This window comes from Cupriavidus sp. OTU4054 (genome assembly GCF_038440175.1).
GTDB classification, from domain to species: Bacteria; Pseudomonadota; Gammaproteobacteria; order Burkholderiales; family Burkholderiaceae; genus Cupriavidus; species Cupriavidus pauculus_D.
On sequence record NZ_JASATF010000004.1, the window covers coordinates 114,099 to 171,769 of the forward strand.

Consider the following 57,671-nt stretch of genomic DNA (forward strand, 5'->3'; position numbering starts at 1 on the left):
TCAAGCAGCTGGAGGCGCAGCTCGGCACGCCGCTGTTCGAGCGCACCAAGCGCAGCGTGCGGCTGACGCCCGCCGGCGCGGTGCTGCGCGCGCAGGCCGAGAAGCTGTTCGATATCGAGCACCGCACGCGGCAACTGGTCGTGCAGGCCGGACGTGGCGACGACGTCGGCCATCTGGCGATCGGCCTGACCGCGATCTCCGCCATCGCGCTCGTGCCGAATATGCTGCGGCGCTTTACCGCGCGCATGCCGGGCGCGCTCTATTCGCTGCGGGAGGTCAGTTCGGAGGCGATGCTTGAGGCATTGCTGCGCAACGAGCTCGACGTGGCGATCCTGCGTCCGCCCATCACCGATGCGCGGCTACAGGCACGCCGGCTGATGCGCGAGACCCATGTGCTGGCCGTGCCCGAGGGGCATCGGCTCGCCACGCAGCGCAGCGTGGGCGTGCGCGACCTGCATGGCGAGAGCCTGGCCACGCTCGAACGGCGGCACGGCCAGTATGCGCACGACCTGATGCTCGGCTGGCTGGCGGAGCACAACGTGGTACCGCTGCGCATCCACGACGGCGCGCGCTATCACGCGATGATGGCGCTCGTCACGGCGGGCATCGCCATTGCCGTGATTCCCGCCTCGGCCGCCGCGCAGCCTGTGCCGGGCGTGGTGTTCCGCAGGATATCGGGCAAGGACGTGCCGGCGCTCGAACTCTGGATCGCATTCCACAAGGAGATCGGCAATCCCATGACGCTGCCGTTCGTCGAGGATGCGCTGGCGGCCGCGGCACAGTACAAGGTGCGCGCGCCCGCATAGCGCAGATCAATAACGCTCGACAGCCTCGACCACCGCGGTATTCCCCTCGATCTCGGCCGGATGCGAGGGCTCGAATCGGCCGCCGAGATGCGTGGCGAGGAAGGTCTCGATGATCGTATTGAAGCGGATCGAATTGGCGGGACGCAGGAAGCCGTGCCCCTCGTCGGGGAACACCACGTAGGTGAACGGAATGCCCTTGGCGCGCATGGCATCGATCATCTGCGTGGATTCGGCCTCCTTGACGCGCGGGTCGTTGGCGCCCTGCCCGATCAGCAGCGGCTTGGCAATGCGCGCGGCATGGGTCAGCGGCGAGCGCTCCTTCAGCAGCGCCTTGCCCGCCTCCGTGTCGGGGTTGCCCACGGCGCGGTACAGCGTCGAACGGAAGCTCTCCCAATACGGCGGAATGCTGGCCAGCAGCGTCTCCAGATTCGATGGACCGACCACGTCCACGCCGCACGCGTAGCGCTCGGCATGATGCGTCATCGCCCATAGCGTGGCGTAGCCGCCGTAGCTCCAGCCCATGACGGCCACCCGCGCCGGATCGGCAATACCCTGCGCGACCGCCCAGTCGACGGCATCGCAGAGGTCATCGTCCATCTTCGCGCCCCACTCGAGGTCGGACGCGCTGAGGAAGCGCTTGCCGAAGCCCGTGGAACCGCGGAAGTTGACCGAGAGCACCGCATAGCCGCGATTGGCGAGCCACTGGTGCAGCGGGTTGAAGCCGAACGAATCGCGCGCCCAGGGGCCGCCGTGCACGAGCAGTACGGTTGGCACGGGGACACGGCTCGTCAGCGGCTTGCCGCCCTCGGCGAGACTCGCATCGGCATGAACAGGGATGGTCACGTAGGTCACGAGGTCGAGGCCATCGCGCGAACGGATCGTCGTGGACTGCATGCGCGCGAGAGAATGATCGAGCAGCGTGGGGCGCGTGACGTAAAGCCGCTCCAGCGCGCGCGTCTGCCTGTCGAACAGCCATGCGGCGCCCGGCACGCGATCCGATGCCGCGCCGACGATCCAGTAGCGGTCGTCCTCGCTGCGGCTGACCAGGCCCCACTCCCCATCCACGCCACCGAGCCTGCCATCGAGCAACGCCACGTCGGCGCGCAGGCTTTCCGCGAGCACGACCAGTTCGCGGCGCTCGTGCTCGAGGCTGTAGGCGAGCGGCTCGTAAGTGAATGCATCGAGCAGCGCGCCGCCGATATCGGCGCGCGCGTCTTCGGCGATCACGGTCGGCACGGCCGTGTCCCCGGACTCGGCCGCGAGCGGAATCGAGACGAGCGCCGCGGTGTCGCGGCCGCGGCTGTCGTAGACATAGAGCGTGCGGCCGGTGACATCGACATGCGAGGCATGCGTGGTGCGCGCATCGTCGGGCGAGACCGACAGCCACGGCTGCCAGCCCTGGCCGCCGGGGGTCGCGTCGGCGGTTGCGTCGGCGGTCGCGCGGGGTTTCAGATAGCGCGCGCCGCCGTCGTCCAGCGTTTCCACCGCGAGCAGCACGCGGAAATCGTCATCGGTCAGAAAGCCCGCGTAACCGGGATTCTCCTGCACGAGGGTGAGTTCGCCCGTGGCGATGTCCGCCAGATACAGGTCGTGATAGCGCGGGTCGCGCTGGTTCACGCTCAGCAGCGCCTTGCCGCGCAGCGCGGGCTTGTGGCTCAGCGCCGCCACCGAGGCGCGCACGCCGTCAAACGGCGTGAGGTCGCGCGGCTTGCCGCCTTCGGGCGAGATGGCGTAGACGTGATAGTTCTCGTCGCCGCCGACGTCCTGTACGTAGAGCAGATGCGCGCCGTCGTACGACCACCAGCTCGTATAGACGCCGCGCAGGCGGTCCTGCGTCAGGACCCTGGCCTGCGCGGGATTGTCGCGCGGCGCGACCCACAGGTTCATGACGCCCGCATCGGGCGCGCTCCATGACAGGTAACGGCCATCGGGACTGATGCGCGCGCCGGCGCGCACCGGATTGCCGAACAGTTCGACGCGCGGGATCAGCGGGGTATCGGATAGCGAATCGGAGAGCGAGGTAGGTGCGTTGGGCATGCGGAACCGGTGTAGGCGATGTTGGCAAGGAGCAAGCTGCAAGGGTACTCCAGCCCCGCTCCCTGCGTTCGAAGCTCGCCATGTTGTCATAAAAACGTCACAATACCCGCAACCCTCGCCGCAGAGCGAGACGACACTCAGAGGAGCACAAACCATGACGCCTTCCCGCGCCAGCCAGCCTTCCCATCGCCGCCATCGCACGATCCGCCGCCAGCTTTTCGCTACCCTGCCCGCGCTCGCCCTCGGCACGCTCGCGGTGCTGGGTACGTTCCTGCCCGCCACGGCGCAGGCCGCCTACCCCGACAAGCCCATCCGCATGGTCGTGGGCTTTCCGCCCGGCGGCCCCGTCGATACCCATGCGCGCATCCTCGCGGAGAAGCTTCAGCCGATTCTCGGCCAGACCGTCGTGCTCGACTACAAGGCCGGCGCGGCCGGCAATATCGGTTCGGACAACGTTGCCAAGTCGCCCGCGGATGGCTACACGCTGCTGATCGCGAACACCGGGCAGATGTCGATCAACAACTCGCTGTACCCCAAGCTGCCGTACGGCATGCCGAAGGACTTCGCGCCGGTGGCCCGTACCGCGCTGATTCCGCTGGTCATGGTGGTCAACAACAACGTTCCGGCGAAGAACCTCAAGGAGTTCATCGCGTACGCGAAGGCCAATCCGGGCAAGCTGAACTTTGCGTCGGGCGGCAATGGCGGCATTTCGCATCTGATGCCCGAGATGTTCAAACAGGCGTCGGGCACGTTCATCGTGCATATCCCGTACAAGGGCAGCGCGCCCGCGCTGACGGACGTCATGGGCGGGCAGGCGCAGATGATGGCCGACTCCATTCCGCTGTTCACGCAGTTCATCAAGTCCGGCAAGGTCCGCGCGCTGGCCGTGACCTCGCACGCGCGCTCGCCCGCGCTGCCGGACGTCCCGACCATGGAAGAGGCGGGGCTCAAGGGCTTCGAGGTTGTCGGCTTCTACGGCGTGCTCGCGCCGGCCGGCACGCCGAAGGACATCGTGGACAAGCTGTCGGGGGCGCTGCGCACGGTGCTGGCCGACCCCGACACCAAGGCCAAGTTCGAGCAGCAAGGCGCAGAGCCGGCCTGGCAGGGACCGGAGGCGTTTACCGCGACGATCCTCAGCGAGCAGAAGCGCTGGGGCCAGACCATCAAGCAGTCCGGCGCGAAGATCGACTGATCGCGGCGCCCGCCGTTTCGCGACGATTATGTCTGGGCCGATCAGTAATCGACGGTCATCGATACCTTGAACGTCCGCGGATTGCCGATGGTAAGCACGTTGTTCGACGTGGAGACGGCCGCCCAGTAGTCCTTGTTCGTGACGTTCTCGACAAACGCGCGCACCGTGTAGCGGACCTGCGATGCCTTGAAGGTGTAGCGCGCGCCCAGGTCGATACGGTGCCACGACGGCAGCGAGATCGTGTTCTGCGGATTCGCGTTCTGGCGGCCCGTCTGGATAAAGCGGCCCGTCACGGTCGAACCCTGCAGGAACGGCAGATCGTATTCCGCGCTCGCCGTGGCCGTGTAGTTCGGCACGCCCACGCCCTTCTTCCCTTCGGTCGCCGGATTGCCGGTGTTCTGGTATTCCGAATCGATGACCGACACCCCGCCCAGCAGCCGCAGGCCGCGCAACGGTTCGCCGAAGATGCTCCATTCCACGCCGCGGTTACGCAGGTCCTGCAGGCCGAACACGTTGGTCGCCGTGGACGTGGTGCCGATCGGCTGCTCGATCTGGAAGAAGGCCAGCGTCGTGCCGAAGCTGCCCGCATCGTACTTCACGCCCGCCTCGTGCTGCTTCGACTTGGCCGGCGGGAACACTTCGCCACGGTTGACCGCGGTGTTGCCGGCGGTCGGACCCTGCGCAAGGCCCTGGATGTAGTTGTAGTACACGGACAGGTTCTGCAGCGGCTTGACCACGAGGCCGAACATCGGCGACGTGGCCGACTCGCTGTACGCCGTGGTCTGCGAACCGGTCGCCGTCGCGTAGCCGCGCACGTTGATCACCTGCTGGCGCACGCCGGCCGTCAGCAGCACGCGGTCGTTCAGGAAGCCCAGCGTATCGGACACCGAGACGCCGTTGAGGTTGACCCGTTGCGTGGTGAACGGATCGTTCATGTTGCCCGTGGTGGGCGCGGCCGGATAGGCGACCGTCGGCGCGTTGTAGAGGTTGGTCGCGAAGCTGGGGGAGCTCTGGAACGCCGTGCCCCGGCGTTGCTCCAGGCCCGACCAGCTCGCGTTGACCGTATGGCTGACCGGACCCGTCACGAACCTGCCGCGCACGCCGAACTCGCCGCTGTAGGTGGTCTGTTCGAACGGCACGGTCAGGCGGGTCGCGGTACCGAAGCCCGTGTTGCCCACCGTGGCGCCGCTGTACGAGCCGAACTCGTTGGTCTGGTGCGCGCCGAACGCGGCGTACGCGGTCCAGTTCTTCGCGATGTCGTACTCGGCGCGAATCGTGCCGTAGATATCCTCGAGCGAGGAATTGGTCCACGGCTGCGCGAAGTTGGTGGAAGCGTTGGGCACCGGCGGCAGCGCCGTGCCGTTCAGCGTGATGGTGCTGCGGCCCTGATAGATGCGCTGCTTCTGGTAGCCGAAGTCCGCGTTCACGCGGAACTTGTCGCCCTGGTAATCCATGCCCAGCGTGAACAGGCGCTGCTGACGGCTTTCGTTGTCGATCGCCGTATCGCCGCCGCGCGCCATCGCGTTGACGCGCACGCCGAATTCCTTCTTCTCGCCGAAACGGCGGCCCACGTCGATATGGGCACCGGCCTGGCCGTCGCTCGTGTAGTCGATCGTGCCTTGCGTGATCGGCGCGGCCGTCGCGTACTTCGGCACGAGGTTGATCGAGCCGCCCACGCTGCTGCCGCCCGGCGACACGCCGTTCAGGAATGCATTGGCGCCACGGAACACCTCCACGCGCTCCAGGCCTTCGGTCGAGGCCAGCTGGCGCGGCGCAATGCCGTAGAGGCCGTTGTAGCTGATGTCATCGGAAGTCAGCGTGAAACCGCGCACGATGAACGTTTCCGAGAAGTTGCCGAAGCCCGAGCTCACGCGAATGGCGGGATCGTCGGCCAGCACCTGGCCCACGGTGCGGGCCTGCTGGTTCTGCATCTGCTCCGCCGTGTACGACGTGATGCTGAACGGCACGTCCATGAAGTCCTGGTTGCCCAGCACCCCGATGCGGGCACCGCGCGCGACCTGGCCGCCGGCATAGGCGGGCGGCAGCGCATCGGTGCCGGCGTCGGCGCGTACCGTCACCGCGGGTAGCGTGGCTTCCTGCGCGAATGCGAGGGTGGGCAGCGTGCCAGCCGCCGCAAGCGCGGCAACGAGGCAGCACAGACGCGGACGCGCCGGCAGACGCGTCGCGGAAGACGATGGGTTGGTGTAAGACAAGGTGTTGCTCCCGGTATCTGATGTCTTTGTTTCTGGATAAAGCAGGCCGAGCGCGTCCCCCTTCGCAAGGCGGCGAAGGACGTCGTCGACGGTGTGAACTGGCTCCGCGTCTTGGGCGGAGCATCATGGGATTACGTACGCATGAGGACTTCGGCGCTCAGGGCACCGATTGCCGCGAGCACGGCGAGGCCGACCGCGGCAAGCGCGATGCGGCGGACAACGCGGGGGGCGCAGGCGAACGTGGCCACCGCTACCCACGCGCAGATCGAGAGGACGCCGATCCAGTACACGAAGCCGAACGCCCAGCCCTGTGCCATCACGCAGGCGGCAAGAGCCAGCGCGAGCGCGAGGAAGCCCAGCAGCCGCAACCGCACGACCTGATCGCGCGCGGGTTCGGTGCCCCGGCCGTGGATATCGGCATGATGGCGGCCGATGGTCAGGCCGAGCCACGAGAAACCGCCGAGGGCGAAGCCAAGGCTGGCGAGTGTGGCGGCGGTGGCAGCGAGGACGCCGGCGTTCATCGCAGGTCTCCGGCCATCTCGCGCGCCGGCGCGGTACTGGCCACCGCGGACGCAGCGGGCTTCTTCCCCGCTTGCTTCTCCGCTATCTGCTTGTCCGTAATCTGCTTGCCTGCGGCCTTCTTCCGTCCCACGAGCCAGGCCGCAAGCCCAAAGCCCGCGCCGAGCAGGAACACGACGGCGTCGAAGGCAAGAACCGGCAGCGGCAGCTCGCCGAGCGAGGCGGGCGTGGTCAGCATGTCGAGCACCGGCAGCAACGCGAACATCGCGGCGGCGGCCGACAGCAGCACGCGCCACGTGCCGCGCGTCGGCCGGATCTGGCCGATCAGTGCCACCGCGGCCCAGGCGATAAAGAACGCGCGGGCTTCCATGTCGGGCCGCTGCGCAAGCTCGGCCGGCAGCAGCCGGTTGGCCCAGAAGTACGCCGCCATCGCGATGGGCACACCGGCAATCGCGCCGATGTTCAGCGCTTCCACGAGGCGCAGGCCGAACGGCGTCCGCCCCGTCTGCGCAATGCGCCTGGCATGATGCTGGCGCGTCTTCACGGCCCACAGCAGCGCGCCCGTCGCCACCATCAGGCAACCGGCCAGGCCCGAGACGAAGAACAGCCAGCGCATGGCGTACGGCGCAAAGTTCGCGATATGCAGGCCCACCATCACGCCGCGCGTCTGGTTGGCGGCCCTGGGGTCGTCATTGAGCACGCCCACCTGCTTGCCGGTGGTCCCGTCGAAGACCACGGTCGGGGCCTGCGAATTCATATTGCGGCCCGCGTCGCGCACCACCGCCACCTTCGCGCTTGCGTCGTTGGGACGCTCGATCGAAATCCGCGCGGGCGTCGTGCCGTCCCAGTGCGCCATTGCCTGCCGGATCATCGGTCCCACCGGGGCCAGCGGCGCCTCGATGCCCGAGGCCTTGACCTGCCGGTCGCGGAAGCCGAGGTCGGTGAAGAAGGTCTTCTCGTCGCCCGGGTAAGCGGCCTGGATGCCGAACGGCATATACATGAACAGCAACGTGACGATGCCCGTGTAGGTAATCATCAGGTGGAACGGCAGCGCGAGCACCGCGGCCACGTTATGGCCATCCAGCCACGAGCGCTGGCCCTTGCGTGCCCGGAACGTGAAGAAGTCCGCGAAGATGCGGCGATGCGTGATGATGCCGCTGATGATCGCGACGAGCATGAACATCGTGCAGACGCCGACGATCCAGCGCGCCCATTGCACGGGCATGTAGTGCAGATCGAAGTGCAGGCGGTACAGGAACTCGCCGCCGCGCGTCTCCCGCGCGCTGGCGAGGGGCTCGCCCGTGGCCGCATCGAGGTTGCGGCGCTCCAGGCGGTCACGCGCGGGCGTGGCCTTCTCGCCTTCCTTCGGCTTGCGCGTCCAGAACATCGAGAGAATGGGACGGCGGTCCGTCGGCAGCTGGATAAACCAGCGCTCGGCGTCGGGGGCGTTCTTCTTCAGATAGGCCACCGCGTTTTCGGCGGCCTGCTCGACGGGCACCGGCGCGGCCAGCTTCGCGTGCCAGTCCGGTCGCATCCAGACCGTGATCTCTTCCTTGAAGTAGGCGGCGGTACCGCAGCAGTAGACGAGGAACAGCACCCAGCAGACGAGGAGGCCCGACCACGTGTGCAGCCAGGACATCGACTGGCGGAGGCCCAGCGGTTTTCCGAGTTCGGTCATGCCTGCCCTCCCATCGCCCACCAGCCCAGCGCGAAGATCGCGCACGGTATCGCGAGGCCCACCCACGCGCGCCATGCATTGCGCGTGGCGAACACCCAGATCACGGCGAGCACGTACCAGACGAACGCGAGCAGCGTGGCGGTGACCACGGCCTCCGACCGCGGCATGCCGGTCCAGCGGATCAGCACCAGGGAGAGACAGCCGGCGGACAGGGCCGCCAGTCCATAACCGCCGAAAATGGCGGCTAGCGCGCGCGACGCCACCGCGAGGCGGTAGCGGACCGTGAGGGCCTGGGTCATGCTGAAGCGTCACCTGACGTCTAATTGCAAACGCATATGATAATGGTTCGCATCAGCATTGTCGTCAGTTGTCTTATGTCAATAAGGGATACGAATAGAGACATTTGCAGACATGTAGCGAAAACGCTAAATGCTCTTGCGGGTTTTGCGCAGGTGACGTCCCTTGGCACGCGCGTAGAATGGTGTGGCCTCAATCCCTATTACAACGATCCCGAGATCGATGGAGACGCAGTAATGAAAGTCATGACTCGACGCGGTGCGACCGCGCTACTCGCGATGGGCGCCATCGCCGCGACCGCCGCACTGGTGGCCTCCCCCGCCGCGCAGGCACAGGAAGCATGGCCCAGCAAGCCGATCGTGCTGGTTTCGCCGTATGCGCCGGGCGGCACGACCGACGTGCTGGCGCGCCTGCTGTCCACGCGCCTCGGCGAAAAGCTCGGCCAGCCCGTGGTCGTCGAGAACCGCGCCGGCGCGGGCGGCAATATCGGTACCGCCTACGTCGGCAAGTCCAAGCCTGACGGCTATACCTTCCTGCTCGCGGCCAGCGGCCCGATCGTGATCGCCGGCGCGCTCTATCCCAAGCTCAACTACCGTCCCGACGCGGACTTCACGGCCGTATCCCCGCTCGCGCGCACGAGCTTCGTCGTGGCCGTCAACGCCAAGTCGGGCCTGACCTCGCTGAACGACATCATCGCCAAGGGCAAGGAAGGCAAGCTCGCCTTCGGCTCGGCGGGCTCCGGCACGCCGCAGCACATCATCGGCGAGATGTTCAACGTGGCGGCCAAGACCAAGATCCAGCACATCCCGTACAAGGGGTCGGGCCCGCTGCTGAACGACCTCGTCGGTGGCCAGGTGCCGCTCGCGTTCGAAAACCCGCTGCCGATCATGCAGCAGGTGAAGGCCGGCAACCTCAAGGTGCTGGCCGTCACCGGCGCGCAACGCTCGCAGGCGCTGCCCGACGTGCCGACGCTCGCGGAAAGCGGCATCAAGGGCTTCGACGCCCAGCCGTGGTACGGCCTGCTCGGCCCGGCCGGCCTGCCCCAGGCGATTACCGACCGCATGAATACCGAGGTACAGGCCATCCTCGCCTCGCCCGACGTCAAGGCCCAGCTGGCCGGCCTCGGCGTGGAACCGATGGTCATGAAGCCGCAGCAGTTCCAGCAGTTCATCGCCACGGACATCACCAAGTGGGGCGCCGCGGTAAAGGCATCGGGCGCGACGGTGGATTGAGGGGTATCCTCTCGGTCTTTCCCGTTTGCGTTTGACTAACCGCCGGGAGCATCGCTCCCGGCCGTCTCTATGCCTGCCCTGCTCGATTACCCTGCCCTGCTCGCGCTTGCCCGCGCATCCGATGCCGTGACCGCCGACTGCGCGTGCGCGAAGTCGCTCACCGCGGCGTGGGAGAGCCAGCCCGTCTCGTTTCCCGACGAACAGCTGAAGGAAGCCGGCACGTTGCGCGAGTCCGACGACGAGCCGACGTTCGACGAATATCACCCCGAGCGCACGCAGTTCTGGTCGCCCGAGGCACCCATCGCGCCGCGCTACTACCCGTATAACCGTTGCGATGTGTGGGGCTGCACGATTTGCGGCCGGCATTTCCTGCGCTATGTCGAGGGTGGCGGCTATTTTGTCGATCGCCGGATTCGCCGGCTGTCCGCCGCGCTGCTCGTGGACGCACCGCGCTGACGTTTGGCTGCTCGGCAGGGCTTCATCCTTACCCGGCACTGGCGCGATACCGCGGCAGGCACCGAGGTCGAGTTCTGGCTGGCCACCGATGACGGGCCGCGCCTCGTGCGCCTGCCCGTCCAGACCTCCACCGCCTTTATTCCCGAGGCCCAGCGCGCGCTCGCCGAGCCCGTGTTGCGCGACGAGCGCGGCGTGGAACTGCGGCCGCTGCAATTGCGCGACTTCGAGCGGCAGCCCGTGCTTGGGCTGTATGTCCAGCAGCACCGGCAACTGATCAAGCTGGAGAAGCGCCTGCTGCAGGCCGGCGTCGATGTCTACGAGGCCGATATCCGGCCGCCCGAACGCTACCTGATGGAGCGCTTTATCACCGCGCCGGTGTGGTTCGATGGCCGGCCCGGTGCCGATGGCGTGGTGCGCGACGCGCATCTGAAGCCCGCGCCCGACTATCGCCCGCCGTTGCGGCTGGTATCGCTCGATATCGAAACCACGTCGTTCGGGGAGCTGTACTCGATCGCGCTCGAAGGCTGCGGGCAGCGGCAGGTCTACGTGCTGGGCCCGCCAAATGGCACCCCCGACCCCGATGCGGACTTCGCGCTCGAGTATTGTGACTCGCGCGCGGCGCTGCTCGAAGCGCTGAACCAGTGGATCGCGCGGCATGATCCCGACGCGATCATCGGCTGGAACCTCGTGCAGTTCGACCTGCGCGTACTCCAGGAACATGCGCGCAAGCTCGATGTGCCGCTGCGGATCGGCCGCGGCGGTGCCGAGATGGAATGGCGCGAGCATGGCAACCGCGAGCAGCATTACTTCGCCGCGGCCGCGGGCCGGCTCATCATCGATGGCATCGAGGCGCTGCGCTCCGCCACATGGAGCTTTCCGTCGTTCGCGCTCGAGGCCGTCGCGCAGACGCTGCTCGGCGAAGGCAAGGCCATCGGCACGCCGTACGACCGCATGGACGAGATCGACCGCATGTTCGCGGAAGACAAGCCCGCCCTCGCCCGCTATAACCTGCAGGACTGCGTGCTCGTCACGCGCATCTTCGAGAAGACCGAACTGCTGCGCTTTCTGCTCGAACGCGCGAGCGTGACGGGCCTGCCCGCCGACCGCAGCGGCGGTTCGGTGGCCGCGTTCACGCATCTGTACATGCCGCTGATGCACCGGCAGGGCTATGTGGCGCCGAATCTCGGCGCGCGCGAGCCCGAAGCCAGTCCGGGCGGCTTCGTGATGGACTCGCGCCCGGGGCTCTACGAGTCCGTGCTCGTGCTCGACTACAAGAGCCTGTATCCGTCGATCATCCGCACGTTTCTGATCGATCCGATCGGGCTCGTCGAAGGCATGGCCGACCCCGACCCCAGGACCGCGATTCCCGGCTATCGCGGCGCGTTCTTCTCGCGCGGCACGCATTGCCTGCCCGCGATCGTCGAGCGCGTGTGGCAGGGCCGCGAGGCCGCCAAGCGCGAGGGCAACAAGCCGCTGTCGCAGGCGCTCAAGATCATCATGAACGCGTTCTACGGCGTGCTGGGATCGAGCGGCTGCCGCTTCTTCGATCCGCGGCTCGCGTCGTCCATCACGCTGCGCGGGCACGAGATCATGCGGCAGACGCGCGCGCTGATCGAGGCGCAGGGTTACGACGTGATCTACGGCGACACCGACTCGACGTTCGTATGGCTGCGGCGCGCGCATGACGAGGCCGAGGCCAGTACCATCGGCAAGGCGCTGGTCGCGCATGTCAACCAGTGGTGGCGCGACCATCTGCAACGCACGTTCGGCATCGCCAGCGCGCTCGAGCTCCAGTTCGAAACGCACTTTCAGCGCTTTCTCATGCCGACGATCCGCGGGACCGACCTCGGCAGCAAGAAGCGTTATGCCGGTCAGGTGCGCCGCGCCGACGGGACGACCGATATCGTCTTCAAGGGGCTGGAGACCGTCCGCACCGACTGGTCGCCGCTGGCCCAGCAGTTCCAGCAGACGCTGTACCAGCGGATCTTCGATCGCGAGCCCTATCAGGAGTATGTGCGCGACATCGTGCGGCGCACGCTCGCGGGGGAGCTCGATGACCAGCTCGTGTACCGCAAGCGGTTACGGCGGCAGCTGGACGACTACCAGCGCAATGTGCCGCCGCACGTGCGCGCGGCGCGCATGGCCGACGAATACAACGAGAGCCAGGGACGCCCGCGCCAGTACCAGCATGGCGGGTGGATCAGCTATGTGATGACCGTGGCCGGGCCGGAGCCGATGGAAGCGCGCCGCTCCCCGATCGACTACGCGCATTACGTCGAGAAGCAGCTGCAGCCCGTGGCCGATGCCATCCTGCCGTTTCTCGGCGACGACTTCGATACGCTGCTGACCGGGCAGCGCGATCTGTTCGGGGGCTGAAGCCATGCTGCACTGCTAGGTTCGGGCGGCGCGGCAAACCGGTACACTGCCAGCTATCTCCGCCAGCCGCGCCCTCCCCATGCCTCCCTCGCCGTCCCCCGCAGCGTCTGCCTCCCCTGCCTCCCCTGCCTCACCCAAGGCCATGCGCAAGGCAGCCAGCGTGCTCGTGCTGCGCGACGGCCCCCGCGGCATGGAAGTGCTGCTGATGCAGCGCCCCGAACGCAGCGACGATCGCAGCAGCGGCGCGTGGGTGTTTCCGGGCGGCACGCTCGACCCGCAGGACGCCGCGCTCCACCCGCTCTGCGTGGGCCTCGACGCGGACGGCGCCAATGCGCGGCTCGAGGTGGAGGACGGCGGTCTCGACTATTACCTGTGCGCGATCCGCGAGGCATTCGAGGAAGCGGGCCTGCTGTTCGCGCACGATGCGTCGGCACCGGCCGGCACGGCGCCCCTGATCAAGCTCGATGCGCTGGAGACCGCCACGCTCGACGCGCTGCGCGACGCGGCACGCTACGGTGGCAAGGGCCTGACCCATGTCTGCGAGACGCTGAACCTGCGCATCGCCGTGGACCGGCTGGTCTACGTCAGCCACTGGCTGACGCCGCCGGGGCTGCCCAAGCGCTTCGATACGCGATTCTTTCTCGCGCACGTGCCGCCGGGGCAGACCGCGACGCACGATGGCGTGGAGGCCGTCGATCATCGCTGGATCCGTCCCGCCGAGGCGCTCGACGCATCCAGCGGCATGTCGTTCGTCAACGTCACGCGCAAGATGCTCCAGTCGATCTCGCATTTCCGCGGGGCGGAGGCGTGCATTGCCTATGCGCGCGAGCAGCGCAGCATCGTGCGGATCATGCCGCGGCTTGCCAACGGGCCCAAGGGTGTGCGGCCCGTGATGCCCGAGGAAGCCCCGTATGCCGAGATCGGACGCATCGATCCCGATGGCGCGGTGAGCGGGCGTTATGCGCTGGAGCCCGACGTGCCCGTCAGGCTGTCCGATCGCGTGATGCGCGTGACGGCCAACAATGGCAACGTGATGACCGGCCCGGGCACCAATACGTATCTGCTCGCGGGCGCGGATGGCCAATGGGCCGTGCTCGATCCGGGCCCCGACGATGCCGCGCACGTCGACGCCATTCTTGCCGCCGCGCCGGGTCCCATTCGCTGGATCCTCGTCACGCACACGCACCTCGACCATTCGCCGGCCACCGTGCGGCTGCGCGCGGCGACGGGCGCCACGGTGCTGGGGCGCACCACGCCCGTGCAGGACCGCCAGGACCCGACGTTCGCGCCCGATCGCACGCCGGACCATGGCGAACGCATCGAACTCGGGCCGGACGTGACGCTGCGCGTGGTCCATACGCCCGGGCATGCGTCGAACCATCTTTGCTATCTGCTCGAACAGGAGAAGCTGCTGTTCACGGGCGACCACGTGATGCAGGGCTCGACCGTGGTCATCAATCCGCCCGATGGCGATATGCATGCCTACCTCGGCAGCCTGCATGCGCTGCTGGACGAAGACCTCGAATGGATCGCGCCCGGCCATGGCTTCCTGATGCCAAAGCCGCACGATGCGATTCGTCTGCTGATCCGGCATCGGCAACAGCGGGAGGCCAAGGTCGTGAATGCGCTGCGCGCGCTGGGGCCAGCGGATATTTCCACGGTGCTGGCCAGCGTCTATGACGACGTGCCGGAGCGTATGCATCCGGTGGCGCAGCGGTCGTTGCTTGCGCATTTGCGGAAGCTTGTTGTGGATGGGGTGGCCGTGGAGAACGGAGTGCTTTGGGGGCTGGCGCCCCCGGCGTGAGGGCGGGTTATTCCAGCCACCCCTCCAACGCCCCCACCACCCCCTTCGCAAACATCGCAAACACCGGCTCGCTCACAAAGCCCATATGCGGCGTCACCAGCAGGTCAGGCCGACCCCGTAGCGGGTCCGCCGCCGGCACCGGTTCCACATCGAACACGTCGAGCGCGGCCAGCCCCGGGCGGCCGCGGTCCAGCGCCTGCGGCAGCGCGGCCATGTCGATCAGCGCCGAACGCGACGTGTTGACGAGGATCGCATCGGGTCGCATCAGCGCCAGCCGCTCGGCATTCATGAGCCCGGCCGTGGCCGCCGTCGGCACCAGATGCAGGCTGACCACGCGCGACGTCGTCAGCAACGCCTCCAGGCTCACGGCGGTCACCCCCTCTTCCGCCGCGCGCTCCGGCGTCATGCGCGGGCTCCACGTCACCACCTCCATGCCGAACGCCTTGCCGACCCGCGCGACACGCTTGCCGATCTCGCCGAGGCCGATCAGCCCCAGCCGCTCGCCATGGAGCACACCGGGCAGCGGCAGGCTCTGCGCGGGCCGCCAGCCGCCGTTACGCATCGTCGCCACCTGCGCCTCCAGCTGACGCGCGGCGGCAAGGATCAGCGTCCACGTCATCTCGCACGTGCTTTCCTTCGACGGGCCCCACTCCGTATTGGCTACCGGAATATCGCGCGCCTTGAGCGCCTCGAGGTCGAGCGTGGTATTGCGCGTCCCGGTAAACACGACGAATCGCAGCTTGTCCGCCAAGGCAAGCGTGGCCGCATCGAGCGGCGTGCGGTCGCGCACGAGCACCAGTACCTCGGCCTCGCGCAGGACCGCCGCCAAAGCCTCGCCGCGCACGGGCGCGTGGTGGAAGACCACGTCGGCGCGTGCCTCGATCGCCGACCAGTCCGCCAGCCGCGCGAGCGCGCGTTCGTAATCGCCCAGAACGACGATTCTCGGCCCGGTCATCTTACGGACGCGCAAGCGCGGTAAGGGTCCGCACGTCGGCCGCGTCCCCCAGCCGCCAGCACGCACCGATCAGCTCGCGCACGCGGGCTTCGCCGAGAATCGGATCGGCCAGCGCATGGAACTTGGCATCGAGGTTGGCATCGGTCATCGGGCGCTGCAGCGAGCCAATCGCATGATCGACGCGCACGTTGATCTCGCGACCATCCTTGAGCACGGCCTTGACCAACGCGGCCGCCTCATCGACGCCGCCATCGGCCGTGGCCACGACCTTGCGGCGCAGCGCCACCACGTCGTCGCGCGTGACGATATGGTCCGAAAATTCTTCCTCGGCCGCGCGGCCGAAGATCAGGCCGGCCGCACAGCCGTGATACACGCTGAACTTGGCCAGCAGGCCGTCGGTCGGCTCCTTCTTGCCCGTCAGTTCGAGCACCAGCGGATGCACGGTCAGCTCGATACGCTCGACGTTCTCCGGCGTGACGCCCTGCTCGCGCAGCTGCACGCACGCGTCGATGCTCGGATGGATAACGATGCCGCAGGCAAACGGCTTGTACGTGTTGAACGAGATCTCGAAGCGCGTGCCGAGCTCGTCGGTAATCTCGTTCCAGTCGGACTTGGCGGAGATCACCTGCATGAAGCCGCGTGGCGCTTCCAGGGCCTTCGCGCTCGCGGTGTAGCCATGCCTGGCCATCAGCGCCGACATCAGGCCGGCACGCGCTGCGCCGCCCGGGTGGAACGGTTTGGTCATCGTGCCGAACTGCTCGCGCAGGCCCACAGGCTGCGAGGCGGCGATGCCGAGCGCCATCACGGTCTTGTCTTCGTCGAGGCCCATCAGGCGCGCGCACGCGGCGGCCGCGCCGAGCATGCCCGTGGAACCGGTGATATGCCAGCCACGGTCGTAATGATCGGGGTACATGGCGTTGCCCACGCGGCAGGCCACGTCGATGCCGAGCACCAGCGCGTCGATGACCGCGCGGCCGCTCGCGCCCGTATGCTCGGCCAGCGCCAGCACGGCGGACGCCACCGGGCCGGCCGGGTGGATGATGGTCTTCAGGTGCGTATCGTCGAAGTCGAACGTATGCGACGTAATGCCGTTGACGAGCGCGGCGCTGGCCATATCGACCTGCTGCGCGCGGCCCAGCACCGTGGCCTGCGCGGCCGGCTGGAGTTCGGCCACCGCGGCCAGCGCGGCCACGGCGGACTCGTGCTGCGCGGCACCGACCGCGCAACCGAGCCAGTTCATGAACGTGCGGTGCGCTTCGTGATCGACCGCATCGCTCCAGCCGCGCGACGGATGCGTGGCGACGTACCTGCCGAGAATGCGGGTCACCGGCGGGGCGTTGTGGTCTGCGGCGACGTGGGTATTGCGGGCCATGAATCGTTTCCTTGAATAAGAGTCGTGGGGGAATGGAGAGATCAGGTATCGAGATGGATGCCGCGTTCGCGCGCGAGCTTGCCCCAGCGCGCCACTTCGTCGGCGATATAGCGGCGGAACTGGTCCGGCGACATCGGCTGCGGCTGCAGCGCCTCCGACGACAACTTCTCCGCGAGGTCCGGGCTCTTGAGCACCGTGTTCAGCGTGCCGTTCAGTCTGGCCACGATATCGGGCGGAATGCCGGCCGGGCCCACCACGCCATACCACTGCATGGCGTCGAAGCCCTTGAGGCCGGCCTCGTCGAGCGTCGGCGTGTCCTTGAGCAGCGGATGGCGCGCGTTGCCCGTGACGGCCAGCGGCTTCACGCGGCCCGAGCGGATATGCGGGAGCGCGGCCGAGAGACCCGGGAACATCGCCTGTGTCTGGCCGCCGATCAGGTCGTTGAACGCGGGCGCGATGCCGCGATACGCGGCGTGGGTCATCTGTGCCTTGATCTGCTGCGCGAACAGTTCCATCGTCAGATGGGTCAGCGAGCCGGGTCCGGCCGAGCCGTAGTTCACCGCGCCCGGATGCTTGCGCACGTAGTCGATGAACTCGCCGAGGTTCGACGCGGGCACGTTCGCGCCGATCACCAGCACGTTCGGCGTGGCACCGATCATGCCGATGGGCGTGAAATCCCTGACCGGGTCGTACGGCACCTTGCGCGTGGCCGGGTTCGTGCCGTGCGTGGCCACATAGCCCTGCATCACGGTATAGCCGTCGGCCGTGGCCTTGGCCGTCATCTGGCAGGCGATCACCCCACCGCCGCCGGCCTGGTTCTCCACCACCATCGACTGGCCCAGCGCGCGGCCCCAGCGGTCCGCGACGGTACGGCCGATCAGGTCGGAACCGCCGCCCGCGGATACCGGCACGACGTAGCGCAGCGGCTTGTTGGGAAAGGGGTCCTGGGCCTCCGCGAGGCCAGGGACGGCGAACAGCATCGCGCTGGCCTTGAGCAGCGTCCGGCGGGTCGGGTTCATGTCTCCTCCATTGCGCCTCGGTTCGGCACCGGGCGTGTTTTCTTGGATCCTGCTTTCGAGTCCGTATCATCCACGCCCGGTGATAAACTGTGAATTGCAACTTTTCTCACGATTGATGCAAGGTTTGCATGAATTTCAATCTCTCCGATCTGCGCGCGTTCGTCGCGGTGGCCGAACTCAGCAGCTTCCGCGCCGCGGCGTCCGAACTCCATCTCTCGCAGCCGGCACTGTCGCGGCGTATCGAGAAACTCGAGGACGCGCTCGGCGTCCGGTTGTTCGATCGCACCACGCGGTCGGTGGAAATGACGGCCGTGGGCCGCGAGTTCTCGCGCAAGGCGCGCGAGTTGCTCAATGGGCTGGAGGAATCGCTGCTGGGTATTCGCGACGTCGCCACGCGCATCACGGGCGAGGTCACGGTGGCCTGCGTGCCGTCGGCGGTGCGCTATTTCCTGCCCGCGGTGCTGCGGCAGTACCACGCGCGATATCCGCGCATCGTGGTGCGGCTGATCGACGAGGGGGCCAACGAGGTGCTCAATATGGTCGTGCGGAACGAGGCGGACTTCGGGCTCAACTACATCGGGACGCAGGAGCCCGACGTCGAGTTCGAACCCGTGCTCAAGGAACCGTTCGTCGTGGCCTGTCCGCCCGATCATCCGCTGGCGCGCAAGCGCAAGGTCACGTGGTCCGAGCTTGGCCAGTACGACTACATGACCGTCGGCAAGGCCAGCGGCAACCGGATGCTGCTCGACCTGGCGCTGACCGACGTGCCCGTGCGGCCGCAGTGGTATTGCGAGGTGCGGCACGTGTCCACGCTGGTGAGCCTCGTCGAGGCCGGGCTGGGCGTGGCGGCCGTGCCGCGGCTGGCGATGCCGCCGGGCAAGCACCCGACGCTCAAGAGCGTGCCGCTGGTGGAACCGACCGTCACGCGGACGGTGGGGCTGATCCGGCGGCGGGGACGGTCGCTGTCGCCGGCGGCGGCGCAGTTGTACGAGATGCTGCAGAAGACCAGTGCCGAGCGTCGCAGGCCGTAAGCGTTACAATGCCGCTTTTCATTTGCCCCCTCCGTACACCGCCATGACCACGCTCGGAACTCCCCTCTCCCCCTCGGCCACCAAAGTCATGCTGCTCGGCTCGGGCGAGCTCGGCAAGGAGGTCCTGATCGCGCTGCAGCGGCTCGGCGTCGAGACGATCGCCGTCGATCGTTACGAGAACGCGCCGGGTCAGCAGGTTGCGCACCACGCGCGCACCATCGCGATGACCGATGGCGACCAGCTGCGCGCGCTGATCGAGGCCGAGCGGCCCGATCTGGTCGTGCCGGAAATCGAGGCCATCGCCACGCCGACGCTCGAGGCGCTGGAAGCGGCCGGCGTCGTCCGTGTGATCCCGACCGCGCGCGCGGCGCGCCTGACCATGGATCGCGAAGGCATTCGCCGTCTGGCGGCGGAAACGCTGAACCTGCCGACCAGCCCGTACAAGTTCTGCGATTCGCTCGAAGAACTGCAGGCCGCGATCGACGGCGGTATCGGCTACCCGTGCGTGGTCAAGCCCGTGATGAGCAGCTCGGGCAAGGGCCAGAGCAAGATCGACGGCCCGGCGGACGTCAAGGCCGCGTGGGATTACGCGATGGCCGGCGGCCGCGTGAGCCATGGCCGCATCATCGTGGAGGGCTTTATCGATTTCGACTACGAGATCACGCTGCTGACGGTGCGCGCCAAGGGTGCGGACGGCGATGTCGAAACCCATTTCTGTGAGCCGATCGGCCACGTGCAGGTCAGCGGCGACTACGTCGAAAGCTGGCAGCCGCATCCGATGCACCCGAAGGCACTGCAGACCGCCCAGCATATCGCGCGCGAAGTCACGGGCAACCTCGGCGGGCAGGGCCTGTTCGGCGTGGAGTTGTTCGTCAAGGGCGAACAGGTCTGGTTCAGCGAGGTCAGCCCGCGTCCGCACGATACGGGCATGGTGACGATGATTACCCAGTGGCAGAACGAGTTCGAACTGCATGCGCGCGCGATCCTGGGCCTGCCGGTCAGCACGGCGCTGAAGAGCCCCGGCGCCAGCGCGGTGATCTATGGCGGCGTGGATGCGACCGGTGTGGTCTTCGATGGCGTGGCCGATGCACTGACCGTGCCGCAGACCGAAGTGCGGCTGTTCGGCAAGCCGGAGAGCTTCACCAAGCGCCGGATGGGTGTGGCGCTGGCCTATGCGGAAGACGTGGAAGTCGCGCGCGAGCGCGCGAAGGACGCGGCCAGCCGCGTGAAGCCGCGCGTGGCCTGATCGGCAGCGCCCTCTCCCGCCCGGAGAGGGCGACCGGCCCTATCCGTGCGGCGCGTACATCGCCATCAGCTGTTCGTCCGAATACCCCCACTGCCGCGCGTCCTCGAACGCCACGACCGTCTCGTCGCTGTGCATCAGGTCGATCAATTGCGGCGCCTGCGCGACCGATTCCGATACCGAGTAGAACGCCATGACCCGCGGCCGTAGCGGTTCATCCTCGTTCTGCCCGCAGACCACCGCCAGCCGGTTCGACCGCAGCCGCAGCACGGTGCCGATCGGATAGATCCCCACCGTGCGCGTAAATGCCTTGAACACGCGCCGGTCGAACAGCGTATCGACCCGCACCGCGATATATTCCATGGCCCGCGCCGGCGACCACGGCAGATGTCCGGGGCGCGGCGAAGTCAGCGAATCGTAGGTATCGCAGATGGCCGCGATCTTCGCGTGCACGCTGATCTCGTGCTCGACCAGGCCGAACGGATACCCGCGCCCGTCCACGCGCTCGTGATGGTGGACGCAGACGTCGAGCGGAATATTGGTATAGAGCCGCGCCTCGTTCAGGATCCGGTATCCCGCCGACGGATGCCGCCGCATGGCCTCTTCTTCCCGCGGCGTGAGGTCCGGCCCCTTCTGCAGGATCGATTCGGGCAGCGTGAGCTTGCCGATATCGTGCATCAGGCCCGCAATCCCGAGTTCGCGCACTTCGCCATCGGGCAGCTTGAGCGTACGGCCGACGGCAATCATCAGCACGCAGACCGAAAACGCATGCAGATAGGAGTAGTCGTCCTTCTCCTTGAGCCGCGACAGCGCGATCAGCGCCTGCGAATGCCGCGTCAGCGAATTGGATGCGGCGTCCACGAGCAGCAGCGCGCCCTGGCTTTCCAGCGCGCGCCCCATCCGCACATCGCCGAACATGTTGCCGACCAGCTGCCGCGCGGACTTGATCAGTTCGCGCGCGCGCTCGAGTTCGTCCTCGAACTCGGTCCCGTCGTCGTCCGCGACGTCCGCCTCCATCGCATCCGGCGTGGCGGGCGTGGGCAAATTGCGGCCCTTGAGGATGTCGATCCAGACATCCTGCACGTTGGCCGCCTGGATCTGCTCGACCTGCTCGTCGCTCGTGACGAGGAAGCGGGAGCGCCAGAACGGGTGGTTGATCCAGGGTCCGCCGAGCCTGGCAACGAACATTCCGACCTGCAGCTGCTCCGCCTTGATTCTTCTCAGCATGCACTTAGCCCTTTGAGATGGGCGCGATATCTTTCGCGATCCCGGAGAGGAAGCTCTGACGTGGCTACCTTCATCGACGCCATATCGACCCCGCGTGGCCCCCGGCGTCTGGCGGCACGCCTGCCGCTACGCTCTGCAATCAATGAGAACCCACGTCGCCCGCATTAACGGCAGATCCACGCAACTCTTTAGGGCGCCCGGAATGGTTAGCGCGCCGGCCCACCCAGACCAGCAGCCACCCGCCGAGCGCGACGGACCATGCGATCAGGCCGGCACCGGCCACGCGCTGGTCGCCCATCAGGTAGCTGGCGCAAAGCCGGGTCTCGGCGTCGAGGAAGAGCATGCCGACGGTCAGCCCCATCCAGACCATATTGCCGCCGAAGAACAGCACGAGCGGCCAGGCGCTGACGCGGCAGGCGACATAGGCGGCCATGCCGGCGGCCAGCACGGTGGCGTATTTGGCGAGGTTGATGGGGCCGGAGAGCCGGGTGAGATCGAGCGCGATTGGCAGCATCCAGGCGCCGTAGCCGACGGTGGCGACCACGAGCAGCGCGAGCGCGGCGGGCCGCAACGTTGCGGCCAGTTGCCCGCGGGTGCGGGGCGCGAGGAAGCCGGGCAGCAGGAAGCCCAGCGCGAATACGGCTGGCAGAAGCACCAGCATCTGCAACGCCATCGAGCCTTCGAGCACGGTGCGGATGGGGGGGAGCGCGAGCAGGCCGGCGGCGGCCAGCCATGCGGCGCGGGGCAGCATCGGCCCGCGCATCACGGCGCCCCGCCGTTGACGTTCGCCGCGCCGGCGGCCGGCAACGCGGCGCGCGCGAACGCGTACGCGTCCTGATACGCCTCGAGCGTGAACGTCCCGAGGACACGACCCCGTGCATCCACTACATGCAGGCCGCCGTTATGCTCGAAGCCCCCAAACCCATCCGGAATGGCAATCACATCCGCCTCCCGCAGCAGCGCCCGCATGGCCGTGGGATCGACCGCGGTGGCCACGGCCCAGTCCGGCAGCCGCGCACGGTGCTCGCGCCCATACCCCGCGAGATCCGCGACCCCGTCGCGCGGGTCGAACGACAGCGATCGCAATCCGATGCGCCCCGACAACCCGTCGGCCGCGATGCGGGCCTGCAGTTGCGCGAATTCGGCGCCCAGCGCACGACAGACGGTCATGCAGCGCGTGTAGATGACATCGACCAGATAGATCGCGTCCTGCGGGGAGGCCTGCGCCGGGGGCGACGCGGCGGCCCCCAAACGGGCATCGGGCAGATCGCTGGCGTCGGCGCCGAACCACACCGCCTCCCGCCCCTGCTGGTCCCAAACCGCCACGGCCGGCAGCCGCATCGCCCCCGCCGCGATCCGGTTCTCGCGCCGCTGATCGAGCGTCCACGCGGTCAGCCCGTCCGTCAGCGCATAGAGCCCCGCGCCGCTCAGCGAAATGACAAGCAGCAGCCATACCACCGGCCAGCGCGGTCGCGCCCCGGCATGGGAAACGACGCTCGCCCCGCTAGCCACCCGGACTGCCGAGCGCCGCGTCGCCATCGAACGGCGCCTTCATGTCCGCGGTCTCGGCCCGGACCGCCGCCACGGTCTCCGCCGTGACCGGCGGCGAGGTATTGCCCCACTGGCTGCGCACATGCGTCAGCACGGCCGCCAGCTCCGCATCGCCGAGCTGGTCCGCAAACGGCGGCATCGCCCCGTTGTAGGCCGTCCCCCTGACGGTCAGCTTGCCGTTGACTCCCCGCAGCACGATGGCCGCGAGCCGGGTGTCCTTGCCATTGACCCATTCCGACGCGGCCAGCGGCGGAAACACGCCGGGCAGGCCCTGCCCCGTGGCCTGATGGCACGCCACGCAGCGGCTCTGGAACACCGCCGCGCCATCCACCGCGCCGCCGGCCGGCCTGGGCTTGCCGACCAGATCGGCGGTCGTGCGCGCGTCGCCGAGCCCCGACGGCACGTTGATCGGCGCCATCAGGATATAGATCGCGCCAAACGCGATCAGCCCCGCAATCAGCGCGAGCACCGCCCTGGGAATCGGCGCCCTGCCCTCATGCGGGTCGACGTTCTCGCGCGCCCGTGCCGCCGCGGCCTGCTGGGTTTCGGATCGTTCATCCATCTGCGAGGCTCCGTGCTTATTTCGGGGACATGCCGCCGTCCGGCGGCAATACCGCGCCGGTCCGGTTCAGCGACTGCAGATAGGCCACGAGGTCCAGCGCCTCCGCCTTCGGCACCACCACCTTGTTCGGCGGCGCATAGCCGGGCGGCAGCGCCACGGGCTTGTCGCCGGGCTCGGCCGCATCCTTCACGTCGAACAGGTACGGATAGCTCGGCATGATACTGCCGCCCACGTACGCGCGCGGCTGGTACAGATGGCCCAGGTGCCAGTCCGCGCTCGGCTGCCGCACACCGATATTCATGAGGTCCGGCCCGGTCCGCATCGTGCCGAGCAGATGCGGATTGTCATAGTAGTAATCGCCGGCCACCGAGACCCGGCCCCATCCACGCCTGGCATCGGGCGCGAAGCTGCTGTCGCGCGGCTGCTGCGAATGGCAGTAGATGCAGCCGTTGGCGATATAGACCTCGCGCCCGCGCAGCTGCGCGACCGTGTACGGCTTGATACCTTCGGTCGGCTTGATGTCCTTTAGCTGGAGGTACGGAATCACGACCAGCGCGCTCGTGGCCAGCGCCAGCATGGTCATGCCCCCGGCCAGCAGGGCGCTTTCATTGTTCACGGTTCAGACTCCCTGCGCGGGGTTTCGACCCTCATGGCCCTCGCGTCCCTGATGGAACAGGGCCGGCCGGTGGCGATTGGGACCGAGCCCGAAGATCGCGCTGACGAAATTGGCGGCGAAGAACAGATGGCTGACCAGCATCATCGCGCCGCCGATCGACCGGGCCTTGAGGTACGGAATGGTCAGCGTCACCGAATCCATGAACGGCCGCGAGGCGTCGAGCATGGCGAGCCCCTGGTACCAGCCGCCGATCGACAGGCCGACGAAGTACACGCCGATGCCGCCGGCGGCGAGCCAGAAGTGGCAGTAGATCATCCAGCGGTACGGCCATTCGCGGCCGATCACGCGCGGGAGGATGAAGTAGATCGCGCCGAAGAACGCGAAGCTCACGAACGCATAGAGCCCGATATGCGCGTGCGCGACCGTGTAGTGCGTGAAGTGCGTGATACGGTTGACGGCCCGCAGCGCCTCGAACGAGCCCTGCGCGGAACTGACCGTGTACATCATGCTGCCGAACGTCACGAAACGCAGCGTCGGCGAGTCGATCAGCCGGCGGAAGTTGCCCTTCAGCGTCTGGTGCAGGTTGATCGAGAACGCGATGACCGGAATCAGCATCATCATGCTCTGCACGATGGACAGCGTGACGAGCCAGCCCGGCACCGGACCGCCCACCAGATGGTGGCCGCCAACCTGCCCGTAGAAGAACGCCAGCGCCCAGAAACCGAGCAGCGACATGCCATACGACCTCACGGGCTGCCCGATGATCTTGGGCAGGCAATAGTAGATGGAAGCCAGCGCGAGCGGCGTGTAGAACAGGCCCAGCACGTTGTGGCCGAACCACCAGTTCATGGTTGCCTGCTCCACGCCGAAATGCAGCCCCGGGAAGTTGGCCACGAGGAACAGCACCGGGAACCAGAACAGCGCGCACCCCATATACCAGACCGAGACGTACAGATGGCTGACGGTGCGGTTGACGAGCGTGAGCACGAGCGGAATACCGACCAGCGCCCCGCCCGCGACGAACAGGATATCGACCTGCCACGGAATCTCGAGCCATTCGAGGCCGTCCGAGATCCCGGCCCCGATGCTGCCGATGCCCGCGATCAGCGCGGCATTCCAGATCGCGGCGCCCACCACGGCCCAGCGCCCCCCCACGAGCGGCGTCTTGAGCAGCCGAGGCAGCAGGAACAGCGCGATGCCGAGCCCGGCCATCGGCGCCCAGCCATAGGCCACGGCATTGAGGTGGATGGTGCGGATGCGGCCGAACGACAGCCACGGCACCGATGCGAACAGATCCGGCTCGTGCAGCTTGATGGAGGCCGTCAGCCCGGCTGCCGACGCGACCACGAGCCAGACCATCGCGCAGCACAGGAACAGGAACACGACCTGCGCGGACGAGCGGTCGGCCGCATCGCGCGACGGATCGACGATGCCCTGGCCGCCGTTCGGCGCGGAAGGATCTTCGGGGTGACCGGTCTCGCCTTCGGAGAAGATCACGCGCGCGGCGTCCGGCGAGGTATCGAACAGGCCGCGCTGCATGGCCCAGATGAATGCCAGCAGTGCGAACACCGACAGCAGAAAGGCCGATAGCAGGATAGCGATGGTATTCATGGCAATGGCGGTGATGGACGGACGCGTGCCGCGCCGGGCGGGCAGGCCCGACATTGCGGAATTTACGGCAGCGACTGGATAACCACACATAGCCACTTCCCTCGATTTTGGGGTGACCACCCGAACACCCGTTTGACGCGGTGCGGCAGCGTCCCGTACGCTTCTCCGGTGCGCGGGCCGCATGACGACAAATAAGTTGCACCGATAATGCATCTTTTTTAGAATTGCCCGGCAATGCACGGAACCGCCTTGGCGATGGTGCCCACCGGTATCTAGAATCAAGCTCGCTTCCGATGTGTGACGTGACCACTAAAACCAAGCACCGAACGTCCTTCATCACCATGAACGTGCACTTGACGATTCACGGCCGCCAGGGGTTGGCGGGACAGATCTACCGGCAGTTGCGCGCCGGGGTCATCGACGGGCGCCTCGCGCCGGGGGAGCGGCTACCCTCCACGCGCGAGCTCGCGATGCAGCTCGGCGTCTCGCGCAAGACCACGCTCGACGTGTTCGAGCGCCTGATTGCCGAGGGCTACCTGCGGTCGCGCACGGGCGACGGCACGTTCGTGGCCGACGAAATGACGCGGCTGGCGCCGAAGCCGCCGCGCACGGCCATGCTGCAGCCCTCGGTCGAAATCTGGGAATCGTTGCCCGATGTGCTGCCGGTGCCCTCGCGGGAACGGCCGCCCGAGTTCGACTTCATCGGCGGCGTCACCGACAAGGCGCTGTTCCCGTTCGACCAGTGGCGCCGGTGCGTCAGCCACGCATTGCGTGTGCTCGCGCGCGCGCCCGGTGGCTACCGCGACGCCGCCGGCGAGCAGGAACTGCGCCTCGCGGTCTCGCGCTACCTCGCCTTCAGCCGCGCCGTGGTCAGCAACTGGCAGGACGTGATCATGACCCAGGGCGCGCAGCAGGCCATCGACCTGCTCGCGCGCGTGGCGCTGCGGCCCGGCGACATCGTCGCGGTGGAGGACCCCGGCTATCCGCCGGCGCGCACCAGCCTGCTCGCGGCCGGCGCGAACGTGGTGCCGGTGCCCGTCGATGCCGAAGGGATCGTCGTCGACCGGCTCCCGCCCGAGGCGCGCATCGTCTATGTGACGCCGTCCCATCAGTTTCCGCTCGGCATGCCGATGAGCCTCGAGCGCCGGCTTGCGCTGCTGGACTGGGCGCAGCATCACGGCGCGCTGATCGTCGAGGACGACTACGACGGCGAGTACCGCTTCGAGGGACGTCCCGTCGAGTCCCTCAAGAGCCTCGACAAGGCCGGTGTGGTCGCCTATGTGGGCACGTTCTCCAAGACCATCTTCCCCGAATTGCGCGTCGGCTACGTGATTCCACCCGCGCCGCTCGGCGTGGCGATGCGCAAGGCCAAGCAGATCGGGGACTGGCACAGCTGCACGATGACGCAGACCGCGCTGGCCAAGTTCATGCTCGACGGCTACTTCTCCAAGCATCTGCGGCGCATGCACAAGGAGTACGCGGCGCGCCGCGCGCTGCTGCGGCATGCACTCGAGCACGAGCTGTCGCCCTGGCTAGTGCCGCTGCCCTCCTCGGCCGGCATCCACCTCGCGGCCGAGATCCGCGCCACGGACCCCACGGCGGAAGCCATGGTCATCGAACGCGCCACGGCCGCGCGCGTGGGCGTCTACGGAATCTCGGGCATGTACGTCGCGGCGCGGCCGCGGCCGGGGCTGCTGTTCGGCTACGGCGGCATCGGCACCGACCGCATCCGCGCGGGCGTGGACCGGCTGAAGACGGCGCTGGAGCGGCGCGCGAACTGAGGTGCGCGAACCGAGGCACCCGATCGAGGGACAAGCTGGGGGACAAGCCGGGGGACGAACCTGCGGCCGTGCGTCTGCCTCCCCACATTCGGCGACTTCCCAACCCCTTCAGGAACGGCGACACTTCAAAATTCGGCCAGCCTGCCGTTAACACGAGCGGGCCACTCCCGGCCTTGCCGCCCCCTGTTGATGCACACCCATTACGACAACCTGAAGGTTTCCCGCGACGCGCCGTTCGAGGTCATTCGCGCCGCGTACAAGTCGCTGAGCCAGAAATACCATCCGGACCGTCATGCGGACGGCGACGAGGCCAACCGCATCATGCGGCTGATCAACGCCGCCTACGAAGTGCTGAGCGACCCGGTCAAGCGCGAGGAACACGACCGCTGGATCGCCACGCAGGAGAAACTCGAGGCCCAGCGCGGCCGGCGGCCCGCGGCGGCCCGGCCCGGCACCGCTGCCGGTACTGCGGCCGGTACCGCGCCGCGCCCGCAGGCGCCACCGCGGCCGCAGGCCCAGCCCCAGCAGCCGTCGCAGGCACAATCGGCGCGGGAACGCGCGCGCAAGGCCGAAGCCGAGAAGGCGGCAAGGGCCGAGAAGGAGCGGGAGAAAGCGCGGGAGAAGGCACGGGAACAGGAGAAGGAACGCCAGCGGGAGCGGGAGCGCCGCGAGCACGAGGCCGAACAGCAGCGCCGCGCCGAGCGCGCCGACCGGGACCGCCGCGAACGGGAGCGTGCCGACGAGCGCGAAAGCCGCAACAGGCGCCGCGAGGAACGTCCGATGCGCGAAGATGGCTTCCAGCCCGCGCGCCTCTCGGGCCGGTCATGGTCGTTGATCGTGTATTCGCTGGCCGCGACCGCGATCCTCGTGCTGCTGAGCGACTGGGTACCGGGTGCGAGCATCGAGACGGCCGCCGCCAATGCCGCCACGGACCCGGCGCCGGCGGTCACCGCAGCCGCCGCGCCCCCGCCCTCGCCACCCTCGCCCGCCGCCATCGCGTCGAGCATCATCTCCACCCGCGAAGAGACGCGCTATATCCGCCCGACGCTCACGCCGAAGGGCGAGCCGTGGCCGGAACGCTCGGGCTATGTGCCCGGCTATCCCGTGCTGAACACCGACGGCCTGTCGATGGTGACGATCGACAATACGCGCAACAAGTTCGACGTGTTCCTGAAACTCGTGTCGATGGACAACACGCGGCCGTTGCCGGTCCGCACGAGCTACGTGCGCAGCGGCACATCGTTCACGATGGAGAATATCGCGCCGGGCAGCTACGACGTGCGATACCGGAGCCTGGACACGGGCGAAATCTTCCGCTCGGAGCGATTCGACCTCAAGGAGATCCAGGAGGCCACGGGCACGAGCTTCGCGAAGAACATCCTCACGCTGTACAGCGTCGAGGGCAAGGCGCGCAACGTCAGCATTCCGGAACGCGAATTCCCATAACGTGCCCGCGGCAGTGGCTACCTGAAAATACGCGAAAGCGGTCATTTCGGAAAGCCACTGTCCTGCCTACTCTTGCTCCTGTCAACCGTATCCACGCGATACCCATACCGGAGCAAACCATGGCACCCCGTCTCGATTTCTACAAGGCCAGCCCCGCAGCCATCAAGGCGATGATGGGTCTGGAAGACCGCATCGGCAAAAGCGGCCTCGAACCGTCGCTGATCGAACTCGTGCGTCTGCGCGCCTCTCAGATCAACGGGTGCGCGTTCTGCATCGACCTCCATACCGCCGATGCGCGCAAGGGCGGCGAAGACGACCGCCGCCTGGCCACGCTGTCCGTCTGGCGCGAGACCCCGTTCTTCTCCGCGCGCGAACGCGCGGCGCTCGCCTGGACCGAGGCCGTGACGCTGATCGCGCGGGACCACGTGCCCGATACCGTCTGGGAAGCGGTCCACCCGCATTTCAGCGAGGCCGAGATCGTCGACCTCACGCTGCTGGTGGCCACCATCAACAGCTGGAACCGTTTCGCGATTTCGTTCCGCAAGACGCCGGTCTGAACCGGTTCGCGGGAGTTTAGGAAAAGCTTGATGGCGAGGCGCGCCCTTGCGGCATAGGGTCAAGGCGTGTCCGTCTTGCCACCTCGCCATGCATGCTCCGTCTTGCCCGCCGCCGTCGGCGTATCTCGCTCCCGTTCTCCTGACGGCCGCCGTCTTCACCATGGAGAGCGCGCGGGCAACCGCCTCGCAGGGCGCGGCACTGCCGCCGCGCACGGCGGATATCGCCATTCCCCGCTACCACTGCGCGGCCGCTATGGCGACGGCCGCGATGTACCTGCTCGATATGTCCTGCGCGCCAGCCTGGGACGCCTGCCCGCGCGATACCGATGCACCGGCGGACAGCGCGCGCATCCGGCGGGACCTCCCCTCCGCGCTGGTCGCCTGCACGGTGCAGATCGCGCTGGCCGTCGCGCTGTATCGCCGGGTCATCGCCTCGATCTCGCCGACCCAGCGGTGGGATATCGCGCAGTTCGACTTTGCCTACACGCAGGCGGTCCGCCACCACGACCTCGGCATGCCGCGCGCGGACCCCTATATGGCGCGCGCGTTTGTCGAGGCCGTGACGCACGACGCGCACCCGGAGCCCATATCGGGCGAACTGCCGGTCATCCGGCAGAACCATCCCACCGCGCCGCTCCCGCCGCTCGCACGCATCGGGCTGCTGGACCTGGAAGCCGCGGCCACCCGCGCGTGGCCGCAGGACCGTTCGGCGATACTGCCCGCGCCGCTGCGCGCCGACAACGTGCCCGAGGTCCGCACCCATCTGCCGGGCATGCCGTGGCTCGGCATCTATGGCTGGCGCCTGCAGGATCGCCCATGGCCGGCATTTCCGACGCCGCTGCGCCGGCAACGCGGAAGCGGGCGCTGGGCGCTCGACATGCAGGCCTCGCTGACGGCGGAATTGCTCGAGACACGGACCTCCGGGGCCAACGACATGGCGCGCCAGCAACTGGAACAGTTGCTGATCGGCTGGCGCGCGCAGTACCGCGGCCACGTGCTGGCGTCGGAAGACCAGCTGCGCGTGGCCAGCCACGGGCTCCATGCCGTGGAAAGCACGATCGCCGCGTTGCAGATTCCCGCGTACTGGTCGACGGTACTGGTGGCGGTGCGGCATCGCGGCCGCGTGGTGGCCGTGCTGCATGGCAGCCTTGGCGCATTCGGCCGCAGTCTTGCACGCATTCACGCGGTCGCGATACCGGCCACATCGCTGCTGCCGCCCTATGGCGACGATGCCGTGCGTGGCGCGATCCCGTATGCGATCGGCCGGTTCGCGAACTACGCGCGGGCGATGAATAGCCAGTACCTCGTCGCGATGATCGAGGACGATCCGGCAACGCAGCCGCCGCTGCCGGCACCGGTCGGCGCAGACACCGACGCGCGCGACGGGCCCAAACGCAAGGGGGACGCGGATCGCGACCTGTTTGTCCGCTAGCGCCATGCCGGCGCGCGGCGGAACGCGATCCCGAACCGGTTCAGCGCATTGATCGCGTTGACGAGCAACGTCAGATCGACGAGTTCGCGGTCCGAGAAATGCGGCCGCACCGCGTCCCACGCGGCATCGGGAACGTGGTCGGCCAGTCGCGTCACGGCCTCGGCCCATGCGAGCGCCGCGCGCTCCCGATCGGTGTACAGCGCGCTGTCGCGCCACGCGGGCAGCAAGTCGATGCGCGCATCCATCTCGCCCGCGCGGCGCGCGCGCGTGGTGTGGAGGTCGATGCAGTACGGACAGCCGTTCAGCAGCGACACGCGCAGGCGCACGAGGTCCGCCAGCGAATGTTCGAGCCGGTAACCGTCACTGCGGCGGTCGAGCCGCAGCAGCAGGTCCATGGCGGGACGGTTGGCCTGACAGGCATCGAGCCGAAGGGGCATCGCTTGAGCATCGAGGTGGATATCCCACCCACGATAGGCCGCCTGCCGGTCCCGGCCAATGACCACTTGCGACGGATTTCAGGTAGCCACCGGCTCCCGGAGCCGCCGCCACAGCGTCGTGGGACTGATACCCAGCAAATGGCACGCGGCCGCCCGATCGCCGCCGCATTCGACCAGCACGCGGCGGATATGCGAGGCCTGGCTCGCGCGGGAGACCCCCGCCAGCGACCGGCTGCCGCCGGCGGCGAGACCCGCCGCCTGCCCCGGCTCCGGCATCGTTGCCGGCAGCGGCGCGTCGCCGGCGTCGATATCCGTTCCCACCGTCGCCGGAAACAGCTCCGGCACCGCGGCCTGCAAATCCCGCAGCAGCGCGGCCCCATCGAGCTTCCGCCCCGCGATCATGACCGCGATGCGTTCGGTCACGTTCTCCAGTTCGCGAATATTCCCGGGCCACGCATAATCGGCCAGCCGCTTGCGCACGGGCGCCGGCAACGGCGTCGGCCGCGCAATGGCCAGCCGCTCCTGCGCGCGCCGGTACAGCAGCTCGGCCAGATCGGGCAGGTCCTGCGCGCGCTCGCGCAGCGGCGGCATGTCGATGCGCAGGATATTGAGCCGGTAATACAGATCCTGCCGGAACGACCCTTCGCGCACGAGCGCGGACAGGTCCCGGTGGGTGGCCGCAATCACGCGCACATTGACGGGAATCGCTTCGAGCCCGCCAATCGGCAGCACCTGCTTCTCCTGCAGCACGCGCAGCAATCGCGTCTGCAGCGCCGGCGGCATGTCGCCCACCTCGTCGAGAAACAACGTGCCGTTATGCGCGGACTCGAACAGGCCCGCGCGCCCGCCCCGTCGCGCCCCGGTAAACGCGCCCTCCTCGTAGCCGAACAGTTCGCTCTCGAGCAGGGTCTCCGGAAACGCCGCGCAATTGACCGCCACGAACGGAAACGCCCGGCGCGGACTCGCATCGTGCATGCCCTGCGCGAGCACTTCCTTGCCGGTCCCGCTCTCGCCGCCGATCAGCACGGTGGAATCGACCATCGCATACCGCCGCGCCAGCGCGCGCAGATCGGTCATCGCGGCGGACGCACCGGCCAGGTCGTCGAGCGTATAGCGCACGCCCGCCCGCCGCGCGCGGCTGCGCGAGCGCAGATTGCGGTCCACGCGATGGATCGCATTGGCGTCCTGGATCGTCAGCACCGCCCCCGTGGTACCCGCCTCCCCGACGATCGGAATCCGGTTGACCACGACCATGCGGTCGCCCAGCCGATGAATCGCCTCGAGCTCCTGCGTGCCGCTCTGCATCACGCCTTCGAGCCCAAGGCCCGGTGCCACCGCCGCCAGCTTGCGCCCCGCGGCGGCGGGTGCCGTAATGCCGAGAAACCGCTCCATGGCCGGGTTGAACGACTGGATGCGCCCCTCCACATCGACGGCCGCCACGCCCTCGTTGAGGTGCGCGAGAATCGTGTTCACATAGTCGCGCCGCGTGGCCTCGATGCGCCGCAGCCGCGCGGCCTCGATCGCATCCTCCAGCGCGAGCCGCACCGCATTGCCCGAGTACAGGAACACGCCGACGAGCCCATACCGCTCGGCGAGGTCGGTCACCATGCCGGGGCCGACGATCACGCGCACGCCCTCTTCCTTGAGCGCGCGCACGCGCGCGGTCGCATCGTCCTCGGTCAGGTACGTGTAGGTGGCCACGGTCAGCGAGAACGCGCGCAGGAATTCATCGACTTCGGCGTACGTCGAGGCATGCGTGACCAGCGCCACGTGCGGCGAGATGCGCCGCGCGGTGGCCAGCGCGCTCATCACGTCGAACCCCGTCACCTTGACGAGCACCACGGGCACATCGACGTGCTGGCGCAGATACGCGCCGTTGGACCCGCCGGCGACGACGACATCCACGCGGCCATCGCGCGCGATCGCGCTCGCGGCGGCGTCGTAGCCCTTGTCGAGGATCCGGAATTCGGCCTGCGCGGTATAGGACGGGATCAGCTCCGCGAAGGCGCGGGTCAGGCGGCTGATGCCGACGGTCCAGATGCGGGGCCGCCCCGTGATGGGCGCCGGTACCGCCGGCGCGGGTTGCTGTGTCGTCATGGGGCGGGCGTATATTGGATTGGCATCATTCTGCGCCGGTCCACTCGATATTTCAATTCTGAAATTCAATCGCATTTCAATATTGAAATCCGGCGACCACCAAAGTGCTATATGCTTGGCCCCATATCGGAGACACAAGATCAACTAATCCCGCTAAAGCATTGATTAGAAACAGGTTATGCGATACGCCGCACGAGCGTTCGAAATCCCTGTCAAACATGGCACATCCCTTGCGCCTGTCAGCAGTTGCCCAACTCACAGCGACCTCATACCTCATGACCTTTTCCGCCGCCGATCTCGCCCGCTCCGCCGGTGCCCGCTTCCGTCAGGCCCTCGCCGATGAACGTCCGCTGCAGATCCCTGGCACGATCAACGCCAATCACGCGCTGCTCGCGAAGCGGTCCGGCTATCGGGCCATCTACCTGTCCGGCGGCGGCGTCGCGGCCGGTTCGCTGGGCATGCCCGACCTCGGCATCTCGAATCTCGACGACGTCCTGACCGATATCCGCCGCATCACGGACGTCTGCGACCTGCCCCTGCTGGTCGATGTCGATACGGGCTTCGGCTCGTCGGCCTTCAACGTGGCGCGCACCACGCGCTCGCTGATCAAGTTCGGCGCGGCCGCCATGCATATCGAGGACCAGGTCGGCGCCAAGCGTTGCGGCCACCGTCCGAACAAGGAAATCGTCACGCAGGACGAGATGGTCGATCGCGTCAAGGCGGCCGTCGATGCACGGACCGACGAGAACTTCGTGATCATGGCCCGCACCGACGCGCTGGCCGTGGAAGGCTTCGATGCCGCACTCGCGCGCGCGGTAGCCTGCGTGGAAGCCGGCGCCGACGCGATCTTCCCGGAAGCCATGACCGACCTCGAGATGTACCGCCGCTTCGTCGATGCGGTGAAGGTGCCGGTCCTCGCCAATATCACCGAGTTCGGCGCCACGCCTTACTTCACCCGCGACGAACTGGGCTCGGTCGGCGTGTCGATGGTGCTGTACCCGCTGTCGGCCTTCCGCGCGATGAACAAGGCCGCGGAGAATGTCTTCGAGGCGATTCGCCGCGACGGCACGCAGAAGCACGTCGTCGATACCATGCAGACCCGTCAGGAACTGTATGAACGCATCGGCTACCATGATTACGAACAGAAGCTGGACGCCCTGTTCGCCAAGGGCAAGGGGCGTTGATGGCACGCCGCCCCGCCACCACAACATCGACCAGCACCAGCACAACACAGGAGACCCCCATGTCCGAAGCACAACCGCTCGCCACGCCCAAGCCCAAGAAATCCGTCGCGCTGTCCGGCGTGGCGGCAGGCAATACCGCGCTCTGCACGGTGGGCCGCAGCGGCAATGACCTCCACTATCGCGGCTATGACATCCTCGATGTCGCCGACACGTGCGAGTTCGAGGAAATCGCCCACCTGCTCGTACATGGCAAGCTGCCGACCAAGGCCGAACTGGCCGCGTACAAGGCCAAGCTGAAGTCGCTGCGCGGCCTGCCCGCCAACGTGAAGGCCGCGCTCGAATGGGTGCCCGCCAGCGCGCATCCGATGGACGTGATGCGCACCGGCGTGTCCGTGCTCGGCACGGTGCTGCCGGAGAAGGACGACCACAACGCGCCGGGCGCGCGCGATATCGCGGACCGCCTGATGGCCAGCCTCGGTTCGATGCTGCTGTACTGGTACCACTACAGCCATAACGGCCGCCGCGTGGAAGTGGAAACCGACGACGACACGATCGCCGGACACTTCCTCACGCTGTTCCACGGCAAAACGCCGTCGAAGCTCTGGGAACGCGCGATGCAGACCTCGCTGAACCTGTACGCGGAGCACGAGTTCAACGCCTCGACGTTTGCCGCGCGCGTGATCGCGGGCACGGGCTCGGACATGTACTCGTCGATCGCCGGCGCGATCGGCGCGCTGCGCGGTCCCAAGCACGGTGGCGCCAACGAGGTCGCGTTCGAAGTGCAGAAGCGCTACGACACGCCGGACGAGGCCGAGGCCGATATCCGCCGCCGCGTGGAGAACAAGGAAGTGGTCATCGGCTTTGGCCACCCCGTGTACACGATCGGCGACCCGCGCAACCAGGTCATCAAGGAAGTGGCGCGCAAGCTGTCCAAGGACGCGGGCTCGATGAAGATGTTCAATATCGCGGAGCGTCTGGAAACCGTGATGTGGGACGCCAAGAAGATGTTCCCGAACCTCGACTGGTTCAGCGCGGTGAGCTACCACATGATGGGCGTGCCCACGGCGATGTTCACGCCGCTGTTCGTGATCGCGCGCACGTCGGGCTGGGCCGCGCACATCATCGAGCAACGCATCGACAACAAGATCATCCGTCCGAGCGCCAACTACACGGGTCCCGAAAACCTGAAGTTCGTGCCGATCGAGAAGCGTTAAGCTTCCCTGCCCTCACCGCCCTCACCCCGGCCCTCTCCCCGACGGGAGAGGGCGTACAACGAAGGGCCCCACATCATGAACACTGAATATCGCAAGCGCCTTCCGGGTACCGACCTCGATTACTTCGACACGCGCGCCGCGGTCGAGGCCATCGAGCCCGGTGCCTACGACAGGCTGCCCTACACCTCCCGCGTGCTGGCCGAAAACCTCGTGCGCCGCTGCGACCCCGCCACGCTCACCGCGTCGCTGCGCCAGCTCATCGAACGCAAGCGCGACCTCGACTTCCCGTGGTTTCCCGCACGCGTGGTCTGCCACGACATCCTGGGCCAGACCGCGCTCGTCGACCTCGCGGGCCTGCGCGATGCCATCGCGGATGCCGGCGGCGACCCCGCCCTCGTCAATCCCGTGGTACCGACGCAGCTGATCGTCGACCACTCGCTGGCCGTGGAGTGCGGCGGCTTCGACCCCGATGCGTTCGCGAAGAACCGCGCCATCGAGGACCGCCGCAACGAGGACCGCTTCGACTTCATCAACTGGACCAAGAAGGCGTTCCGCAACGTCGACGTGATCCCGCCGGGCAACGGCATCATGCACCAGATCAATCTGGAGAAGATGTCGCCGGTGATCCATGCCGACAACGGCGTGGCCTATCCCGATACCTGCGTCGGCACGGACAGCCACACGCCGCACGTCGATGCGCTGGGCGTCATCGCCATCGGCGTGGGCGGCCTGGAAGCCGAGAACGTGATGCTCGGCCGCGCGTCGTGGATCCGCCTGCCCGATATCGTCGGCGTGGAGCTGACCGGACGCCGCCAGCCCGGCATCACCGCCACCGATATCGTGCTGGCCCTGACCGAATTCCTGCGCAAGGAAAAGGTCGTCGGCGCGTATCTGGAGTTCCGGGGCGAAGGCGCCGCGAGCCTGACGCTCGGCGACCGCGCGACCATCTCGAACATGGCACCGGAATACGGCGCCACCGCCGCGATGTTCTTTATCGACGGCCAGACCATCGACTACCTGAAGCTCACGGGCCGCAGCGACGAGCAGGTGGCGCTGGTCGAGACCTACGCGAAGACGGCCGGCCTGTGGGCCGACAGCCTCGCCCATGCCGAGTACGAGCGCACGCTGCACTTCGACCTGTCGACGGTCGTGCGCAACATGGCCGGCCCGTCGAACCCGCACAAGCGCCTGCCCACGTCCGACCTTGCCGCGCGCGGCATCGCAGGCAAGTGGGAGGAAGTGCCGGGCCAGATGCCCGACGGCGCGGTGATCATCGCCGCCATTACCAGCTGCACGAACACGAGCAACCCACGCAACGTGATCGCGGCCGCGCTGCTTGCCCGCAATGCGAACGCGCGCGGCCTCACGCGCAAGCCGTGGGTCAAGTCGTCGCTGGCGCCGGGATCCAAGGCGGTGGAGCTCTACCTCGAAGCCTCGAACCTGCTGCCGGAGCTGGAGAAGCTCGGCTTCGGCATCGTCGCCTTTGCCTGCACGACCTGCAACGGCATGTCGGGCGCGCTCGACCCGGTCATCCAGAAGGAGATCATCGACCGCGACCTGTATGCCACGGCCGTACTGTCCGGCAACCGCAACTTCGACGGCCGCATCCACCCGTACGCGAAGCAGGCGTTCCTCGCCTCCCCGCCGCTGGTGGTCGCCTATGCGATCGCGGGCACCATCCGCTTCGACATCGAGCGCGATGTGCTCGGTCATGACGCGGACGGCAAGCCCGTGACGCTCAAGGATATCTGGCCGAGCGACGAAGAGATCGATGCGATCGTTGCGCAGAGCGTCAAGCCATCGCAGTTCCGCGCCGTGTACGAGCCGATGTTCGCGCTGACCGTGGACAACGGCGAGACGGCCGATCCGCTGTACGACTGGCGTCCGCAGAGCACGTATATCCGCCGCCCGCCGTATTGGGAAGGCGCGCTGGCCGGCGAGCGCACGCTGCACGGCATGCGTCCGCTGGCGGTACTGGGCGACAACATCACGACGGACCACCTGTCGCCATCGAACGCCATCCTGCTGAACAGCGCGGCCGGCGAGTATCTGGCGAAGATGGGCCTGCCCGAGGAAGACTTCAATTCGTACGCGACGCACCGCGGGGACCACCTCACCGCACAGCGGGCCACATTCGCCAACCCGACGCTGAAGAACGAGATGGTCGTGGTGGACGGACAGGTCAAGGCCGGTTCGCTCGCGCGCATCGAGCCCGAGGGCAAGGTCACGCGCATGTGGGAGGCCATCGAGACCTACATGGAGCGCAAGCAGCCGCTGATCATCATTGCCGGCGCCGACTATGGCCAGGGCTCGTCGCGCGACTGGGCGGCCAAGGGTGTACGGCTCGCGGGCGTGGAAGCGATCGTCGCCGAAGGGTTCGAGCGCATCCACCGCACGAACCTCGTCGGCATGGGCGTGCTCCCGCTCGAGTTCAAGCCCGGCACCAATCGCACGACGCTCGGCATCGACGGCACCGAGACCTTCGACGTGATCGGCGAGCGCAAGCCGGGCGCGGAACTCACGCTCGTGATCCACCGAAAGGACGGGGAACAGCTGAAAGTCCCCGTGCAATGCCGCCTCGATACCGCCGAGGAAGTCTCGATCTACGAAGCGGGCGGCGTGCTGCAGCGCTTCGCGCAGGACTTCCTCGAATCGGCGCAGGCCGCCTGACCGGGGCACAAAGACAAGGACGCAACATGGCACACGCACCGCAAATCAAGATTCCCGCCACCTATCTGCGTGGCGGCACCAGCAAGGGTGTGTTCTTCCGCCTGCAGGATCTGCCGGAACGCGCGCAAGTCCCGGGCGCCGCGCGCGACAAGCTGCTGCTGCGCGTCATCGGCAGCCCCGACCCATATGCCAAGCAGATCGACGGCATGGGCGGCGCCACGTCGAGCACGAGCAAGACGGTGATCATCTCCAAGAGCACGCGGCCCGATCACGACGTCGATTACCTGTTCGGTCAGGTATCGATCGACTCGCCGTTCGTCGACTGGAGCGGCAACTGCGGCAACCTGTCGGCGGCGGTCGGACCGTTCGCGATCAGCAACGGCTTTATCGAGGCCAGCCGCATTCCGCGCAACGGCACCGTGACCGTGCGGATCTGGCAGGCGAATATCGGCAAGACCATCGTCTCGCACGTGCCGATCACCGATGGCCAGGTGCAGGAGACCGGGGACTTCGAACTCGACGGCGTGACCTTCCCGGCCGCCGAAGTGCAGCTCGAGTTCATGGACCCGGCGGCCGACGAACCCGACGCGGGCGGCGGCTCGATGTTCCCGACCGGCAATGTGGTCGATGACCTCGTGGTGCCGGGCGTCGGCACGCTCAAGGCCACGATGATCAACGCGGGCATTCCGACGATCTTCATCGAAGCCGAGGCCATCGGCTACAAGGGCACCGAGCTCCAGCGCGATATCAACAGCGACCCCAGGGCGCTGGCGATGTTCGAGACCATCCGGACGGCGGGCGCGCTGCGCATGGGCCTCATCAAGGACGCATCCGAGGCAAAGACGCGCCAGCACACGCCCAAGGTGGCGTTCGTGGCGAAGCCCGCGAGCTATGTGGCATCGAGCGGCAGGAACGTGGAAGCCGGCGACGTCGATCTGCTCGTGCGCGCGCTCTCCATGGGCGTGCTGCATCACGCGATGATGGGGACGGCGGCCGTGGCGATCGGTACCGCGGCCAGCATTCCGGGCACGCTGGTAAATCTGGCCGCCGGCGGTGGCGAGCGCGAGGCCGTGCGCTTCGGGCATCCGTCGGGCACGCTGCGCGTGGGCGCCGAGGCAAAGCGCGTGGAAGGCGAATGGGTCGTGACCAAGGCGATCATGAGCCGCAGCGCGCGCGTGCTGATGGAAGGCTGGATCCGCGTGCCGGGGGACACCTTGAACTAACCGGTATCTTTCCTCTATAGTGCTCCCTCCAAAACCCGGAGGCACGGCTTCACGAGAGTGCGTGCCTCCGCTAACAAGGAGGGGACCATGAACCGCAAGACCCGCAGTATCCGTCGCACCATCCATCTCTCGCTGCTGTCCGCAGCCCTGCTGTCCGCAAGCCTGCTGACCGCACCCGCCCACGCGCAACTCGCCCCGGCACCCACCGCGACGCAAGCCGCGGCGCAACCGGGTGCCGAAGCCCGCAAGGCCAATATCGTCATCATCGGCACGGGCGGCACCATCGCCGGCGCCGGCGCATCGGCCACCAACACCGCCGCCTATCAATCGGCCGTGGTGCCCGTGGACAAGATCATCGCGTCGGTACCCGAGATCTCGAAGGTGGCCAACGTCAAGGGCGAGCAGATCTTCCAGATCGGCTCGGAGAGCTTCAACAACGAGCGCCTGCTGAAGCTCGGCAAGCGCGTCTCCGAACTGCTCAAGCAGCCCGACGTCGACGGCATCGTGATCACGCACGGCACCGATACGATCGAAGAGACCTCGTACTTCCTGAACCTCACGCTCAAGAGCGACAAGCCGGTGGTCGTGGTCGGCTCCATGCGCCCGGGCACGGCGCTCGGCGCCGACGGCGCGCTGAACCTCTACGACGCGGTGCTGGTGGCGTCGAACCCCGCCTCGCGCGGCAAGGGCACGCTGGTCGTGCTCAACGACGAGATCCAGACCGGCCGCGACGTGACCAAGAGCAACACGTTCAAGACCGAGACGTTCCGCTCGCCGTTCGGTCCGCTCGGCTACGTGGTGGAAGGCCGCACGCTGTACTACCGCCTGCCCGCGCGGCCGCATACCACGCAGACCGAGTTCGATATCGACCGGATCGACAGCCTGCCCGAGGTGGCCGTGGTCTACGCATACGGCAACGTCAATCCGGCCAGCATCGATGCCGCGGTGAAGAACGGCGCGAAGGCCATCGTCTACGCGGCCACGGGCAACGGCAGCGTCGGCGACTACATGGTCGAGCCGCTCAAGGCCGCGCGCGCCAAGGGCGTGCAGATCGTGCGCGCCTCGCGCACGGGCAGCGGCGTGGTCATCCGCAATGGCGAGCAGCCGGACGACAAGTACGACTGGATCGTCACCGACGACCAGCTGCCGCAGAAGGCGCGCATCCTGATGGCGCTCGCGCTCACGCGCACCAACGACGCCAAGGCCCTGCAGCAGATCTTCTGGAAGTATTGATCGTCATCGTTTGACGCCCCCTCCCGCGCGGGAGGGGGAAGATTTCGCGCATCGGCGATTTCGCTTCGTCCGGGGCGGCGTTAGTTTGGATCCATCCAGACCCGCCACGGACCGATGCGACGATGATCCGCCCGCTACTCCCCTGCTCAACCGGACGCTCAACCGGACGCTCAACCGGGCGATCAACCGAACGCTCACCCGAACGCTCACCCAGACGCCTTGCATGGCTGGCCGCGCTGGCCCTGTGCACGTCCTATGGCCCACCGGCATCGGCCGAAGCCGCCGGGGCGACCGAGGCCGCCGACTTCGGCGAGCTTCCCGCCAAAAGCTGCCTGATCGCCAGCGATACGGGCTTCTACGGCGCGGGCGCCGGCACCCCCGCCCGCATCTGCCTCGGTGCCGACGAGAGCGTGGATCTGTCGATGGGACATCCCGACACCGCGCATCCCTATCCGGTCAACCGCGTCGAGGTGGCGCCCGGCCAGGACCTGATCGTCACCGATGCCACGCACTTCGACGGACGCATCTGGCGCCTGCGGCGGTCCCTGCAGGGCCCCGAACTCCGCGCACAAGGCATCCAGCGACATACGCTGGCGTCGGCGCGCGTGGTCCAGATGGCCTGCTTCCACGAACACGACGCGTTTGCCGGCAAGGCGCAGTGCCTCGGGCCCGGACCGCTGCGCAGGCGCCTCGCCAGGCTCGATTCCTCGGTCTCTTCGGTGCGTGTGCCGCCGGGCTACAGTGTCGCCGTGTTCCGGAGCGACAGCGGCATCGGCAAGTCGGCGTTGTATCGTGACGATGTCGATGCGGACATGCTGCGGCGCGACGGCCTCCACGACGCGATTCGCGCGGTCCAGGTCCTGCGCACGCGCCCCGCGTGCACGGCGCGGTGTGCCGTGGCGGCCAGCGATGCGTGGGATCTCGATGCCGTGCGGGGCGCGGCGCCGGGCACGCCCGGCCATACGCGCCTGACGTTCGTTCTGGCGGCAGGCCGCAGCTTTATTGTGGACTACGGCGGCGTGCTGCGGCTGGATATACGCAATGGCCGCATGATCGTGTCGACCGGCCGCCCCCGTCGTGACGAATACCGCCGCTTCGACGCGCGCACCCGCTATCTCACGCTGGAGATCGGCGCCACGGCGGGCGGTACCGATCTGCTGGCCCAGATCATCCAGTCGGACAGACGCGAGACACCGATCGCCACGCAACTCGTGCAGGAGCCAAACGCCGCGCCGGCTCACGCGTTGCTTTCGGTGCGGAACACGGCAAAGGGCGCGCTTGCGCTGGCGCCGGTGATCCATCGCTTCGAATGGAACGCGCTGGTCTCCTCGGCCCCACCGCCCCCATCGGAAGTTTCCGATGCGCCCTGACGCCATGCGCGCCGCCCTGTTCGCACTGATCGTCATGGTACTTGCCGTGCTGCCCACCGCGAGCCATGGCGAGGCCTGCCTGTACGAGACCGAGGCGGCCACCGACCCGTATCTGTGCGTACCCGACGACGGCATCCTGCGGGCGCGGCACGCAAGATTGCCCAAGGCGCCGGGCCACTACCCGATCGGCAAAATCGAGGTGGCGCCGGGATCCGTCGCCTACGTGTCCGACGAAGAGACCTTCGACGGCGCCATATGGGCGTTGCGGGGCACGCTCGGCGAGTCGGCGCTACAGGCGCGCGGCATGACGCCGGCGTCGGCCACGGTACTGGCCGTATTCCCGGCCGCCTGCTTCTATCGCGGCACCCGGCTCAGGAGCAAGCGCCTGTGCTTTCCCCCGGGGCCGCTGCGCACCTACACGCCGGACCTCTTTGCATTCGCGTCCTCGATGCGCATCCCGAGTCAGCTCACCGTCAATGCGTTCACGGATTTCCGGGGACGTGGCGCCATGGCGACGTTCCGCGGCAGCCTCGATGGCAAGGCCCTCCAGCGCGCCGACATGCTCCAGCGCATCCGCTCGGTCCATGTCGCGCGCATGAAGCCACCGCCGGTGCTCGGGCCCGTGGTCATTCCGGCCGGCGACGCCTACGACCTGGCATCGATCTTCGGCCCGCATATGTTCCCGGGCAATGGCAATCCGTATGTGATGATGCTCTTCGACGCCGATCCGGGCCGCGATATCGAGGTCACATACGGCGCGCGCATCTCGGTGCGCATGCGCAAGCAGTCCGCCGTGGCACGCATGCTCGATCCCATCGCCCCGATGGCGTCGCTCCCGTCCGACAAACGCACGCGCTACTACGCGTTCACCATGGAACTGCGGCCCGGACATACGGCCTCCGTGATGGTCATGCAGTTGAGCGCGGAGTACGCCCTGATCGGGGCCACACCGTGGCTCGATGTCCCGTGGGACGAGCCCGTGGATGCCGTGCTATCGGTCCGCAATGCGTCGTTCGCCAAGGCCGTGCGGCTCGAGAACCTGCTGTTCGAGGTCGGTCCCTTCCATGACCGGGGTGTGCGCGCGGCGCACTGCGAGCGAATCGCCCTCAAGCAGTGTCATGACGCGGCCAACGACACGACCAACGACAGCGCCAACGACAGCACCACCGAGCCGTCGCAGCCCATCGCGCCGTTGCCGGTGCCGCCGACGCAGACGGCACTGCCGCGCTCGCCGCTGCCCCTGGCACCGCCGCCCGCGGATGCGCTGCTGCTGACCAATATCGGCCTGAACGGCAACCCGATGGCCGTGGCCGCCGCACAGCGCGCATGCCGCATCCCGCTGATGAGCGGACGCCGCCCGCTCGGCCTGCCGGGCAAGGACTATTGCGTCAGCCGGGCCATGACCATCGTGACGATGTACCAGGTCTTGTACGAGGATCTCTGGCGCCTCGATGCCTTTACCGCCGTGATCGACAATATCCTCGCGCGCGGCACGACCGGACTCCGGACGATGGACGTCAGCGCCGAACAGACGCTGATCGAGGCTGTGCGCTGGCAGACCGGTCCGCAAGACACGCGGCGCGCGGAAGCGCTGGCCGCATTCCATCATGCCAATCTGGTCCGTGCCTACTCGGTGGCGCGCACGATGAACATGGAGGGGGCAACGGCGATGGGCCACGCCGGCGAGACATCCGCGTCCGGCATCTGCGGTGGCGTCAAGCGGTCGATCGCCGCCCTGCGCTGGGCCGCGCTGGGCCGGTACGACCTCGACCTGACCCGATACGCGCCGATGGACGTCCGGCCACGCGTGCGGCGCAACGGCAAATGGACCGAAGCGGAGGACGCGTTCGAGGTCACGGAGGTGCAGGCCGGTCAGATGGGACGCCAGCGGCAGGTCATCGACATCGCGCACACCTGGCAACGCGAGTATCTGCTCGCCATGCGACCCGACGCCCTGCGCACCGCGCTTGCCGACGATTGCCCCGATAGCGACGGCTACACCGTGCGCGACTTCCTGGCCTCGACCGGCCTCTCGGCCGCCATGGGCATCGAGGCGGCGGTACGCGACGACGACGGCGAGGAAAACGTCGTCATGCTGGTGCGATATCGAGGGGTCCCGGCCGCCATGCTGCTTGGCACGATTCCGCGGCATGGATCGCTGGAGGCCGAGATCACGCTGATGGTCAGCGCGCCGGCCAATGTCCTGCCGCCCCATGGCGATGGCGCCGTGCGGGGCGCGGGGAGCGCGGCCTTGCAGGCGTTTCTGCGGTATTGCCAGGCGCGTGGCATGACCGCGGTGCGCGTCGAAGCGGTCACGGAACCGAGCGCCACGATCCATCAGCGCGCGGGCTTTCGATTACTGGACGACCTCGCGGAGGTCCGGACCGAGCCGCCCGCGTGATGGGTGACCGCGTGATGGGTGACCGCGCGATGGGTGAGCGCGTGATGGGTGAGCGCGCGATGGGTGAGCGCGTGATGGGCGACCGCGCGATGGGTGACGCCGCACGCCATGGCGCAATCGCGGGCATTTGACCGCTTCCGGCGCATGGCCGTCGGGAGGCGCCGCGGACCGAGCCCGTATAATGCCTGCCTGTTGCCTGACGATAGCCCGCATGTCCGCCCTGCCTTCCGACCCCGCCCTGTCCACGCCCCTCGCTGCCGAAGCCGATGTTGAAGCCGATGCCGACGGAGGCCTCGCGCCCGATCGGCCCGATAGCCCGTGCATTGGCATCTGTTCGACGCTGTTCGACGAAATTTGCCAGGGTTGCGGCCGCACGGCCGCCGAGGTGAGCAACTGGGTTTTCTTCAGCGAAGAAGAAAAGCGCGTGATCTGGGCGCGGATTACCGCCGAGGGAACCGGCAAGCGGTTCCGGTAAGCAGCACCAGCAGCGACACCAGTCGGCGGCGCCTACAGTCCCGCCTGCTCCAGCCAGCGCGCAAACATCGTCGCCCCGGCGGCGGCCACCGACTCCCCAATCTCGCGCGTCCGCGCGCGGATCGTGCGCGGATCGATCCCGGCCTTGCCGAGTTCGACCGTATGCCCGATCAGCCAGGTCTCGATATCGCCCGCGCGCACTTCCGGGTGAAACTGCAACGCCAGCACCCGATCGCCGATCGCGTACGCCTGATGCTTGACGGCATCCGTCGATGCCAGCAGCGTGGCCCCTTCGGGCAGATCGAACGTATCGCCATGCCAGTGCAGCACCTGCCAGTCCGCCGCGCCCAGCGCGGCCAGCGCTGACGCCCGGCCCGCCTCCGTCGGCGTGATGGGCGCCCAGCCAATCTCGCGCGTCCCCGGATAGACCTTCGCACCCGATGCGCGCGCAATCAGCTGCGCGCCCAGGCACACGCCAATCACCGCGCCACCGGCCCGCAACCGCTCGGCGATGACGGCCACCTCGGCATCGAGCCACGGATACACGTCCGACTCATAGACCCCGATCGGGCCACCGAGTACCAGCAGCAGATCGGCCGGATCGGCCACGACCGGCGACAGGTCGTCCACGCCAGCCTGAAACACGCGCAACGCATGACCGCGCGCCTGCAGGACATCGCCGATCACGCCCGGATGCTCGAAGGCGACATGCTGGATGACATCGGTGCGCAGGGTCCGCCGGATCTGGTCCATCGTAGTGACTCCAGGTTGCGTAAAAAGTGTCATGGTGCCACATCTTTGTATCTCGCCTGTATCGGCCGGCGCGACCGCAACTTTCGTAGGAAGGCGATAGGTCGGCGGCAGGCCTTTTCTTATGCTGAGTGCGCGTCAACCACCGAGACCGCGCATGAAAACACGATTGCCCATGGCCCGCCGTATGGCGTCGCGGGTCGCAATGCAGACCACGCTGAGAACCACACCGAGGACCGCGATGGTGGTTGCGCTGGGGGCCGCAATAAGCCTGATGGCGCCAGCATTCGCCGAAACCATCGACCTGTCGTCGCCGTTCGGCGCTGCCTGGACGGATCCACAGCCGAAAGAGCTGCTGCTCGCGTACGATCTTGAAGCGGGCCGCGTCTTTCGGCTCGACTACGGCGACGATGTCCAGATCGCATTTGGCGAGCGCCACGTCAGCCTGATCGCCGGCGCACCCCGGCGCATCCAGTCACACCTGCGCTATCTGCCGGGCACCCGCTATATCAGCGTGGCGCTGAGCGTCGGTGAAGGCCGTTCGACCGATCTGCAATTGATCGAAAGCGATGCCAAACGCGGTTACCTGCGGTCTTCGCCGATCGTGAGCCTGCCGTGGCCGAAATCGCCGACCGAGCGGCTGTCCATGTATGTTCCCGAGACGGCTGCCAACCGCGGCGCGCCATTGCTGACGGATACGATCCTCCGCAGCGCGCGGGACGAGGACTTGCCCGCGCATCGCCCGCGACGGGATATTGCCTGCGACGCGGCGCCCGAACTGATTCACGTCGTCAATTACTTCCTGGGCTTGTGCGGCAAGGCCGCGCAACCGGCGCTGGCGCCGACCGCACCGCCCGCACCGGTCACGCCTGACGGCGATGCCCTGCCACCGGCCCATCTGGTGAGCGTCCTCGCCAATGGGCGCAATCCCCTGGGACTGATGGCGGGTGCCTATGCGTGTGGCTTCCCGCTCGACTACGCCGCCGCGCCGCGGATGAAACGCGACACGGTGCCCTCGCTCGCCTGCCTGTCGCGCGCGACGCTGATCGTGACGCTGTATCAGGTGCTATTCCCGCGCCAATGGGATCTCGCGCATTTCACGCGCACGATCGACAACGTGCTCGGTGGGGGCAGCGTGGGCGAAACCACAGCGAACACGCAGGACATCACGGCCTTTGTCGGCGCGGTGCTGCACCAGACCGGCACGACCGACACGCGCCGCACCGACGCGCTGAGCGCGTTTCACCGCGCGAACGCCGCGCTCGGGACATTGGGCGCGTGGTCGCCACTGTCGTCCGCTTCTTCGTCCGCTTCTTCGTCCGCTTCTTCGTCCGCTTCTTCGTCCGCTTCTTCGTCCGCCTCGTCCGCCTCGCCATCTACCTCGGCGGCAAGCTGCACCGCCACGTCGGCGACCCCCGCGTCGATGGCGGCGCGCGCGCGCACCGCCATGGTCGGCCGGTACGCGATCGACCTCGCAGGCTATACGCCGCGGGCGATCGTTCCGCGCATCCGGCAGCACGGCACGTGGGTGGAATCGGGCGCCTTCACGCATACGATCGTCGATACCGACGATCTTGCCGCGCTGGTGGAGATCATCAACACGACCGATGCATGGCATAAACGGTATGCCGCGTATGCGCGCACGATGCCGCGGAGCGGGCTGATCCCCTGCGCCGAGCGGCAACGCCAGGACCTGCTCCGCGCCGCCGTCTCGATCGCCTTCAATATCAATGGCGACGCGCATGGCGGCACCAGCGACGGCACGGTCTTCGTGGTCGTCCGGCATGGCGGCGTCATCGTCTCGATCCAGCAGGGGCGGCGCGGCACTGAGCGCGACGGGGACAGCGAAACCATGCGTATCGTCGATTCCCTCAGCGCGCCGGACAACGTCATCACGCCGGACGCCGAGGGCGCGCTGCGCGGCGCGGGCGCCTACGCACTGCAGCAGCTACTCGAGTACAGCCGCGCACATGGCCTGCAACGCGTGACGTCCACCGCGATCACCGAGCCTTCGGCGCTGGTAAAGGTGGACGCCGGTTTTTACCGCACGGGTAACATCAGGGAATGAGACGCGGCGACGTACGCCTTGCGCTATTGGGCAGCCGCCTGGCGCGGCTGCAGCACGAGCGTCTCGAATACCTTCCCGCCCGCGGGCTCGCGGCCGCCGATCACGATCGATTGCACGGCGGCCCATTTATCGGTCCAGTCGCGATAGTTCGGCGAGAGCGCATTGCCCGATTGCCCCGTGGAACTCATAAAGCGCGATGCCTGCAGATCGGACAGATCGTAGATCGCGCGCAGGCTCGCCGCATGGGTGCTCTCGAATGGCGCGCGCTCGTCGCGCAGGCTATGACGGCCCACGTCGATCGTGTAGGTATCGCCACCGGTCGGCACGCGGATATTGAACAGGCTCGACAGGTAAGGCACCTTGCCGAACGGCTTGTGCTCGGCGCGCGCGGTGTGCGCGTGGCCCCAGTTCCACTTGGCGGCGTCGCTGCCGTAGCGGGCATCGAGATCGGCCACCGCCCGCGCCCACGCAAGGCCGATGGTCGTGGCGCACGTCTCGCGATCCGGCGTACGCGTGTCGTCGCACCAGTACGCGCCGAGGCCGTTGGGATCGCGCAGCGCGTTCATCATCGGCTGCTGCACGTTACGCTGCTCCCACAGCCGCTGGAACTGCGCGTCGCCGACCTTGTCCTGGAACATCAGCCGCGACAGCTCGCGCAGCCATGCGGTGACCACGAGCGGTTCGCGGCGATTGGCCAGCATATTGCCGTCCCATTTGCGCAGATCGTCGACCAGCGCGCGCTCGCGCGCGGGCAGCCCCGCATCGCTCGCGACGGGCGCGGCCAGCAGCAACGGCAGCGCTTCGCGCACGGCCGGCGAGACCACATCGCGCTGGATCGCGGCAAAACTGTCCATCGTATGGCGCGGCGTCGCGCCGAGCAGCGCGCGAATACGATCGTAGCGATACGGCACCGTCCATTCGCTCGTGAGGAAGTACGGATAGTCCTTGCCGACGATCTTCTGGTTGGCCGTGACGATCATGCCTTCCGGCGGGTTGAAGCTGCGCGGCAATGCGTCGAACGGCACGAAGCCCTGCCAGTCGTAGCGCGCCTCCCATCCCGGCGCGGGCGCGAGCCCCATGAGGTCGTTGTCGGCACGGCGCAGCGGCACCCTGCCCGGCGCGATAAAGCCGATATTGCCATCGACGTCCGCATACACGATGTTCTGCTGCGGCGCATGGAAGTTGCGCAGCGCCGCGACGAAGGTATCCCAGTTGGTGGCCAGCCCAAGCTTGTAGCTCGCCTCGAACGTCCGGTCGTCGGGCCGCAGCGCCGTCCACTGGAACGCGACCACATACTGCGCGCCCAGCGGCTTGGCCGCGGCGGCGACCGGCGCGGTCACGTCGGAGATCACGGGGCCATGGCGCGTCGTGCGAACGGTCAGCGTGACGTCGGGCGCGTCCTTGACCCGGATCGTCTCGGTACGCGTCTCGAACGCGGCCCATCCGTCGGGCGTCTGATAGCGATCGGGGCGGCCGGGCTGAATGCGCTCGATATACAGGTCCTGCACATCGGGCGCGGTATTGGTGAAGCCCCACGCGATGCGGCGGTTGTGCCCAAGCACGACGATCGGCGCACCGGGCAGCGTGGCACCCGTGACGTCGAGCCCCGGCGCCCGCATGCGCGCGAAATACCAGAGCGCCGGTGCCTGCAATCCCAGATGCGGATCGTTGGCCAGCAACGGTTTGCCCGAACGCGTATGCGCGCCGGACACGACCCAGTTGTTGGAGCCCATGCCCTCGACATAGCCGGACGGCGCCTGCCGTACGACGCTTGCCATCGCCGTGGCCAGCGGTGCCAGCCGGCGATAGAGCGCGGCATAGTCCATCGTGCGCAGCGGCGCGTCGCCGGGGTACGGCGCAAGAATTTCGGCAATGCGCGCGGTGGACAGCTGCTGCGCGAGCCCCATGCGCAGCACCTCCTGCGTCCAGTTGCCGCCGAGGTCCCACGCCATCATCGTCTGCCAGCCGATGGTATCGGCCGGTTCCCAGTGCTCGGGCTGCGCGCGCAGGATCAGGAATTCGGGCGGCAGCGGTCCCCTGCGCGTGTCGATATACGCGTTGACGCCATCGGCATATGCCTGCAGGATCGCGCGTACCTCGGGGGATGCCTGCGCGACGATCGCCTCGGCATTGCGCCGGATGCCAAGCGTGCGCAGAAAGCGGTCGGTCTCGAGGCCCTTCTCGCCAACGAGTTCGGCCACGCGCCCGGCGACGATGCGCTTGTTCATCTGCATCTGCCAGAGCCGGTCCTGCGCATGGGCGAAACCGAGCGCGTAGTAGGCGTCCAGCGCGTTGCTCGCCTCGATGCGCGGCACCGCGTTGCGGTCTCGCACGATCACCACGCGTTCGCGCAGCCCGGCCAGCCTGAGCGTGCCGGCCGTATCGGGTTGCGACGCCTGCCGGTACCACGCGTAGCCGCCGATGAGCGCGGTCGTCGCGATCACCAGCAGCGAGACCAGTACCCATCCCAGCCGTTTGATCCAGCGCATGCGCGATCCTTGCCCGGTCCGATCGGTCCGACCGCTCAGACAGTTGCCCTGCGTTGCAGCGACTTGTACTCGAGGAATTCCTCGAGCCCGTAGACGCCCCCTTCGCGTCCGTTGCCGGACTGCTTGAAGCCGCCGAACGGCGCGTTCATGTTGAACGGCCCGCCGTTGATATCGACCTGCCCCGTTCGCAGACGCCGCGCCACGCGCAGCGCGCGGTCCTCGTCGCCCGACCATACGCCGCCGCCGAGTCCGTACACGCTGTCGTTGGCGATGCGCACCGCGTCGTCCTCGGTGTCGTAGCAGATGATCGACAGCACCGGCCCGAAGATTTCCTCCTGCGCGACCGTGGCTTTCGGATCGACGTTGCCGAGCACGGTCGGCCGCACGTAGAAGCCCTGGTCGAGGCCGTCGGGGTTCTCGGGGCCGCCCGCCACGAGCTCCGCGCCTTCATCGAGGCCGCGCTGGATATAGCTGACCACGCGCTGCTTCTGCGCGGCGGATACCAATGGACCGAGCTTGGCCGCGTCCGAGAGCGGGTCGCCCACCGTGAAGCCCGCCACGACCTTGCGCACGATCTCGCGCACCTCGTCGTAACGCGCGCGCGGCACGAGCATGCGCGTGTGCGCGGAGCAGGTCTGCCCCGAGTTGAGATAGCACGCGTTGACGGTGCCTTTCACCGCTTGCGCAAAATCTGCATCGTCAAGGATCACCGAGGCGGACTTGCCACCGAGCTCCAGCGCCACGCGCTTGACCGATTGCGCGGCCAGTTCGGATACGCGCTTGCCCGCGCGCGTGGACCCCGTGAACGACACCATATCGACCTCGGGATGGCTGGCCAGCACCTCGCCGACGACCGGACCGTAGCCGCTCACGAGGTTGAAGACGCCGGGCGGCAGGCCCGCGACCTCGATCACCTCGGCCAGCACGAACGCATTGAGCGGCGCCACCTCCGACGGCTTGAGCACGACCGTGCAGCCCGCGGCCAGCGCGGGCGCGACCTTGAGCGTGATCTGGTTGAGCGGGAAGTTCCACGGCGTGATGGCCGCCACCACGCCCACGGGCTCGCGCACCACGAGCGAGTTGCCCACCTGCGCCTCGAACGCGAACGTCTCGAGCAGCGTGGCGGCCTGGCTCCAGTTGTAGACGGGCCCGCCTACCTGAATCGCGCGCGATAGCTTGAGCGGCATGCCGACCTCGCCCGCGATCAGGCGGGCCAGTTCATCGGTCCGCTCGCGCAGGCCTTCGGCGATCTTGCGCAGATAGCCGGCGCGCACCGCCACGGGCGTCGCGGCCCAGCCGTCGAACGCGGCACGCGCGGCCGCGATCGCATCCTCGGCGTCGCGCGCATGGCCTTCGGGAATCCGGCCCATCACCGTCTCGTCGCTCGACTGGATGACGTCGATCAGGCCCGAGCCGTGCGGCGCGATCCAGCTGCCGTTGATAAAAAGCTTGTCTCGTTGCTGCATGGCCACAGTTCTCCCAGAGGTGAATAGGCGTTTGCAATATTTTTGATCAATTTGCGTCGTACGCGCCATTGTAGAGCGGATTGGCACATCCCACTTTCGGGGGGCGGGCAAACCGGGAGGGCACACCGTGCCCGCACGATGCGATCATGCGAGCAAACAAGAGTCATGAGAACCAGATAACGGGATCAGGCGGGATTGGGTCAAGGAGGGGACATGGTCAACCCGGTGTTTCACAAGACGGAAGCGGGACAGGAAGAAATTCGCACGCGCGGCCGGAAGCTCGATCACAAGCTGCGCGCGCTGCTGCTGATCGTGAATGGGGAACGGAGCCAGTCGGCGCTGCTCGATCAGGTGGCGGGCATGGGCGTGGGACAGGAGGCCCTCGATACGCTGCTGTCGCTCGGCCTGATCGCGCCATCCGAAGGGTCCGCGACGGCCGAGGCCGCACCGGTTGCCGCGCTTGCCACCGCGGCCACCTCCGCCGCGCCGGTCGGCATGCAGACATCGGCGGCCGACGTCGCGGGCGGCGACGGATATCGCGAGCTCTATCACTTCTACACCGATGTCATCGGCCACCACCTGGGCCTGCGCGGCTACGTGCTGCAGGTCAAGGTGGAAAAAGCAGCGACACTCGTGGAGCTGGCCGCGCTGCGCGACACGCTCGGCGTGGCGTTGCAGAAGGCCAAAGGCGACCTGACCGCGCACGCGATCATCGCGGAGCTCGATCAGTTGCTCGCGCAGCGCGGCGTGTTAGGGGTGGTGCGGTAGGGGTGGTGCGATAGGGGTCGTGCGATAGGGGCCGTGCCCCGACGCCCTTCGCGCGTTTGGCCAGTTTCGCCAGTTTCGAGCCGTTACGATAGCGGGTGGCGGCGCGCGTGCGTACTGTGGGCCTATGCCCACCCGCCCGCACGCCTGCCTGCCAATCCTGCTGCTAGCGGCCGCCTCGACAGGCGCCGCCCCCACTCCCGCGCATGCCAGTCCACCGGCAAGCTGCCCGCCGGCACAACGCGCGGCCGTCCATCTGTTTCTCGATATCGCCTGCACGGCGCCAGCCAGTCACCCCGGCACGCCTGCCGCCTGCGATGCCCCGCACCCACACGGCCGGCGCCTGCTAGGCGCCGACCTGCCCGTCGTCGCCTGCGCCAGACGCGTGGCATGGGTCCTCGCGCTGTTCGGGCAAATCATTCGTCCCTGGTGGAGCACGCCGGACTACCGATGGGACACGCGCCGGTTCGATCAGGTCGTCAGCGATGCGCGCAATGGCGACGTGCCCTTTGACGATCTGCCGCCGGCCATGCGCATCGGGCTTGTCGAGGCGGTCCGCGGCACGCTGCGGCCGGACGACGGGCCCGTGCCCCATGTCAGCGTCACCCCGGCGTCCGATCCACGCATGCGGCAACCGGTCTCCGCCATCGCCGCGCTCGGCCTCGAAACCGCCGTGGACCGGTACCTCGATCCGCCGTCCGCTGCCGCCAATGCGCATCGACACTACGGCCCGCCGCCGGCCGTCCGTATGGACGTCGATAGCCCGGCATCGATCGCCGTGTATGGCTGGGACCTGCGGCGGACGTGGCCCGAGCCGGGGCCGCCGCTACGCTGGCGCGCCTCGCCGGACGGCATGGCGTGGCAGCCCGACCTCGCCCACAGCTTCACGCCCCAGATCCTCGACTCGCGCGCGGCGGGCGCGCCACAGCCGTTCTCGGACCACCCGGTATTGCAGTACATCGTGGGTCAGATGGATACGTGGCGGCTGGCTCCGTTCACCCCTTACCGGGATCTGGGCCTCCCCGAAGAGATTCGCACCCTGGCGGGCGTCGCCCGGCAGCAGGCCGCCAACGTGCGCGAAGCCGCGCGCGCGCCGCTGGCAACGGCCTCGGTACGTCATGTGTATGTGATCGTGCGCCTCGCGGGGGGTGTGGAAGCGGTACTGCACGGCTCCGTGGGGCGCTTTGCGCCCACCGTCGCCGAGATTCACGCCATTGCTGTCCCGGCGCGAAACGTTTTCCCCACCCTGCCATTGACGCCCGTCACGTATCGGCAGGCTGCCGTGCGCGGCGCCACGGCTGTTGCCATACGCGCCTTCGTCAACCATGTTCAGGGCCATGGCGCGACGATGCTGGCTTATATCGGGCAGGATCTGCCCGCCGCATCGCCCGCACAACGGACGGTGCCGCACGACGAACCGTAGTCCGCCCGGTGCGGCCGCCGGTCAGCCGTCGATACCCTGCGATTGCAGGTATTCGTCGTAGGTGCCGAGGTAGTCGGTCAGCGTGCCATCGGTGCGCACTTCGATGACGCGCGTGGCCAGGCCGCTGACGAATTCACGATCGTGCGAGACGAAGATCAGCGTGCCCGCGTACTTGTCCAGCGCGATCTGCAGCGACTCGATCGACTCCATGTCCATGTGGTTGGTCGGCTCGTCGAGCGCCATCACGTTATGGCGGCCCAGCATCAGCTTGCCCCAGATCATGCGGCCCTTCTCGCCACCGGACAGCACCTTGACGGACTTCTTGATGTCGTCGGCCGAGAACAGCAGGCGGCCCAGCGTGCCGCGCAGCGACTGGTCGTCGTCGCCGGCCTGCGTCCATTGGCTCATCCAGTCCATCAGGTCGCGGTCTTCCGGGAATTCCTCGTACGTATCCTGCGGCATGTAGCCGACGTTCGCGTTTTCGGCCCACTTGATGGTGCCGCGTTCCGACGGCACACCGCCCTTGACCGCGCCGTGCAGCAGCGTGCGCAGCAGCGTGGTCTTGCCCGCGCCGTTCTCGCCGATGATCGCCACACGCTCGCCAGCCTGGATGGCCATCGACATGTCGTTGAGGATCTTGCGATCGTACGACTTGGTCACGCCTTCCGCTTCCACGGCGAGGTTGTGCAGCTTCTTCTCGAACTCGAAGCGGATAAACGGGTTCTGGCGCGACGACGGCTTGATGTCCTCGACCTTGATCTTGTCGATCTGCTTCAGACGCGACGTGGCCTGACGCGCCTTCGACTTGTTGGCCGAGAAGCGGCGCACGAAGTCCTGCAGTTCCGTGATGCGGTCCTTGGCACGCGCGTTCGCGGCCACCTGACGCTCGCGCGCCTGCATGGAAGCTTCCATGTAGTCGTCGTAGTTGCCCGGGTAGACCTTCAGCGTGCCGTAGTCCATGTCCGCCATGTGCGTGCACACGGAGTTCAGGAAGTGGCGATCGTGGGAGATGATGATCATCGTCGAGTTGCGCTCGTTGAGCACATCCTCGAGCCAGCGAATCGTGTTGATGTCGAGGTTGTTGGTCGGCTCGTCGAGCAGCAGCACGTCCGGATTCGAGAACAGCGCCTGCGCCAGCAGCACGCGCAGCTTCCAGCCCGGCGCGATCTCGCTCATCGGGCCCTGGTGCTGGTCCGTCGGAATCCCCACGCCCAGCAGCAGTTCGCCGGCGCGCGCTTCGGCCGTGTAGCCGTCGTACTCGGCGTACTTGGCCTCGAGGTCCGCGGCCTTCATGTAGTCGTCGTCGGTCGCTTCCGGATTCGCATAGATCGCGTCACGCTCGGCCGCGGCGGCCCACATCTCGGTGTGGCCCATCATCACGACGTCGAGCACGCGCGCATCTTCGTACGCGAACTGGTCCTGACGCAGCTTGCCCAGACGCACGCCGGGCTCCAGCATCACGTTGCCCGCCGACGGCTCGAGGTCGCCACCGAGGATCTTCATGAACGTGGACTTGCCACAGCCGTTCGCGCCGATCAGGCCGTAGCGGTTGCCTTCGCCGAACTTGACCGAGATATTCTCGAACAACGGCTTGGGGCCGAACTGCATGGTGATGTTTGCGGTAGAAAGCACGTCTGGAACCTTGTATGGAGAGATGGCGCGGCAGCGCCAGTCCGCCGGGAAAAATAAACGACGATTTTACCACTCGCGCGGTCGATCGCCCTGTAAGCAGAGTGGTGGCTAGCGCACCGGATAGCCCGATAACGCCAGCGAAAAGCCGCCGGCGCGCGCGCTCAGCCGTGCCCGCGCGCCCACGGGCAGCGTGAGCTTGCGCGCGCAGTGCCCGAACGGCAGACCCGTGACCACGGGGATGCCCGCGCGGTCCTGCACGTACGCGAACACGGTGTCCATGTCGTAACCGTTGTCGTAGTCGGTCGTGCGGTAGTTCGAGAAATCGCCGAGCACGATCGCGCGCTGCGACGCGAGCACGCCGGCCTGCAGCAGCTGCAGCAGCAGCCGTTCCACGCGGTATGGCGGCTCGTTGACGTCCTCGAGGAACAGGATGCCTCCCTGTATATGGGGACAGTCAGCCGGAAGATAAGGGGTACCGAGCAACGTGCCGAGCATCGCGAGGTTGCCGCCCCACAGCGTGCCCTCGATCGCGCCCGAAAACGGTTGCCCGGCCAGCTGGGGCGCCTCCACATCGATCATGTAGGACGGATCGCGCAGGATGCCCTCGAAATGGCGCCACATATAGGCATCGACGGCCTCGGGACCGAAGTCCGCGAGCAGCATCGGCCCGGCGAACGAGACGCCGCCGGTGGCCGCAAGATACGCGAGGTGGAAGGCCGTGAAGTCGCTATGCCCGACGATCAGCGGCTGCGTCGCGCGCGCCTGATCGGCAATGCGCGCGAAGTCGATGCGATCGAGCAGCCGCGCCATGCCATAGCCGCCGCGCACCGCGAGCACGAGTTCATGCGCACCGCCCGTGCCGATGGCGTGGAGGTCCGCCAGACGTTCGTCGTCGGTGCCCGCGAAGCGGTAATGCCGGCGCGCGAGGACCTCCGGGTTCGTCACGCGATAGCCGTGGTCCGCGAGCCACGCGCAGCCGCGCGCCGCGGTGGCGTCGTCATGCGGGTAGCCCGAGGGGGCGATCAGGCGAACGGCGGTCTCGGCAAGGCTCATGCGTCGGTATCCGTCTTGAGTGCGGCGGCTTTCTGGGCAGCCTTCTGCGCGCGCCGCTTCGCGCCGAAGAAGTCCCGCAGCATCTGGCCGCACTCGTCGGCCATCACGCCGCGCGTGACCGTGGTCTGGTGATTGAGGCTCGCCTGCGCGAACAGGTCCACCACGCTGCCCGCCGCGCCCGTCTTCGGATCGGTGGCGCCAAACACCACGTGGCGCAGCCGCGCGTGCAGGATCGCGCCGCTGCACATCGCGCACGGTTCCAGCGTGACATAGAGCTCGCACTCGGGCATGCGGTAGTTGCCGAGCACGCGCGCGGCCGCGCGCAGGGCCTGCATTTCCGCGTGCGCGGACGGATCCACCGAACGGATCGGCAGGTTATGTCCACGCGCGATGATGTCGTCGTTCCACACCACCACCGCGCCCACGGGCACTTCGCCGGCCGCCTCGGCCAGCCGCGCTTCCTCGAGCGCCGCCATCATATAGCGGCGATCGCGCGCCGCATCGTCGGCAGAGGGGGCGAAAGCGTCAGCGGTCATCAGTCCTGCGCGGGCAGCCTGACGGGCGCGCTGACTTCGGCCCAGCAGTTCGGCGTCTCGAACAGCACGAGTCGCGTGAGCTGCAGCTGGTGGCCGAAGCAATCCTTGAAGACAGGCGCCAGGATATCGAACGCTTCCTGCGCAAGGTTCTCGACGGTCGGGATCGACTCGAT

The 57,671-nt window shown here is 67.7% G+C and carries 47 protein-coding genes (2 of these 47 cut by a window edge); 24 read left to right on the forward strand and 23 right to left on the reverse strand.

From position 1 onward, the window contains the following. On the forward strand, positions 1 to 806 hold the 3' portion of the coding sequence (locus AAHB16_RS07020; RefSeq protein ID WP_342050456.1) for a LysR substrate-binding domain-containing protein. The gene continues 118 nt to the left of window position 1, outside the view; 806 of the gene's 924 nt are visible here — the last part of the coding sequence; its start codon lies off the left edge, out of view; the stop codon is at positions 804 to 806. Positions 807 to 812: 6 nt separating this feature from the next. On the opposite strand, the gene AAHB16_RS07025 is transcribed toward AAHB16_RS07020, so the two are convergent. Next, on the reverse strand, positions 813 to 2,843 hold the full coding sequence (locus tag AAHB16_RS07025) for a S9 family peptidase (RefSeq protein WP_342050457.1): 2,031 nt from the start codon (positions 2,841 to 2,843) through the stop codon (positions 813 to 815). Between the two features lie 154 nt (positions 2,844 to 2,997). On the opposite strand from AAHB16_RS07025, the gene AAHB16_RS07030 reads away from it, so the two are divergent. Continuing rightward, complete coding sequence (locus AAHB16_RS07030) at positions 2,998 to 4,035, forward strand: Bug family tripartite tricarboxylate transporter substrate binding protein (RefSeq protein WP_223851430.1); 1,038 nt, start codon at positions 2,998 to 3,000, stop codon at positions 4,033 to 4,035. A 41-nt stretch (positions 4,036 to 4,076) separates the two neighbouring features. Here AAHB16_RS07030 and AAHB16_RS07035 read toward each other — a convergent pair whose 3' ends face one another. From AAHB16_RS07035 to AAHB16_RS07050, 4 genes are all read right to left on the reverse strand, one after another. Next, the gene (locus AAHB16_RS07035) at positions 4,077 to 6,248 is read right to left on the reverse strand and encodes a TonB-dependent receptor (RefSeq protein WP_342050458.1); all 2,172 of its coding nucleotides are present in this window, start codon (positions 6,246 to 6,248) and stop codon (positions 4,077 to 4,079) included. 131 nt (positions 6,249 to 6,379) lie between these two features. Then, the gene (locus AAHB16_RS07040) at positions 6,380 to 6,769 is read right to left on the reverse strand and encodes a DUF3325 domain-containing protein (protein WP_150371669.1); all 390 of its coding nucleotides are present in this window, start codon (positions 6,767 to 6,769) and stop codon (positions 6,380 to 6,382) included. Continuing rightward, positions 6,766 to 8,445, reverse strand: a complete 1,680-nt coding sequence (locus AAHB16_RS07045; protein WP_342050459.1) for a PepSY-associated TM helix domain-containing protein — start codon at positions 8,443 to 8,445, stop codon at positions 6,766 to 6,768. Before AAHB16_RS07045 ends, AAHB16_RS07040 begins: the two co-directional genes overlap by 4 nt. Beyond that, the gene (locus AAHB16_RS07050; RefSeq protein ID WP_150371667.1) at positions 8,442 to 8,744 is read right to left on the reverse strand and encodes a DUF3649 domain-containing protein; all 303 of its coding nucleotides are present in this window, start codon (positions 8,742 to 8,744) and stop codon (positions 8,442 to 8,444) included. The genes AAHB16_RS07045 and AAHB16_RS07050 overlap by 4 nt, the downstream gene beginning before the upstream one ends. A 234-nt stretch (positions 8,745 to 8,978) precedes the next feature. Between AAHB16_RS07050 and AAHB16_RS07055 the strand changes: the two genes are divergently transcribed. From AAHB16_RS07055 to AAHB16_RS07070, 4 genes are all read left to right on the forward strand, one after another. Next, entirely contained in the window at positions 8,979 to 9,974 is a 996-nt protein-coding gene (locus AAHB16_RS07055) for a Bug family tripartite tricarboxylate transporter substrate binding protein (protein WP_223851428.1), read from the forward strand. A 69-nt stretch (positions 9,975 to 10,043) separates the two neighbouring features. Further along, positions 10,044 to 10,430 carry a hypothetical protein gene (locus AAHB16_RS07060; protein ID WP_150371666.1) on the forward strand — a complete coding sequence of 129 codons (387 nt, stop codon included), beginning with the start codon at positions 10,044 to 10,046 and terminating at the stop codon, positions 10,428 to 10,430. Between the two features lie 3 nt (positions 10,431 to 10,433). Further along, positions 10,434 to 12,806 carry a DNA polymerase II gene (locus tag AAHB16_RS07065; RefSeq protein ID WP_342050460.1) on the forward strand — a complete coding sequence of 791 codons (2,373 nt, stop codon included), beginning with the start codon at positions 10,434 to 10,436 and terminating at the stop codon, positions 12,804 to 12,806. 142 nt (positions 12,807 to 12,948) lie between these two features. Continuing rightward, a complete protein-coding gene (locus tag AAHB16_RS07070) occupies positions 12,949 to 14,610 on the forward strand; it encodes an MBL fold metallo-hydrolase (RefSeq protein WP_342050461.1) in 1,662 nt (553 codons plus the stop codon). Positions 14,611 to 14,617: 7 nt separating this feature from the next. Here the strand turns inward: AAHB16_RS07070 and AAHB16_RS07075 are convergent, their stop codons facing one another. From AAHB16_RS07075 to AAHB16_RS07085, 3 genes are read right to left on the reverse strand one after another with little or no spacing between them, the layout of a single operon-like run. Further along, complete coding sequence (locus AAHB16_RS07075) at positions 14,618 to 15,565, reverse strand: D-2-hydroxyacid dehydrogenase family protein (protein ID WP_342050462.1); 948 nt, start codon at positions 15,563 to 15,565, stop codon at positions 14,618 to 14,620. A 1-nt stretch (position 15,566) separates the two neighbouring features. After that, entirely contained in the window at positions 15,567 to 16,937 is a 1,371-nt protein-coding gene (locus AAHB16_RS07080) for an MmgE/PrpD family protein (protein ID WP_342050463.1), read from the reverse strand. 41 nt (positions 16,938 to 16,978) lie between these two features. Beyond that, positions 16,979 to 17,956, reverse strand: a complete 978-nt coding sequence (locus tag AAHB16_RS07085; RefSeq protein WP_342050464.1) for a Bug family tripartite tricarboxylate transporter substrate binding protein — start codon at positions 17,954 to 17,956, stop codon at positions 16,979 to 16,981. Positions 17,957 to 18,084: 128 nt separating this feature from the next. On the opposite strand from AAHB16_RS07085, the gene AAHB16_RS07090 reads away from it, so the two are divergent. Continuing rightward, on the forward strand, positions 18,085 to 18,987 hold the full coding sequence (locus tag AAHB16_RS07090; RefSeq protein WP_150371660.1) for a LysR family transcriptional regulator: 903 nt from the start codon (positions 18,085 to 18,087) through the stop codon (positions 18,985 to 18,987). A 43-nt stretch (positions 18,988 to 19,030) separates the two neighbouring features. After that, on the forward strand, positions 19,031 to 20,233 hold the full coding sequence (gene purT, locus AAHB16_RS07095; RefSeq protein WP_150371659.1) for a formate-dependent phosphoribosylglycinamide formyltransferase: 1,203 nt from the start codon (positions 19,031 to 19,033) through the stop codon (positions 20,231 to 20,233). Between the two features lie 39 nt (positions 20,234 to 20,272). On the opposite strand, the gene AAHB16_RS07100 is transcribed toward purT, so the two are convergent. From AAHB16_RS07100 to AAHB16_RS07125, 6 genes are all read right to left on the reverse strand, one after another. Then, complete coding sequence (locus AAHB16_RS07100) at positions 20,273 to 21,457, reverse strand: HD-GYP domain-containing protein (protein WP_342050465.1); 1,185 nt, start codon at positions 21,455 to 21,457, stop codon at positions 20,273 to 20,275. A 139-nt stretch (positions 21,458 to 21,596) separates the two neighbouring features. Continuing rightward, entirely contained in the window at positions 21,597 to 22,208 is a 612-nt protein-coding gene (locus AAHB16_RS07105; protein ID WP_342050466.1) for a hypothetical protein, read from the reverse strand. A gap of 11 nt (positions 22,209 to 22,219) precedes the next feature. Next, positions 22,220 to 22,915 carry an SCO family protein gene (locus AAHB16_RS07110; protein WP_342050467.1) on the reverse strand — a complete coding sequence of 232 codons (696 nt, stop codon included), beginning with the start codon at positions 22,913 to 22,915 and terminating at the stop codon, positions 22,220 to 22,222. A gap of 46 nt (positions 22,916 to 22,961) precedes the next feature. Beyond that, on the reverse strand, positions 22,962 to 23,570 hold the full coding sequence (locus tag AAHB16_RS07115) for a c-type cytochrome (RefSeq protein ID WP_342050468.1): 609 nt from the start codon (positions 23,568 to 23,570) through the stop codon (positions 22,962 to 22,964). A gap of 16 nt (positions 23,571 to 23,586) precedes the next feature. Further along, on the reverse strand, positions 23,587 to 24,186 hold the full coding sequence (locus AAHB16_RS07120) for a cbb3-type cytochrome c oxidase subunit II (RefSeq protein WP_342050469.1): 600 nt from the start codon (positions 24,184 to 24,186) through the stop codon (positions 23,587 to 23,589). 3 nt (positions 24,187 to 24,189) lie between these two features. Continuing rightward, entirely contained in the window at positions 24,190 to 25,797 is a 1,608-nt protein-coding gene (locus AAHB16_RS07125; protein ID WP_342050470.1) for a cbb3-type cytochrome c oxidase subunit I, read from the reverse strand. Between the two features lie 341 nt (positions 25,798 to 26,138). On the opposite strand from AAHB16_RS07125, the gene pdxR reads away from it, so the two are divergent. The 4 genes from pdxR (at position 26,139) to AAHB16_RS07145 (ending at position 31,013) form a co-directional block, all read left to right on the forward strand. Then, complete coding sequence (gene pdxR / locus AAHB16_RS07130) at positions 26,139 to 27,578, forward strand: MocR-like pyridoxine biosynthesis transcription factor PdxR (protein ID WP_342050562.1); 1,440 nt, start codon at positions 26,139 to 26,141, stop codon at positions 27,576 to 27,578. A 189-nt stretch (positions 27,579 to 27,767) separates the two neighbouring features. Beyond that, on the forward strand, positions 27,768 to 29,024 hold the full coding sequence (locus AAHB16_RS07135) for a J domain-containing protein (protein ID WP_342050563.1): 1,257 nt from the start codon (positions 27,768 to 27,770) through the stop codon (positions 29,022 to 29,024). Positions 29,025 to 29,143: 119 nt separating this feature from the next. Further along, positions 29,144 to 29,581 carry a carboxymuconolactone decarboxylase family protein gene (locus AAHB16_RS07140; protein WP_342050471.1) on the forward strand — a complete coding sequence of 146 codons (438 nt, stop codon included), beginning with the start codon at positions 29,144 to 29,146 and terminating at the stop codon, positions 29,579 to 29,581. Positions 29,582 to 29,669: 88 nt separating this feature from the next. Beyond that, positions 29,670 to 31,013 (forward strand): hypothetical protein, encoded by a 1,344-nt coding sequence (locus AAHB16_RS07145; RefSeq protein ID WP_342050472.1) that lies wholly within the window; start codon positions 29,670 to 29,672, stop codon positions 31,011 to 31,013. Here AAHB16_RS07145 and AAHB16_RS07150 read toward each other — a convergent pair. Together AAHB16_RS07150 and prpR are read right to left on the reverse strand one after the other, a co-directional pair. Further along, positions 31,010 to 31,450, reverse strand: a complete 441-nt coding sequence (locus tag AAHB16_RS07150; RefSeq protein WP_342050473.1) for a carboxymuconolactone decarboxylase family protein — start codon at positions 31,448 to 31,450, stop codon at positions 31,010 to 31,012. The two genes, AAHB16_RS07145 and AAHB16_RS07150, sit on opposite strands and share 4 nt — an antisense overlap. A gap of 78 nt (positions 31,451 to 31,528) precedes the next feature. Next, positions 31,529 to 33,547: a propionate catabolism operon regulatory protein PrpR gene (gene prpR, locus AAHB16_RS07155; protein ID WP_342050474.1), complete on the reverse strand. Its 2,019-nt coding sequence runs from the start codon at positions 33,545 to 33,547 to the stop codon at positions 31,529 to 31,531. A 275-nt stretch (positions 33,548 to 33,822) separates the two neighbouring features. On the opposite strand from prpR, the gene prpB reads away from it, so the two are divergent. From prpB to AAHB16_RS07200, 9 genes are all read left to right on the forward strand, one after another. After that, positions 33,823 to 34,731, forward strand: a complete 909-nt coding sequence (prpB, locus tag AAHB16_RS07160; protein ID WP_342050475.1) for a methylisocitrate lyase — start codon at positions 33,823 to 33,825, stop codon at positions 34,729 to 34,731. A 59-nt stretch (positions 34,732 to 34,790) separates the two neighbouring features. Next, a complete protein-coding gene (gene prpC / locus AAHB16_RS07165; RefSeq protein WP_150371647.1) occupies positions 34,791 to 35,945 on the forward strand; it encodes a bifunctional 2-methylcitrate synthase/citrate synthase in 1,155 nt (384 codons plus the stop codon). Positions 35,946 to 36,020: 75 nt separating this feature from the next. Continuing rightward, positions 36,021 to 38,615 carry a Fe/S-dependent 2-methylisocitrate dehydratase AcnD gene (gene acnD / locus AAHB16_RS07170; RefSeq protein WP_342050476.1) on the forward strand — a complete coding sequence of 865 codons (2,595 nt, stop codon included), beginning with the start codon at positions 36,021 to 36,023 and terminating at the stop codon, positions 38,613 to 38,615. Positions 38,616 to 38,641: 26 nt separating this feature from the next. Further along, positions 38,642 to 39,838 carry a 2-methylaconitate cis-trans isomerase PrpF gene (gene prpF / locus AAHB16_RS07175; protein WP_150371645.1) on the forward strand — a complete coding sequence of 399 codons (1,197 nt, stop codon included), beginning with the start codon at positions 38,642 to 38,644 and terminating at the stop codon, positions 39,836 to 39,838. 87 nt (positions 39,839 to 39,925) lie between these two features. Continuing rightward, positions 39,926 to 41,071, forward strand: coding sequence for an asparaginase (locus AAHB16_RS07180; RefSeq protein ID WP_342050477.1), 1,146 nt, complete (start codon positions 39,926 to 39,928; stop codon positions 41,069 to 41,071). A 122-nt stretch (positions 41,072 to 41,193) separates the two neighbouring features. Continuing rightward, positions 41,194 to 42,441, forward strand: a complete 1,248-nt coding sequence (locus AAHB16_RS07185; RefSeq protein WP_342050478.1) for a hypothetical protein — start codon at positions 41,194 to 41,196, stop codon at positions 42,439 to 42,441. After that, positions 42,431 to 44,842, forward strand: a complete 2,412-nt coding sequence (locus AAHB16_RS07190) for a hypothetical protein (protein ID WP_342050479.1) — start codon at positions 42,431 to 42,433, stop codon at positions 44,840 to 44,842. The genes AAHB16_RS07185 and AAHB16_RS07190 overlap by 11 nt, the downstream gene beginning before the upstream one ends. Next, positions 44,839 to 44,973 carry a hypothetical protein gene (locus AAHB16_RS07195; RefSeq protein WP_342050480.1) on the forward strand — a complete coding sequence of 45 codons (135 nt, stop codon included), beginning with the start codon at positions 44,839 to 44,841 and terminating at the stop codon, positions 44,971 to 44,973. Before AAHB16_RS07190 ends, AAHB16_RS07195 begins: the two co-directional genes overlap by 4 nt. A gap of 80 nt (positions 44,974 to 45,053) precedes the next feature. Beyond that, on the forward strand, positions 45,054 to 45,317 hold the full coding sequence (locus AAHB16_RS07200; RefSeq protein WP_446718071.1) for a DUF1289 domain-containing protein: 264 nt from the start codon (positions 45,054 to 45,056) through the stop codon (positions 45,315 to 45,317). A gap of 32 nt (positions 45,318 to 45,349) precedes the next feature. Here AAHB16_RS07200 and AAHB16_RS07205 read toward each other — a convergent pair whose 3' ends face one another. Further along, a complete protein-coding gene (locus AAHB16_RS07205; RefSeq protein ID WP_150371641.1) occupies positions 45,350 to 46,069 on the reverse strand; it encodes a glutamine amidotransferase in 720 nt (239 codons plus the stop codon). 121 nt (positions 46,070 to 46,190) lie between these two features. Between AAHB16_RS07205 and AAHB16_RS07210 the strand changes: the two genes are divergently transcribed. After that, entirely contained in the window at positions 46,191 to 48,134 is a 1,944-nt protein-coding gene (locus tag AAHB16_RS07210) for a hypothetical protein (protein ID WP_342050481.1), read from the forward strand. A gap of 23 nt (positions 48,135 to 48,157) precedes the next feature. Here AAHB16_RS07210 and AAHB16_RS07215 read toward each other — a convergent pair whose 3' ends face one another. Together AAHB16_RS07215 and AAHB16_RS07220 are read right to left on the reverse strand one after the other, a co-directional pair. Further along, a complete protein-coding gene (locus AAHB16_RS07215; RefSeq protein WP_342050482.1) occupies positions 48,158 to 50,623 on the reverse strand; it encodes a penicillin acylase family protein in 2,466 nt (821 codons plus the stop codon). A 35-nt stretch (positions 50,624 to 50,658) separates the two neighbouring features. Continuing rightward, positions 50,659 to 52,089, reverse strand: coding sequence for an aldehyde dehydrogenase family protein (locus AAHB16_RS07220; RefSeq protein WP_342050483.1), 1,431 nt, complete (start codon positions 52,087 to 52,089; stop codon positions 50,659 to 50,661). Positions 52,090 to 52,302: 213 nt separating this feature from the next. Here AAHB16_RS07220 and AAHB16_RS07225 point away from each other — a divergent pair, with 213 nt between their 5' ends. After that, positions 52,303 to 52,857, forward strand: a complete 555-nt coding sequence (locus AAHB16_RS07225) for a hypothetical protein (protein ID WP_342050484.1) — start codon at positions 52,303 to 52,305, stop codon at positions 52,855 to 52,857. A 124-nt stretch (positions 52,858 to 52,981) separates the two neighbouring features. Next, a complete protein-coding gene (locus tag AAHB16_RS07230) occupies positions 52,982 to 54,277 on the forward strand; it encodes a hypothetical protein (RefSeq protein ID WP_342050485.1) in 1,296 nt (431 codons plus the stop codon). A 21-nt stretch (positions 54,278 to 54,298) separates the two neighbouring features. On the opposite strand, the gene AAHB16_RS07235 is transcribed toward AAHB16_RS07230, so the two are convergent. From AAHB16_RS07235 to AAHB16_RS07250, 4 genes are all read right to left on the reverse strand, one after another. Further along, on the reverse strand, positions 54,299 to 55,909 hold the full coding sequence (locus AAHB16_RS07235) for an ABC-F family ATPase (protein WP_150371634.1): 1,611 nt from the start codon (positions 55,907 to 55,909) through the stop codon (positions 54,299 to 54,301). A 108-nt stretch (positions 55,910 to 56,017) separates the two neighbouring features. Continuing rightward, entirely contained in the window at positions 56,018 to 56,962 is a 945-nt protein-coding gene (gene ldcA, locus AAHB16_RS07240) for a muramoyltetrapeptide carboxypeptidase (RefSeq protein ID WP_342050486.1), read from the reverse strand. After that, a complete protein-coding gene (gene tadA / locus AAHB16_RS07245) occupies positions 56,959 to 57,498 on the reverse strand; it encodes a tRNA adenosine(34) deaminase TadA (protein ID WP_342050487.1) in 540 nt (179 codons plus the stop codon). Before tadA ends, ldcA begins: the two co-directional genes overlap by 4 nt. Then, positions 57,498 to 57,671: the 3' portion of a 6-pyruvoyl trahydropterin synthase family protein gene (locus tag AAHB16_RS07250; RefSeq protein ID WP_342050488.1), read on the reverse strand. 303 nt of this gene lie beyond the right edge of the window; 174 of the gene's 477 nt are visible here — the last part of the coding sequence; its start codon lies beyond the right edge, outside the window — the gene reads right to left on this strand; the stop codon is at positions 57,498 to 57,500. The genes tadA and AAHB16_RS07250 overlap by 1 nt, the downstream gene beginning before the upstream one ends.

What these genes read in the sequence shown, in the direction of transcription:
- AAHB16_RS07025 (WP_342050457.1), bottom strand. Translation starts at nt 2,843, where the DNA reads ATGCCCAACGCACCTACCTCGCTCTCCGATTCGCTATCCGATACCCCG.
- AAHB16_RS07030 (WP_223851430.1), top strand. Translation starts at nt 2,998, where the DNA reads ATGACGCCTTCCCGCGCCAGCCAGCCTTCCCATCGCCGCCATCGCACG.
- AAHB16_RS07040 (WP_150371669.1), bottom strand. Translation starts at nt 6,769, where the DNA reads ATGAACGCCGGCGTCCTCGCTGCCACCGCCGCCACACTCGCCAGCCTT.
- AAHB16_RS07045 (WP_342050459.1), bottom strand. Translation starts at nt 8,445, where the DNA reads ATGACCGAACTCGGAAAACCGCTGGGCCTCCGCCAGTCGATGTCCTGG.
- AAHB16_RS07050 (WP_150371667.1), bottom strand. Translation starts at nt 8,744, where the DNA reads ATGACCCAGGCCCTCACGGTCCGCTACCGCCTCGCGGTGGCGTCGCGC.
- AAHB16_RS07055 (WP_223851428.1), top strand. Translation starts at nt 8,979, where the DNA reads ATGAAAGTCATGACTCGACGCGGTGCGACCGCGCTACTCGCGATGGGC.
- AAHB16_RS07060 (WP_150371666.1), top strand. Translation starts at nt 10,044, where the DNA reads ATGCCTGCCCTGCTCGATTACCCTGCCCTGCTCGCGCTTGCCCGCGCA.
- AAHB16_RS07070 (WP_342050461.1), top strand. Translation starts at nt 12,949, where the DNA reads ATGCGCAAGGCAGCCAGCGTGCTCGTGCTGCGCGACGGCCCCCGCGGC.
- AAHB16_RS07075 (WP_342050462.1), bottom strand. Translation starts at nt 15,565, where the DNA reads ATGACCGGGCCGAGAATCGTCGTTCTGGGCGATTACGAACGCGCGCTC.
- AAHB16_RS07080 (WP_342050463.1), bottom strand. Translation starts at nt 16,937, where the DNA reads ATGGCCCGCAATACCCACGTCGCCGCAGACCACAACGCCCCGCCGGTG.
- AAHB16_RS07085 (WP_342050464.1), bottom strand. Translation starts at nt 17,956, where the DNA reads ATGAACCCGACCCGCCGGACGCTGCTCAAGGCCAGCGCGATGCTGTTC.
- AAHB16_RS07090 (WP_150371660.1), top strand. Translation starts at nt 18,085, where the DNA reads ATGAATTTCAATCTCTCCGATCTGCGCGCGTTCGTCGCGGTGGCCGAA.
- purT (WP_150371659.1), top strand. Translation starts at nt 19,031, where the DNA reads ATGACCACGCTCGGAACTCCCCTCTCCCCCTCGGCCACCAAAGTCATG.
- AAHB16_RS07100 (WP_342050465.1), bottom strand. Translation starts at nt 21,457, where the DNA reads ATGCTGAGAAGAATCAAGGCGGAGCAGCTGCAGGTCGGAATGTTCGTT.
- AAHB16_RS07105 (WP_342050466.1), bottom strand. Translation starts at nt 22,208, where the DNA reads ATGCTGCCCCGCGCCGCATGGCTGGCCGCCGCCGGCCTGCTCGCGCTC.
- AAHB16_RS07115 (WP_342050468.1), bottom strand. Translation starts at nt 23,570, where the DNA reads ATGGATGAACGATCCGAAACCCAGCAGGCCGCGGCGGCACGGGCGCGC.
- AAHB16_RS07125 (WP_342050470.1), bottom strand. Translation starts at nt 25,797, where the DNA reads ATGAATACCATCGCTATCCTGCTATCGGCCTTTCTGCTGTCGGTGTTC.
- pdxR (WP_342050562.1), top strand. Translation starts at nt 26,139, where the DNA reads ATGAACGTGCACTTGACGATTCACGGCCGCCAGGGGTTGGCGGGACAG.
- AAHB16_RS07135 (WP_342050563.1), top strand. Translation starts at nt 27,768, where the DNA reads ATGCACACCCATTACGACAACCTGAAGGTTTCCCGCGACGCGCCGTTC.
- AAHB16_RS07140 (WP_342050471.1), top strand. Translation starts at nt 29,144, where the DNA reads ATGGCACCCCGTCTCGATTTCTACAAGGCCAGCCCCGCAGCCATCAAG.
- AAHB16_RS07145 (WP_342050472.1), top strand. Translation starts at nt 29,670, where the DNA reads ATGCATGCTCCGTCTTGCCCGCCGCCGTCGGCGTATCTCGCTCCCGTT.
- AAHB16_RS07150 (WP_342050473.1), bottom strand. Translation starts at nt 31,450, where the DNA reads ATGCCCCTTCGGCTCGATGCCTGTCAGGCCAACCGTCCCGCCATGGAC.
- prpR (WP_342050474.1), bottom strand. Translation starts at nt 33,547, where the DNA reads ATGACGACACAGCAACCCGCGCCGGCGGTACCGGCGCCCATCACGGGG.
- prpB (WP_342050475.1), top strand. Translation starts at nt 33,823, where the DNA reads ATGACCTTTTCCGCCGCCGATCTCGCCCGCTCCGCCGGTGCCCGCTTC.
- prpC (WP_150371647.1), top strand. Translation starts at nt 34,791, where the DNA reads ATGTCCGAAGCACAACCGCTCGCCACGCCCAAGCCCAAGAAATCCGTC.
- acnD (WP_342050476.1), top strand. Translation starts at nt 36,021, where the DNA reads ATGAACACTGAATATCGCAAGCGCCTTCCGGGTACCGACCTCGATTAC.
- prpF (WP_150371645.1), top strand. Translation starts at nt 38,642, where the DNA reads ATGGCACACGCACCGCAAATCAAGATTCCCGCCACCTATCTGCGTGGC.
- AAHB16_RS07180 (WP_342050477.1), top strand. Translation starts at nt 39,926, where the DNA reads ATGAACCGCAAGACCCGCAGTATCCGTCGCACCATCCATCTCTCGCTG.
- AAHB16_RS07185 (WP_342050478.1), top strand. Translation starts at nt 41,194, where the DNA reads ATGATCCGCCCGCTACTCCCCTGCTCAACCGGACGCTCAACCGGACGC.
- AAHB16_RS07190 (WP_342050479.1), top strand. Translation starts at nt 42,431, where the DNA reads ATGCGCCCTGACGCCATGCGCGCCGCCCTGTTCGCACTGATCGTCATG.
- AAHB16_RS07200 (WP_446718071.1), top strand. Translation starts at nt 45,054, where the DNA reads ATGTCCGCCCTGCCTTCCGACCCCGCCCTGTCCACGCCCCTCGCTGCC.
- AAHB16_RS07205 (WP_150371641.1), bottom strand. Translation starts at nt 46,069, where the DNA reads ATGGACCAGATCCGGCGGACCCTGCGCACCGATGTCATCCAGCATGTC.
- AAHB16_RS07210 (WP_342050481.1), top strand. Translation starts at nt 46,191, where the DNA reads ATGCTGAGTGCGCGTCAACCACCGAGACCGCGCATGAAAACACGATTG.
- AAHB16_RS07215 (WP_342050482.1), bottom strand. Translation starts at nt 50,623, where the DNA reads ATGCGCTGGATCAAACGGCTGGGATGGGTACTGGTCTCGCTGCTGGTG.
- AAHB16_RS07220 (WP_342050483.1), bottom strand. Translation starts at nt 52,089, where the DNA reads ATGCAGCAACGAGACAAGCTTTTTATCAACGGCAGCTGGATCGCGCCG.
- AAHB16_RS07225 (WP_342050484.1), top strand. Translation starts at nt 52,303, where the DNA reads ATGGTCAACCCGGTGTTTCACAAGACGGAAGCGGGACAGGAAGAAATT.
- AAHB16_RS07230 (WP_342050485.1), top strand. Translation starts at nt 52,982, where the DNA reads ATGCCCACCCGCCCGCACGCCTGCCTGCCAATCCTGCTGCTAGCGGCC.
- ldcA (WP_342050486.1), bottom strand. Translation starts at nt 56,962, where the DNA reads ATGAGCCTTGCCGAGACCGCCGTTCGCCTGATCGCCCCCTCGGGCTAC.
- tadA (WP_342050487.1), bottom strand. Translation starts at nt 57,498, where the DNA reads ATGACCGCTGACGCTTTCGCCCCCTCTGCCGACGATGCGGCGCGCGAT.